Raw genomic sequence first — 57,671 nt, 5'->3', positions numbered from 1 at the left:
TCCCCGCGCCGGAGCCCGCTTCCGCTTAACCTTCCCCGCATGGCTGCGGCTCAGGGACGACTGTCGGACGGCACGGGCGGAATGGACGAAGCGAAGGACACCGATGCGGATCTCGGGCTCGGGGGAACGGCGCCCCCGTTGCCCTTCCGGACCGCCGTCGACGCGTTGCGGGGCGCGCGGCTGCGCCCGCAGATCGAAGTGGAGACCACCCCGGCGCCCAAACGGCTCGCCCCGTACGCGTACGCGCTGGAGGCGGCGGTCGTGGACGGCGAGGAGGACGTGGCCGACGGCCGGCTGGTGCTGCTGCACGAGCCGGCCGGGCACGACGCCTGGCGGGGCACCTTCCGCCTGGTGACGCTGGTGCGCGCGGAGCTGGAGCCGGAGATGGCGGCGGATCCGCTGCTTCCGGAGGTGTGCTGGTCCTGGCTGACCGGCGCGCTCGCGGCGCGCGGTCTGACGTACGACGAGCCGAGCGGCACGGTCACGCGGGCGAGTTCGCACTACTTCGGCGGGCTGTCCGAGCGCCCCGCCGCCTCGCAGATCGAGATCCGTGCCTCGTGGACACCGCGGGAGGGCCAGGGCGGGGTGCCGGACACGGCCACGCATCTGGTGGCGTGGTGCGATCTGCTGGCGCAGGTCGCCGGGCTGCCGCCGGCCGCTCCGGGGGACGCGTCGGTGGTGACGCTGCCTCAGCGGCGGGGCCCGCAGTCGCGCTGAGCCCACCGCGCCACCGGGTCCCCCGCGGACGCTGATCCCGCAGCCCGTACCCGCGGCCCCTGCGACGTGCCGTGCCGAGCCCCGCGTGGGGCTCCCGGCGATTCTGGAGACCGGTCTTCGGACCGGTCTCCTCGTCGTTCCCGGGCGGGTCACCGAAACGGCCCCGGGCAGGCCGTCGGACCGGCCACCGGGCAGGAGACCGGCCCGGCCACCGGCCCGGCCACCGGCCCGGCCACCGGACCGGTCGCCGGGCCGGTCTCCTTGTCGACTCACCCACCTCCGTTCCGCCGATCTCCTCGGCAATCCCTTTGGCGACCTTTTTGGGGATCTCTTTGTCGATACGGCCACTTTCGGAAGGGTTGCGACGTGGACCGAAACCGTTCGGTCTTCGAATGATCGACCGCGTGTCCGAATTGCACGGATTGTTACTCACTGGATCGTGATCATTCTCTAAAGGAGACCGGGTTTGCTGCCGAAGACGACTGTGACCTTGAAAGCACGGTTGAGCCCGGCCTCACCCCCACGAGCCGGCCCCGTCCCGCCGCCACCCCAGGAGGCCTGGTGTCCGTTCTCCTCGAGCAGCCCGCAAGCCTGGTCGCCTACCGCCCGAACAAGCCGACCGCCATGGTGGTCGTGGCCGACCCCCGCGTCCGTTCCACCGTCACCCGCCATCTGTGGGCGCTCGGTGTGCGCGACGTGATCGAGGCCTCGTCCGTCGCGGAGGCTCGTCCCCGCATCGGCAACCCCCGCGACATCTGCGTCGCCGACGTCCACCTGCCGGACGGTTCCGGCCTCACCCTCCTCTCGGAGACCCGGGCCGCGGGCTGGCCCAACGGCCTCGCCCTGTCCGCCGCCGACGACATCGGCGCCGTGCGCAACGCCCTCGCCGGCGGTGTGAAGGGCTACGTCGTCACCGGCACCCGCACCAATCTCGGACTCCCCTCCCGCCCCGGCGCCGCCCCCATCGGCGGAGCCCGCCTGCACCGCCGCCCCCCGGGCGCCCCGAGCCACCCGGGCGGCTACCGCGAACTGTCCGGCCGTGAGGTGGAGGTGCTGCGGCTGGTGGCGGAGGGGCAGTCGAACAAGGCCATCGGCGTCTCGATGGGCCTGTCCGCGCTGACCGTCAAGAGCCACCTCGCCCGCATCGCCCGCAAGCTCGGCACGGGCGACCGCGCCGGGATGGTCGCGGTGGCCCTGCGCACCGGCATCATCCACTGACCCTCCCGACCGGGCACGCACCGGACTGACTTGTTTACGACCCCCTGGGGTCCGCCGCCGGAACGTTCCGTCGGCGGACCCCTTCGTGGCACGGATACTCTTGACAGGTGACCGACGCCCACGACACCGCAGCAGACAGCGCCCTGCGAACCACCGGAGGCGCCCCTCCGGACGACGACGGATCTTCTGCTACGGAGGCGCCGATCCCCTTGCTCGAACCGCGCGAGGGCATTCCGCCCGTGATCACGGACGACGCCGCCCTCGCCGAAGTGGTCGCCGCCTTCGCCGCGGGCACCGGCCCTGTCGCCGTCGACGCCGAGCGTGCCTCCGGCTACCGCTACGGCCAGCGCGCCTACCTCGTCCAGCTGCGCCGCCAGGGCGCCGGGTCCGCGCTGATCGACCCCGTCGCCTGCCCCGACCTGTCGGGCCTGGGCGAGGCGCTGTCCGGCGTCGAGTGGGTGCTGCACGCCGCCACGCAGGACCTGCCCTGCCTGCGCGAGATAGGGATGCTGCCCACCCGTCTCTTCGACACCGAGCTGGCCGGCCGCCTCGCCGGTTTCCCCCGCGTCGGACTCGGCGCCATGGTCGAGAACGTGCTCGGCTTCGTCCTGGAGAAGGGCCACTCCGCCGTCGACTGGTCCACCCGCCCGCTGCCCGAGCCCTGGCTGCGCTACGCCGCCCTCGACGTCGAGCTCCTGGTCGACCTGCGGGACGCGCTGGAGAAGGAGCTGGACCGGCAGGGCAAACTGGAGTGGGCGTGGCAGGAGTTCGACGCGATCGCGTCCGCGCCGCCGCCGGAACCCCGCAAGGATCCCTGGCGGCGCACCTCCGGCATGCACAAGGTGCGCAGACGCCGGCAGATGGCCGTCGTGCGGGAGCTGTGGCAGACCCGGGACCGGATCGCCCAGCGCCGGGACGTCTCGCCGGGGAAGGTCCTCTCGGACGCGGCCATCGTCGAAGCCGCGCTCGCCGTGCCGGCCACCGTGCACGCCCTGGCCGCGCTGAACGGGTTCGGGTCGCGCGTGGGGCGGCGTCAGCTGGAGCAGTGGCAGGCGGCCGTGGACCGGGCGCGGGCGCTGAGCGAGGCGCAGCTGCCGCAGCCCGGCCAGCCGGTGACCGGTCCCCCGCCGCCGCGCGCCTGGGCGGACAAGGACCCGGTGGCCGCGGCCCGGCTGTCCGCGGCCCGCGCGGGGGTGAGCGCGCTCGCCGAGCGGCTGAACATGCCGCAGGAGAACCTGATCACTCCGGACACCGTGCGGAGGGTGTGCTGGGAGCCGCCGCAGCCCGCCGGCCCGGAGTCCGTCGCGGCCGCGCTGGCGGGGTACGGGGCGCGGCAGTGGCAGGTCGAGCAGGTGACGCCGGTACTCGTCGCCGCACTTGACTCCGGCGGTTCGACAGAGACCTGAGCGCCGTCGCCGGTACGGGCCCGGGACTCGGAGCAGGTGCGGGGCGCGGAGCGGATGCGGAGCGCGATGCGGATGCGGGGCGCGGCAGTGGCAGTGGCAGGTGACGCCGGTACTCGTCGCCGCACTTGACTCCGGCGGTTCGACAGAGACCTGAGCGCCGTCGCCGGTACGGGCCCGGGACTCGGAGCAGGTGCGGGGCGCGATGCGGGGCGCGGAGCAGGTGCGGGGCGCGGAGCAGGTGCGGGTGGACTGCGGCCGGTCGTGCCCACGCGGCGGAGCCGCAGGCCGACACGGCCCCGTGCCCCTTGGGCGCGCCCCTCGTGCGGCCGCCCGCGGCGGAGCCGCACGTCGATACGGCTCCGTTCCCGTGAGAGGCGCCCCCGGCCCGGCCTCCGGCCACAGACCACCCCTGGTTCGCCGCTCCCTCATGAGGCCCTTGAAACGGAACAGGGGCGTCGAGATCACGCCAAGATCCCTGAGGGCTGTGAAGCGTGCGCCCCGGCCACGGCCCTCGCCCGGCGTGCTGCGACGGACTCCGCCGACGGTGTGACCTTCACCGCTCGGACCCGCAGGACTGGGCAGCTACATTACCCACAAGTAGCATAGGCTCTGAGCGCGCGCTCAGCGCAACGCAGCAGTGCCATCCCGCACCCTGGAGGAGAGCCATCGTGCCTCGTACCGTCAGGGACGTCGTCTTCGTCGACGGCGTCCGCACCCCGTTCGGCAAGGCGGGCCCGAAGGGCATCTACCACGAGACCCGTGCCGACGACCTCGTCGTGAAGGCGATCCGGGAGCTGCTGCGCCGCAACCCCGGACTCGACCCGAAGAAGATCGACGAGGTCGCGGTCGCCGCGACCACGCAGATCGGTGACCAGGGCCTGACCATCGGCCGCACCGCCGGCATCCTGGCGGGCCTGCCGACCTCGGTCCCGGGCTACTCCATCGACCGCATGTGCGCGGGCGCCCTGACCGCCGTGACCACGGTGGCCGGCTCAGTCGCCTTCGGCGCGTACGACGTCGCCATCGCGGGCGGTGTCGAGCACATGGGCCGCCACCCGATGGGCGAGGGCGTCGACCCGAACCCGCGGTTCGTCTCCGAGAAGCTGGTCGACGAGTCGGCCCTGTTCATGGGCATGACCGCGGAGAACCTGCACGACCGCTACCCGACGATCACCAAGCAGCGCGCCGACGAGTACGCGGTCCGCTCGCAGGAGAAGGCCGCCAAGGCGTACGCCAACGGCAGGATCCAGGCCGACCTGGTACCGGTGTCGGTGCGCCGCACCAACGCGGAGGCCGGTGAGACGGGCTGGGGCCTGGTCACCGCCGACGAGCCGATGCGTCCCGGCACCACCCTGGAGAACCTGGCCGGTCTCAAGACGCCGTTCCGCGTCCACGGCCGGGTCACCGCCGGCAACGCGGCCGGTCTGAACGACGGCGCCACCGCCTCGGTCATCGCCTCCGAGGACTTCGCCCGCGAGAACGGGCTGCCGGTCAAGATGCGCCTGGTCTCCTACTCCTTCGCGGGGGTGGAGCCCGAGGTCATGGGCTACGGCCCGATCCCGGCGACGGAGAAGGCCCTCGCCCAGGCGGGGCTGTCCATCTCCGACATCGGCCTGTTCGAGATCAACGAGGCCTTCGCCGTCCAGGTGCTGGCCTTCCTGGAGCACTACGGCATCGCCGACGACGACGCGCGCGTCAACCAGTACGGCGGTGCCATCGCCTTCGGCCACCCGCTGGCCTCCTCCGGCGTCCGCCTGATGACGCAACTGGCCCGCCAGTTCGAGGAGCAGCCGCACGTCCGCTACGGCCTGACCACCATGTGCGTCGGCTTCGGCATGGGCGCGACGGTCATCTGGGAGAACCCGCACTTCGAGGGGGACAAGTGAGCACCACCGCCGAACTGTTGAAGGGCGCGGCCGCGCTCTTCCCGGACGAGGTCGTCACGACGGCCCACGTACGCCACTTCGAACTGCCCCTGGACGCAGGGCGCTTCGCGCTGATCACGCTGGACAACGGCCTGGACCACACCAAGCCGACCACCTTCGGCCCACAGTCGCTGGCGAACCTGGACGCCGCCCTCGACCAGGTCGAGAAGGAGGCCGCGGACGGCAGGATCGTCGGTGTCGGCATCACCGGCAAGCCGTTCATCTTCGCCGTCGGCGCCGACCTCAAGGGCGTCGAGCAGCTGAAGGAGTGGGACCACGCCCACGCCATCGGCAAGGGCGGCCACGACGTCTTCAAGCGGCTGTCGACGCTCGCCGTGCCCACCTTCGCGTACTACAACGGCGCGGCGATGGGCGGCGGCGTCGAGGTCGGCCTGCACTGCGCCTACCGCACGGTGTCCTCGGCCATCCCGGCGTTCTCCCTGCCCGAGGTCTTCCTCGGCCTGGTCCCCGGCTGGGGCGGCTGCGCCCTGCTGCCGAACCTGATCGGTGCCGAGAAGGCCGTCTCGGTGATCATCGAGAACAGCCTCAACCAGAACAAGCAGCTCAAGGGTGAGCAGGTCTACGAACTCGGCATCGCGGACGCGATCTTCGAGGGCGCGGACTTCCTGGAGCAGTCGCTGATCTGGACGGCGGCCGTCCTCAAGGGCGAGATCGTCGTCGACCGCCCGGTGATCGACCGCGGCGAGGCCTGGGACCAGGCCGTCGCCAAGGGCCGGTTCGTCGCCGACTCCAAGGTGCACGGCGCCGCCCCGGCCGCCTACCGCGCCCTGGACATCATCGCCGCCGCCAAGGACGGCGACCTCCAGCAGGGCTACGACGCCGAGGACAAGGCGCTCGCCGACCTGATCATGGGCGGTGAACTGCGCTCCGGTCTCTACGCGTTCAACCTGGTGCAGAAGCGCGCCAAGCGCCCGGCCGGCGCCCCGGACAAGAACCTGGCCCGCCCGGTCACCAAGGTCGGTGTCGTCGGCGCCGGTCTGATGGCCTCGCAGCTCGCGCTGCTGTTCCTGCGCCGCCTCGAGGTGCCGGTCGTGCTGACCGACATCGACCAGGAACGCATCGACAGGGGTGTGGGCTACGTCCACACCGAGATCGACAAGCTGCTCGGCAAGGGCCGTGTCAACCAGGACAAGGCCAACCGCCTCAAGGCGCTGGTCACCGGTGTGCTGGACAAGGCCGAGGGCTTCGCGGACGCCGACTTCGTCATCGAAGCGGTCTTCGAGGAGATGGGCGTCAAGCAGCAGGTGTTCGCCGAGGTCGAGGCGGTCGCCCCGGCGCACGCGATCCTCGCCACCAACACCTCCTCGCTGTCGGTGTCCGAGATGGCATCCAAGCTGAAGAACCCGGAGCGGGTCGTCGGCTTCCACTTCTTCAACCCGGTCGCGGTGCTGCCGCTGCTCGAGATCGTCCGCGGCGAGCGGACCGACGACGCCTCGCTGGCGACGGCGTTCGGTGTGGCCCGGAAGCTGAAGAAGACGGCGGTGCTGGTCAAGGACGCCCCGGCGTTCGTCGTGAACCGCATCCTGACCCGCTTCATGGGCGAGGTCCAGAACGTCATCGACGAGGGCACCCCGGTCCAGACCGCGGAGAAGGCCGTCGAGCCGCTCGGTCTGCCGATGTCCCCGCTGGTCCTCCTGGAGCTGGTCGGCCCGGCGATCGGGCTGCACGTCTCCGAGACGCTCAACCGGTCCTTCCCGGACCGCTTCACCGTCTCGCCGAACCTGAAGGCGGTCGTCGAGGCCGGCAAGCGCGGCTTCTACGTCCACGACAGCGGCAGGCCGGAGCTGGACCCCGAGGTCGCCGCGCTGCTCGAGCAGGGCGACACCGTCCTCACCGAGGAGCAGGTGCGGGCCCGGGTGCTCGACGCGGTGGCGCAGGAGATCGGGCTGATGCTCGACGAGGGTGTCGTCGCCGAGGCCCAGGACATCGACCTGTGCCTGATCACCGGCGCCGGCTGGCCCTTCCACCTGGGCGGCATCACGCCGTACCTGGACCGTGAGGGCGTCTCCGAGCGCGTGAACGGGAAGCGGTTCCTGGCCCCGGGCGTGGCGAGCGTCCCCGCCTGATCCGCCCCGGAGCACGGCAGGGGGCGGTCCGTACGGAGTCGATCCGTACGGGCCGCCCTCTTCGTCTCATACCGGACCCCACCGGCCCCACCAGACCGCGCCGGCCCCCACCCAACCGCGCTGGGCCCCACCGGACCACGCCGGGCCACGCCAGGCCCCACCGGACCCACCGGACCCCACCAAGCCACGCCAGGCCCCACCAGACCCCACCGAGCCACCGGACCCCACCGAGCCACGCCAGGCCCCACCAGACCCCACCGAGCCACCGGACCCCACCGAGCCACGCCAGGCCCCACCAGACCCCACCGGACCACCGGACCCACCGGACCCCACCAAGCCACGCCAGGCCCCGGCGGGCCCCGGCGGGCCGTGGTTTCGCGCGGGGCGGGGGCAGGCGGAGGAACCCCCCGCGGGTGCCCGGCGAGCACCTGCGGAACCGCATTGCGTGGGAGCCTGGCCGCATGGAGAACAGCGCCGCTCTGCTCGTGATCGTCGACTCCGCGAACGTCGTCGGGTCGGTGCCCGACGGGTGGTGGCGGGACCGCCGGGGCGCCGCGGAGCGGCTGCGGGACCGGCTGGCAGGGCAGGGGCTCCCGGGCCGTACGGACCCGGCGGAGCCGGTGGAGCTCGTCCTGGTGGTGGAGGGGGCCGCGCGGGGCGTGGAGTCGGTGCCGGGGGTGCGGGTGGAGTCGGCGCCGGGCAGCGGCGACGACCACATGGTCGGCCTGGTGGCCGGCGCGGGTGGGCGGCCGGTCCTGGTCGTCACCGCCGACCGCGAGCTGCGGCGCCGTGTGACGGCCCTCGGCGCGACGGTGGCCGGCCCGCGCACGGTCCGCCCCTGACGACACGGCCCGTCCGGCGGATGACGCCGAGGGCGCCGAAGCGGGCGCCCCCTTCACCGAGCTCTTCGGGCGGGACCCCGGCGGCGGCGTGGATCGTCGGCTCCGGGAGGAGCCTTCCCCGTGCGCGGGGAGGGACCCCGTCGCATCGGCGCCCTGCTCCGCCTCCCGGCCGCACGCACCGGCCCGCACCCGGCCCACCGGGCGGGGACCGCCGGTTGTCTGCGCCTTCATCCGGCCGGCCAGGCCCTGACCCGCCGGGCGAAGCCCCGGTCCCGTGCTCCGCGCCGGAGGCTGTCGGCGCATTCCGTGACGGGCCACGACGGGCGCGTTCGTCCCGCCGGAACGCCGCTCGGGCGGCGTGCCGCCGGGACGGGCGTCCCCGTCATGGGCTTGGGGCCGGCCGACGTCGGTCGGCCGATTCGCCCACAGCGTCCGCGCCGGGGGGGGCGCGGCGCCCGGGCCGGCAACAGGGGCCGGCAGCGCTACCGCGGCGCCGGGCCCGACGGTTCCGCGGGCTCGACGGGGCCGGTCCCCTCGCCGCGGCCCAGGCGGCTGTGGCTGCGGCTGTAGAGGAAGTAGACGACGACGCCGAGCGCCATCCAGACGCCGAACCGCACCCAGGTCTCGGCGGGCAGGTTCAGCATCAGCCACAGCGAGGCGGCGACCGACAGGACCGGCAGGAACGGCACCCACGGGGTGCGGAAGGCCCGTGGCAGGTCGGGGCGGGTCCGGCGCAGGATGATCACGCTGAGCGCGACGATGACGAAGGCGAACAGCGTGCCGATGTTGACGAGTTCGGCGAGTTCCGTCAGCGGGGTGAAGCCCGCGAGGACCGCGATGACGACGCCGAGCAGGACGGTCGGCCGGTGCGGGGTCCTGAACCGGGGGTGGACGCGGGAGAAGAAGCGGGGCAGCAGTCCGTCCCGGCTCATCGCGAAGAACACCCGGGTCTGTCCGAGCAGCAGGATCATGCAGACCGTGGTCAGGCCGACGGCGGCGCCGAAGCTGATGAAGCCCGCGTACCAGGGGTGCCCGGTGGCCTTGAACGCGTCCGCGAGCGGGGCGTCCACGGACAGCTCGCTGTAGTGCTGCATGCCGGTGACCACGATCGACACGGCCACGTACAGCACGGTGCAGATGAACAGCGAGCCGAGGATGCCGCGGGGCATGTCCCGCTGCGGGTTCCTGGTCTCCTCGGCGGCCGTGGCGACGATGTCGAAGCCGATGAAGGCGAAGAAGACCACCGAGGCCGCGGTGAAGATGCCCAGCACGCCGAAGTTGGACGGCGCCCACCCGAAGATCAGCTGGATGAGCGGTGAGTCGAGGCCGGCGCCGGCCTCGACGGGCTGCGCCTCGGGGATGAACGGGTCGTAGTTGTCGGCGGTGACGAAGAAGGCGCCGGCGATGATGACGACGAGGACGACGATCACCTTGATGGCGACGACGATCGAGGTGACCCGGGCGGACAGCTTCATGCCGAGGACGAGGATGCCGGTGAGGACCAGCACCAGGGCGGCGGCGAGGATGTCGAAGCCGAAGCCCTCGGCGCCGTCCCGGACCCCGAGCGAGGCGGGCATCTGCCAGCCCGCGTTGTCCAGCAGCGAGTGGACGTACCCGGACCAGCCGACGGCCACCACCGCCGTGCCGAGCGCGAACTCCAGGACCAGGTCCCAGCCGATGATCCACGCGGGCAGTTCGCCCAGGGACGCGTACGAGAAGGTGTAGGCGGAGCCCGCCACCGGGACGGTGGAGGCGAACTCGGCGTAGCAGAGCGCGGCGAGCGCGCAGACGACGCCGGCCACCACGAAGGCCAGGGCCACCGACGGCCCGGCGTTGTTCTTGGCGACCGTACCGGTGAGGACGAAGATGCCGGTACCGATGATGACGCCGACGCCGAAGACGGTCAGGTCCAGCGCGGACAAGGACTTCTTGAGCGCGTGTTCCGGTTCCTCGGTGTCACGGATGGACTGCTCGACCTTCTTCGTCCGGAAGAGGGTGTTGCTCACGGATGCCTCCCACGCTGCGTCGTCCCCGGCATGGTCGAGAGGGGGACCTGAAACGTGTGCCCGGGCACGGGCGCGCTCACGCGGAAGGGCCGCCCGTACCACTCTTCACAGTGGTACGGGCGGCCCGTTCGGGCGTATCGGCGGGAGGAGCCGGGTCAGCCGCGCGTCAGTCGCGGGCCGGTTCGACCGAGTCGGCGGCGGAGCGCGCGTAGCCGCCGTCCAGCTTCGAGACCAGGCCGGTGACCTGGCGGGCGATGTCCGGGGCGGTCAGGCCGATCTCCGCCATGACCTCGGCGCGCGAGGCGTGGTCGAGGAAGCGCGGCGGGATGCCGAAGTCGCGCAGCGGCACGTCGACGCCGGCGTCGCGCAGGGCCTGCGCGGTCGTCGAGCCGACCCCGCCGACGCGGGAGTTGTCCTCGACGGTGACGACGACGCGGTGCTTCTCGGCGAGCGGGGCCATGGCCTCGTCGACGGGCTTGACCCAGCGCGGGTCGACGACGGTGGTGGAGATGCCCTGCCGGTCGAGCAGGCCGGCGATCTCCAGGCACATCGGCGCGAGGGCGCCCACGGAGACCAGCAGCACGTCCGGGGTGTCGGTGCCGGGCTCGCGCAGGACGTCCATGCCGCCGACGCGGCCCACGGCCGGTACCGCGGGCCCGACGGCGCCCTTGGAGAAGCGGACCACGGTCGGTGCGTCGGTGACCTCGACGGCCTCGCGGAGCTGGGCGCGGACCTGGTCGGCGTCGCGCGGGGCGGCCAGCCGCAGTCCGGGGACGACCTGGAGGATCGACATGTCCCACATGCCGTTGTGGGAGGCGCCGTCGGTGCCGGTGATGCCGGCCCGGTCCAGGACGAAGGTGACGCCGCACTTGTGCAGGGCCACGTCCATCAGCACCTGGTCGAAGGCGCGGTTGAGGAAGGTGGCGTACACGGCGAACACGGGGTGGACCCCGCCGTGGGCCAGGCCCGCGGCGGAGACGGCGCCGTGCTGCTCGGCGATGCCGACGTCGTAGACCCGGTCCGGGAACCGTTTGGCGAACCTGTCGAGGCCGACGGGCTGGAGCATGGCCGCGGTGATGGCGACGACGTCCTCGCGCTCCTCGCCGAGTCTGACCATCTCCTCGCCGAAGACGGACGTCCAGTCGGCGCCGGAGGAGGCGATCGGCAGGCCCGTGTCGGGGTGGATCTTGCCGACGGCGTGGAAGCGGTCCGCCTCGTCCGCGAGCGCGGGCTGGTAGCCGCGGCCCTTCTCGGTGAGGCAGTGCACGATCACCGGGCCGCCGAAGCCCTTGGCGCGGGTGAGGGCGGACTCCAGTGCCTCGATGTCGTGGCCGTCGATGGGGCCGACGTACTTCAGGCCCAGGTCCTCGAACATGCCCTGCGGGGCGATGAAGTCCTTGAGGCCCTTCTTGGCGCCGTGCAGGGTGTCGTAGAGGGGCCGGCCGACGACCGGGGTGCGCTCCAGGAGCTCCTTGGTGCGGGCCAGGAAGCGCTCGTAGCCGTCGGTGGTGCGCAGGGTCGCGAGATGGCTGGCGAGGCCGCCGATGGTGGGCGCGTAGGAGCGCTCGTTGTCGTTGACGACGATGACCAGCGGGCGGTCCCCGGCGTCGGCGATGTTGTTCAGCGCCTCCCAGGCCATGCCGCCGGTGAGCGCGCCGTCGCCGATGACGGCGACGACGTGGTCGCCGGTCTTCCTCAGCTGGTTGGCCTTGGCGAGGCCGTCGGCCCAGCCGAGGACGGTGGAGGCGTGACTGTTCTCGATGACGTCGTGCTCGGACTCGGCCTGCGAGGGGTAGCCGGAGAGGCCGCCCTTCATCTTCAGCCGGGAGAAGTCCTGCCTGCCGGTCAGCAGTTTGTGCACGTAGGACTGGTGTCCGGTGTCCCAGAGCACTTTGTCCCTGGGCGACTCGAAGACGCGGTGCAGGGCGAGGGTGAGCTCCACCACGCCCAGGTTGGGGCCGAGGTGGCCACCGGTCTTGGAGACCGCGTCGACGAGGAAGGTCCGGATCTCCTCGGCCAGCTGGTCCAGCTCCTCCAGGGTGAGCCGGTCCAGATCGCGCGGTCCCCTGATGCGGGTCAGCAGCGGCACCCGTGCCTCCTTGCTGTAGAGCTGATCGAGCTGTTGCCGGGCTCGTCGAGTCTAATGTTCCGGCCCGGCGCCCTGCGTCCGGGCGGTGCGTCGTACGTCACGCCCTCGGTCCTGCCCACGGTCGGACCGCGCTACGACACGTGCCACGACATGCCTGTGCCCGGTACCGCACGGGTACCGGGCACAGAGGACGTGCTTCGCGGACGGTGCCGCCGCGGGAGCGGCAGGCCGGAGCGGCTAGGCGCGGCCCGCCGTCTTCTGGGTCTTGCGGGTGACGGCGTCGATGACGACGGTCGCCAGCAGCACGCCACCGGTGATCATGTACTGGACCGGCGAGGCGATGCCCTCGAGGGCGAGGCCGTACTGGATCGAGACGATCACCAGGACACCGAGGAGCGCGTTCCAGGTGCGGCCACGGCCGCCGAAGAGGGACGTACCGCCGATCACGGCCGCGGCGATGACGTTCATCAGGAACTCGCCGGTGCCCGCGCCCTGGTTGGCGGAGGCGATCTTCGAGGCGACGAAGAGGCCGCCGATCGCGGCGAAGGTGCCGGCGATCGCGAAGACCGAGATCCGGACCATCTCCACGTTGATACCGGCACGGCGGGACGCCTCGACGCTGCCGCCGAGCGCGAAGACCTTGCGGCCGTAGGTGGTGCGGCGGAGCACGAAGTCGGTGAGCACGAGCACCGCGAGGAAGATCACCACGGCGAGCGGGAGGCCCTTGTGCTGGTTGTAGACGATCGCCACCACGAAGGCGACGACGGCCAGCAGCACGGTGCGCACGATGATGTCGTTCAGCGGGCGCGAGGGGATCCCGGCGGCCTCACGGCGGCGGTTGCCCAGGAACGCGGCGAGGAAGTACGCGACGACGGCCACGACGGCGAGGCCGTAGGCGGCCGCGACATCGGTGAAGTAGTAGCTGGTGAACTTCCCGACAATGCCGTCGCTGTCCAGGTTGATCGTGCCGTTGCTGCCCAGTATCTGCAGCATGAAGCCCTGCCAGAACAGCAGGCCGGCCAGGGTCACGGCGAAGGCGGGGACGCCGATGCGGGCGAAGAAGAAGCCGTGGATGATGCCGGCGACCGTGCCGGTGAGGATGGCCAGCACCAGGGCCAGCACCTCGTTCATCCCGTTCGAGACGTTCAGCACCGCGAAGGCCGCGCCCGCGACGCCGCTGACCGAGCCGACCGACAGGTCGATCTCGCCGAGCAGCAGCACGAAGACGACGCCGACGGCGATCATGCCGGTGCCGACCATGGCGACGGACATGTCGGAGAAGTTGCCGGCGGTGAGGAAGTTGGAGTTCAGACCGGTGAAGATGGCCCAGATGACCACCAGGCCGATGACGACGGGGACGGACCCGAGGTCGCCGGCCTTCATCTTGCGCTTGAACTCGGCGAGGTAGCCGGCGAAGCCCTGCTCGCGCACCAGCAGCCGGGGGTCGACGGCGGCGACCGCCTCGGGGGCCGCCTCGGTGTTCTCGACCGTGTGGTCCGCGGGCGTCGAGGTCTTTTCGGTGCTCACTTGCTGACCTCCCCATTGGTACGCGCCGCACGACGGGTCACGGCGTTCTCCGTGGCGCCCGTGATGGCGGAGATGATCTCTTCCTGCGAGGTCGACTTGACCTCGAAGATGCCGTTGTTGCGCCCGAGGCGCAGGACGGCGACCTTGTCCGCCACGGCCTTGACGTCGGCCATGTTGTGGCTGATGAGGATGACCGCGTGGCCGCGCTCGCGCAGCCGCTCGACCAGGTCGAGGACCTGCGCGGTCTGCTCGACGCCGAGGGCGGCGGTGGGCTCGTCGAGGATCACCAGCTTGGGCTCGCCGAGCATGGACCGGGCGATCGCCACGACCTGGCGCTGACCGCCGGAGAGCGAGGCGATCGGGATGCGGACGCTGGGGATGCGGATCGACAGCGTGTCGAGCAGCTCACGGGAGCGGCGCTCCATCTCCACCTCGTCCAGGACACCGCGCTTGCGGATCTCCCGGCCCAGGTAGAGGTTGCCGACGACGTCGATGTTGTCGCACAGTGCGAGGTCCTGGTAGACCGTCGCGATGCCCAGGTTCTGGGCGTCGTGCGGCCTGTTGATCTGGACGGCCCTGCCGTCCCACTCGATGACGCCCTCATCGATGGGGTGCACGCCGGCGATCGTCTTGACCAGCGTGGACTTTCCGGCGCCGTTGTCGCCCACCAGGGCGACCACCTCGCCGGCACGGACCTCAAGCTCTACGTCGGTGAGCGCCTGGACGGCACCGAAACGCTTGGAGACCCCGCGCAACGCCAGCACGGGCGTAGCGGACACGTGAACCATCTCCTTCGCCGCCTGACCCGGCGGGAGGTTGTGCAGAAGTTTGGGGGTGTTCCGACCGGCGCCCCGCGTAGCTTGCGGGGCTGGTGTGTGCGGGGCGCCGGCGGAGCTCATGGCAGTCGGTCCCCCGCGGGAGTCCGGTGCGGACTCCCGTACGGCTCGGGGGGCTCGGGGACTGCTGGGGTCAACCGGTCTACTCGAGACCGATCTTGTCGCAGGCGGCCTTGTACTTGGCCGTGCAGATCTCCTCGACGGTGTAGACACCGTCCTTGATCACGGTGTCGTTGATGTTCTCCTGGGTCAGCGACACGACCGGGACGAGCACCGAGGGCACGCCCTTGGTGGTGGGGCTGTCGACCGAGTCCTTGGCGACGGAGTCCAGCGACTTGCCCTGGGCGAGCGCGACGGCCATCTCGGCGGCGGCCTCGGCCTCGGGGGCGTACGGCTTGTAGACGCTCATGTACTGCTCACCGGTGACGATGCGCTGCACACCCGCGAGTTCGGCGTCCTGGCCGGTGACCGGGACGTCGATGCCGGCGGCCTTCAGCGCGGTGATGATGCCGCCCGCCATGCCGTCGTTGGCGGAGTAGACGCCGACGATCTTGTCCTTGCCGATGGCGGAGATGGCGCCTTCCATGTTGGCGTTGGCGTTCTCCGGCTTCCACTCCTTGGTGTCGTACTCGCGGCCGACCTTGACCTTGCCGTCGAGGACGGAGTGCGCGCCCTCCTTGAACAGGGCGGCGTTCGGGTCGGTGGAGGAGCCGTTCATCATGACGATCTGGCCGTCCTCGGCCTTGTCGCCCAGCGCCTCGAGCAGGGCCTCGCCCTGCGTCTTGCCGACGGTCACGTTGTCGAACGAGGTGTAGGCGTCGATCGGGCCCTCGGCCAGGCGGTCGTAGGCCACGACCGGGATGCCGGCGTCCTTGGCCTTCTTGACCGAGCCGGCGATGGCCTTGGCGTCCACCGCGTCCAGGATCAGCACGTCGACCTTGTTGGTCACCATCGTGTCGACCTGCTGGTTCTGCTGGCTGGCGTCCTGCTTGGCGTTGGCGTAGACGACCTCGGCCTTGTTGTTCGTCAGCTCCTTGATCTTCTTCTCGATCAGGGGCTTGTCGAACTTCTCGTACCGCGCGGTCTGGTTCTCCGGCAGGAGCAGACCGACCTTGATGTCGTCGCCCTTGGCGGCGGAGTCGCCCGAGTCGCTGCTGTTGTCACCGGACTCGGCGGCACTGCCGCAGGCGGCGAGAGAGACGGCCAGTGCTCCGGCGGCCACGGCAATGGCGGTACGACGCATACGCGTGTTCACTTCAGAAACCTCCCTGACGAGGCCGCGACGTTGCGGCCGAGGTGGCTGGAAGTCAACTCGGCCACACGTGCGACGTCAAGAAGTAAATCCTTAACGAGATGGCAACGGTGCCAATCGTTCTCTAAGTGAAGGTGGGAGAGGCCGCGGCGAGGGTGTCGTTCGCGGTGCCGCCCAACAAGGTCGAATCGCCCATTTCGCTCAGGGCGAGGGCGAGCGCGCCGAGTACCTCCGCACGGCCCCCAAGTGCCCCGGGGAGCACGGACAGTTGGCGTGCGGCGCTGGGGATCGCGTAGCGGCCGACGGATTCCCTTATGGGTCCGAGGACCAGTTCACCGGCCTCGGCGAGGTCACCGCCGAGGACCACCCTGGTCGGGTTCAGCACGTTGCAGAGGTTGGCGACCCCGCTGCCGATGTGACGGCCCACGTCGGCGATCACCCTGCGGCAGCCCGGATCGCCCTCCCGCGCCAACCGTACGACGCCTTCCATGGTCAGGTCCGTGCCGTGGCTGGGCTGGAGCAGGGGCAGCACGTAGCGGGCCGCCGTGAAGGTCTCCAGGCAGCCGCGGTTGCCGCAGCGGCAGACGGGGCCGGACTCGTCGAGTGTGATGTGCCCGATCTCACCCGCGGTGCCGCCCGGTCCCCGGTAGATCTTCCCGTTGATCACCAGGCCGGCGCCGACACCGCTGGCCACCTTGATGTACGCCAGGTCGCGCACGCCCCGGCCGCTGCCCCAGACCATCTCGCCGAGGGCGCCCAGGTTCGCGTCGTTGTCCACGTGCACGGGCACGCCGAGCCGCCCCCGCAGCTCCTCGGCGGGCCTGGTGCCGGTCCAGCCGGGCAGGATCGCGGTCGAGCCCAGGGTGCCGGACTCCACGTCGATCGGCCCGGGCACGCCGAGGCCGACCCCGGCGATCTTGGCACGGTCCACGCCGGTCGCCTCGATCAGCCGGTTGACCAGTTGTTCCGCCCGGTCCAGGCCCTGGGGGGCGGAGGCGTCCACGTCCAGCGGCTCGGACTCCTCGGCGAGCACCTGGTGGGCCAGGTTCCCGACCGCGACCCGCAGGTGGGTGTGCCCGAAGTCCACGCCCACCACGATTCCGGCGTCCCCGCTGAGCGAGACGCTGCGGGCCCGGCGGCCGCCCGAGGAGGTGGGCGTGACCTCGACGGTCCCGCCCTCCTTCAGTTCCCGGACGATGTTGGACACCGTCGCCGCCGAAAGGCCCGTGGTCCTCGCGATCTCGGCCTGGGTGAGCGAGCCGGCCAGACGTACGGCCCGGACGACCCGCTCGAGATTGGCTCGGTGCAGCGACGACTGCGACCCCGGAGTCTCCACGACGACCTCCTGCGCGCGGGGCCGCTTCGGCGAGGCCCCGCTCCGTGTCCAACTAGTGAACTCTAAGATGAGCTGTTCGGGTCGCCTCCCGTCAAGAGGTTGAACCGTTTCCAGGTCCTTGGACACACCTGCGCCCGCCACTGCCCGGAGCGGGAGCGGCGGGTGCGCGAGGGGATGCGGAGGGTGACCGCCGGAGGTCACTTCAGGGCGCCCGCGGTGAGCCCCTGCACGACCTGGCGCTGGAAGACGAGGTACGCGGCGAGCACCGGAAGCATCGCCATCACGAGGCCGGCGAAGAGGCCGGACCAGTCCCCCTTGTAGCCCTGGCTGACGGCCAGCTGCACCAGTCCCTGGGTGAGCACGTGCTTGTCCTCGTCGGTGTTGAGCACGGTGGGCAGCATGTACTGGTTCCACTGGCCCAGGAAGTTGAAGATCCCCACACTGATCAGGCCCGGCCTGGCCATCGGGAGCATGATCTGGAAGAACGTCCTGCTGTGCGAGGCGCCGTCCACGAACGCGGCCTCCGCCACGCTGCTGGGCAGCGTCCGGAAGAACGCGGTCAGGAAGAACACCGTGAACGGCAGCGAGTACGCGATGTAGACCAGGATCAGTCCGTGGACCGTGTTCAGCAGGCCCATGTTGTCGACGACGTAGAACAGCGGGACCAGGGCGAGCATGATCGGGAAGCTCATGCCGCCGACGAACAGGTAGTAGACGAACCGGTTGCCGGGGAACTCGAAGCGGGCCAGCACGTAGGCGGCCATCGAACCCAGCACCAGGGTGCCGATCAGGGAACCGCCGACCACGAGGACGGTGTTGAGGAAGTAGTCGCCCATGTCGGCCTGGGTCCAGGCCCGCGACCAGTTGTCGAAGCGCGGCGGGTCCGGCAGCGACCAGGGCGAGCCGAAGATGGAGGCGTCGTCCTTGAAGGACGTCATCACGGCCCACAGCAGGGGCAGCACCACCATGACCGCCCAGATCACCAGGACACCGTGCGAGAAGACGTTGAGGACGCCGCCCTCCCGCTTCCCCTTCGGCTCCTTCGCGGGCGTGCCGGACGGCGGGCCGCCCTCGGCGAGGGGGGCACCGGACTCGGCCGGTACGGGAGCGGGGGGCTCGGTCGTCTTCATCGGATCAGTACTCCAGCCGCTCGCGCCGCCCCAGCTTCATCACGAGGGCGGCGAACGCCAGCGTGACGAGGAGGAGGGCGACACCGATGGTGGTGGCGTAGGCGGCCTGACCGTCGCGGAACGCCTTCTGGTACACGTACAGGACCATGACGGTGGTCGAGTAGTCGGGGCCGCCGGGACCGGTCGTCATGATCTGTACGACCGCGAACGATTCGGCGCCCAGCGCGAGGATGCCCAGGTAGACCCAGCCGGACTGCACGGTGCCCCACAGCAGCGGCAGGGTGATGCGGAAGAAGGTCGTGGGGCGGCCGGCGCCGTCCAGCAGCGCCGCCTCGTAGAGGTCCAGCGGGATGGACGCCATGCCGGCGGAGAAGAGGACCACGAAGAAACCGACCGTGGACCAGACGAGGACCGCCATGACGGCCCACAGGGCGAGGTCCGGATCGCCCAGCCAGAGCGGCTGGGGGTCGTCGAGTCCGACCCCCCGCAGGAACGAGTTGATCGCACCGCTGTCCGGGTTGTACGCGAACGCGAACAGCAGGGCGACGATCGCGATCGAGAGCACCTGCGGGAAGAAGTAGACGATCCTGTAGAAGGCGGACCCCCGGACCCCCGAGATCACCGGTCCGCCGCGCCGTCGCCGGCCACCCGCATTGATCATGAAGGAGAGGAACAGCGCCAGACCGATCGTCACCACCGGTACCAGCAGGGCGAACAGCAGGCTGTGCCGCAACGACTTCCAGAAGATGCCGTCGTCCAGCATGCGTGTGTAGTTGGCGAACCCGACCACCTCGAAGTCGGGGCTCAGGCCGGTCCAGTCCGTGAACGAGTAGGAGATCGACTGGACGAACGGCCAGACGACGAAGAGCGCGTACAGCCCCAGGGGAACCGCCAGGAACCCCACGATGAAACGGTACTTGCCGTGCTGCATGTGCTGCGACCCCGATCTGCGCGCGGGCTGTCACCGGGGCCTGCCCGGCAACGGTCTGCCGGGCAGGCCCCGGTGACGGGGACTCACCGGTGGCTCACTGGTGCCTGTAGTGCTTGATCGACGAGTCCTTGGCCGTCTCGTCGGCGAAGGCCTGGATCTTCTTGACGGTCTCGGCCGGGGTCGCGCGGCCGGCCATCATCTCGCCGAGCCCGGAGGCGCCGATCTTCTCCTTCTGGAGCTGCACGTACCAGTCCTGCAGGCGCGGGTTCACCACGTTCTCCCCGGCCGCCTCCAGCACGGCGACACCGGACCTGAGGCCCGGGGTCAGCTCGATGCCGTCGGTGCCGCCGTTGTACGCGGTCAGTGACTTCACCTTGCCCGTGAAGTTCCTCGAGGACGCCTCGCCCAGCATGATGCGCAGCTGCTCCATGCCGCCGGCCGCGTTCGCCGCCTTGGCGGGGACGACGAAGGGCTCGCCGCCGGAGGCCCAGATGGTGCCGAAGGGCAGCTTGTCCGAGGAGTCCAGGCCGGTGGGTGCGGAGACGGCGAGGTCGAAGTCGTCGGGCATGACGTTGGCCGCCTCGTTCTCCACCCAGGAGCCGTTCGGGATGAACAGCGCGTCCCCCTCGGCCCAGGCGGTCTGGGACTGGATGTGGTCCAGGCCCGGGGTGCCCCTGAGGACGTAGCCCTTCTGCTGGAGTTCGTAGTAGGCCTCGAAGCAGGCCTTGACGGCGGGGTGCTTCCAGGCGTTCGGCTCCAGGTTGTCGATGGCGTCGAGCACCTCGCGCCCGCCGACCTTGCCGATCATCGGGTACAGCGAGAAGGGGATGTAGTACGGGTACTTGCCGGCGTAGGTCCAGCCGGCCATGCCCTTCTTCCTGGCCTTCGCGCAGACCGCGAGCATCTGGTCCCAGGTCTCGGGGTACTGCTCGTCGAGCGAGTCCAGCGCCTTCTGCGAGTACCAGACGCCGTAGACCGTGTAGGCGTAGTAGAGGATCCAGACCTGCTCGCCGTCGAACCGGCCCATCTCGACGATGCCGGGGCGCAGCGTGTCGCGGACCTTGGTGCCCGGGTCGTCGTAGGAGGGGGCGTCCAGCAGCGGGGTGAGGTCGGTGAGCTGCTTCTTGCCGACCAGGGTGCCCATGTCCATCTGCTCGGCGCCCGAGTTGTCGATGAGGTCGGGCGGGGTGCCCTGGTGGAAACGCGGCTGCAGGGTGGACTGGATCTTCTGGGTGGCGGAGAACTTCACCGGAGCGCCGGGAAATGCCTTTTCGTACACCTTCACGGCGTCCTCGGCGTATTCCTTGCCGAAGCCGCCGTCGAACAGGACGAATTCCATCTGCGCCGTGTCATTGACGCCGAGCGGGTTCTTCGCGGTCTTCCTGCCCGCCTCGGCCTTCTCCTGGTCGCCCCCGCCGCCGCTGGCGCACGCGGACAGGAAGCCCGTCGTGGGGACGGAGATCAGGCCGAGCGCCGCGGACCGCTTGATCAGGTCGCGGCGGCCCACTCCCGCGGCCGGGCGGGCAGGGGTGGGCCGGCCCGGAGCACCTCGCTCGCGGGTGCCGTCGTACTCGGCGGAGTTGGATCCCATGCTCAGGTCCTCGCCTTCTCCAGGACTCAGGCGGTGAACCGGATCCTCCCCGGCACCGCGTTCGGGTCGTACTGGGTCGTGCAGGAAGTGCGGGCAGTGCAGGACGGGGTGGTGCTTGCTGTTCGGGAGCTGTGAAGAAGCCCGGAGTGCCGACAGGTATAGTCCACTTTCCGCCGACGGATCAAGATCGAACACGGGGTTCGCCGGTGGTCTTTTCCGAGTTGGGACCTGGCGGAAATACGAGCGGGCGCCGCGTTCCGAAACGGAAGAATCCCTGCCACCGGGCCCGAAGGCCTCATTCAACACCCTTGACACCACACGCCCCTTGGCCCACTACTGGTGCTTGCGCAGCGATTCTGACAACGTTGTCCAGCCCAGGGAGGGTGCTCGCGCATGCAGCACGGAGTTCGGCACAGAATGCGGCACAGATGGGGCCCGGCGGTCGTCGCGACGACCGCCTTCGCCGTGGCGGGGGCCTCCCCGGGCGTCGCGGTCGCCCTGCCCGGGGCGCCCGCGAAGGCGGACCGGGAGTTCGCTTCGTCGTTCGAGGCCGGTGAACCCGCCCCCGACTGGTTGAACACCGTCGACACCACACCGGGCGGAAAGAAACGCGCCTCGGGTGTCGACGGCGGTTACAGCAGCGGCATACCGGGCAGCGTCACCGACCATGTCACGGACGTGCGCGCCAGTTCGGAGAACGCGGGCGCCGGGGAGGTGAAGGAGAACCTCGTCGACGGCGAGCCCGGCAGCAAATGGCTGGCCTTCACGTCCACCGGCTGGGCCGAGTTCGACCTGGACGCCCCGGTCGAGGTGGTCCGGTACGCGCTCACCTCGGCCAACGACTTCGCCGCGCGCGACCCGCGGGACTGGACCCTGAAGGGCTCGGCCGACGGCGAGAACTGGACGACCCTCGACACCCGTTCGGGCGAGACGTTCGCCGAGCGGTTCCAGACGAAGACCTACGACCTGGACGCGTCGGCCGTCGCCGGGTACCGGCACTTCCGGCTGGAGATCACCAGGAACGGCGGGGCGGACGCCCTCCAGCTCGCCGACGTCCAGTTCTCCACCGGTGACACCGAGGAGCCCGTCCCGCAGGACATGCTCTCGCTGGTCGACCGCGGCCCGAGCGGCTCCCCGACCGCGAAGTCGGGCGCCGGATTCACCGGAAAGCGTGCCCTGCGTTACGCCGGCCGGCACACGGCCGACGGGCGCGCCCACTCGTACAACAAGGTCTTCGACGTCCATGTGAAGGTCGACCGTCGTACGGAGCTGTCGTACAAGATCTTCCCGTCGATGGCGGACGGCGACCTCGACTACGACGCCACGAACGTCTCCGTCGACCTGGCCTTCACCGACGGCACCTATCTGAGCGACCTGCGCGCCACCGACCAGCACGGCTTCCCGCTGACGCCGCGGGGCCAGGGTGACGCCAAGGTGCTGTACGTCAACCAGTGGAACAGCGTCGCGTCAAGGATCGGCTCGGTCGCGTCCGGCAGGACCGTCGACCGGATCCTGGTCGCCTACGACTCCCCCGAGGGCCCGGCGAAGTTCCGGGGCTGGCTGGACGACGTGTCCCTGAAGCCGGTGAAACCCGAGCGGCCGAAGGCCCACCTGTCCGACTACGCGGTGACCACCCGGGGCACCCACTCCAGCGGCGGCTTCTCGCGCGGCAACAACTTCCCGGCGACCGCCGTGCCGCACGGCTTCAACTTCTGGACGCCGGTGACCAACGCCGGTTCCCTGAGCTGGCTGTACGACTACGCGCGCGGCAACAACGCGGACAACCTGCCGACGATCCAGGCGTTCAGCGCGAGCCACGAGCCGAGCCCCTGGATGGGCGACCGGCAGACCTTCCAGGTGCTGCCGTCCGCCGCCTCCGGCACCCCGGAACCGGGCCGTGAGGAACGGGAGCTGGCCTTCCGGCACGAGAACGAGACCGCGCGGCCGTACTACTACGGGGTGCGGTTCGAGAACGGCCAGAAGGCGGAGATCGCGCCGACGGACCACGCCGCGGTCATGCGCTTCACCTATCCCGGCGACGACGCGAGCGTCCTGTTCGACAACGTCACCGACCAGGCCGGCCTGACCCTCGACGAGGAGAACGGCACCTTCAGCGGCTACTCGGACGTGAAGTCCGGTCTGTCCACGGGCGCCACCCGGCTGTTCGTGCACGGCGCGTTCGACAAGCCGGTGACGGACGGCTCCGCCGAGGGCGTCAAGGGCCATCTGCGGTTCGACGCGGGCGAGGACCGGACGGTCACCCTGCGCCTGGCCACCTCGCTCATCAGCGTCGACCAGGCGAAGGACAACCTGCGCCAGGAGATCCCCGAGGGCCGGTCCTTCGACTCGGTCAAGCGGAGCGCCCAGCGGCAGTGGGACAAGCTGCTCGGCAAGGTCGAGGTCGAGGGTGCCACCCCGGACCAGCTGACCACGCTCTACTCGAGCCTCTACCGGCTGTACCTGTACCCGAACTCGGGCTTCGAGAAGGTCGACGGCACGTACAAGTACGCCTCCCCCTTCTCGAAGATGACCCGGCCGGACACGCCGACGCACACCGGCGCGAAGATCGTGGACGGGAAGGTGTACGTCAACAACGGCTTCTGGGACACCTACCGGACCACCTGGCCGGCGTACTCCTTCCTGACCCCCTCCAAGGCGGGCGAGCTGGTCGACGGGTTCGTGCAGCACTACAAGGACGGCGGCTGGACCTCCCGCTGGTCCTCCCCCGGCTACGCCGACCTGATGACCGGCACCTCCTCGGACGTCGCGTTCGCCGACGCGTACGTCAAGGGCGTGGACTTCGACGCGGAGGCGGCGTACGACGCGGCCGTGAAGAACGCCACCGTCGTGCCCCCGTCGTCGGGCGTCGGCCGCAAGGGCATGGCGACCTCGCCCTTCCTCGGCTACACCGGCACCGAGACGCACGAGGGCCTGTCGTGGGCCCTGGAGGGCTACCTCAACGACTACGGCATCGCCCGGATGGGCGAGGCCCTGTACGAGAAGACCGGCGACAGGCGCTACGCGGAGGAGTCCGCCTACTTCCTCGACCGGGCCCAGGAGTACGTCAACCTGTTCGACTCCGAGGCCGGGTTCTTCCAGGGGAGGAACACGAAGGGCGACTGGCGCGTCGAGTCCTCGACGTACGACCCGCGGGTGTGGGGCCACGACTACACCGAGACGAACGGCTGGGGCTACGCCTTCACCGCCCCGCAGGACAGCCGGGGTCTGGCCAACCTGTACGGCGGGCGCGACGGTCTCGCGGACAAGCTCGACGAGTACCTCGCCACCCCGGAGACGGCCTCCCCGGAGTTCAAGGGCTCCTACGGCGGGGTCATCCACGAGATGACCGAGGCGCGGGACGTCCGGATGGGCATGTACGGGCACTCCAACCAGGTGGCCCACCACGCCCTGTACATGTACGACGCGGCCGGGCAGCCCTGGAAGACGCAGAAGAACGTCCGTGAGGTGCTGTCGCGGCTCTACACCGGCAGCGAGATCGGGCAGGGCTACCACGGGGACGAGGACAACGGCGAGCAGTCGGCCTGGTTCCTGTTCTCCTCCCTCGGCTTCTACCCGCTGGTGATGGGCAGCGGCGAGTACGCCGTCGGCTCCCCGCTGTTCAAGAAGACGACCGTGCACCTGGAGAACGGCCGCGAGCTGGTCGTCAAGGCGCCGAGGAACAGTGCGAAGAACGTGTACGTCCAGGGTCTGAAGGTCAACGGCAAGAGGTGGGACAAGACCTCGCTGCCGCACTCGGTGCTCGCCAGGGGCGGGGTCCTGGAGTTCGACATGGGCCCGCGGCCGTCGTCGTGGGGCACCGGCAAGAAGGCGGCGCCCGTGTCGATCACCCGGGACGACGAGGTGCCCACGCCCCGCGAGGACGTGCTGAAGGGCGGGGGCGCCCTGTTCGACGACTCCTCGGCGACCGGCGCCACGGTGTCCACCGTCGATCTGCCCGTGAGCGGGAGGGCGAAGGCGGTCCAGTACACGCTGACGTCCTCGAAGCAGGCCGAGGCGCCCACGGGCTGGGTCCTGCAGGGGTCGTCGGACGGCACGACGTGGAAGACCCTCGACAAGCGCGACAGGCGGGCGGACGACCCGGACGCCTTCCGCTGGGACCGGCAGACACGGGCCTTCTCGGTGGAGGAGCCGGGGACGTACGGCCACTACCGGCTGGTTCTCAGCGGTGAGGCGGCGCTGACGGAGGTCGAACTTCTGAGCTGAGCCGACCGTGCGTCGCGGGCGGGTCCGGGCCGTGGTGGCCCGGACCCGCTTCGTCGTGGCGCGGCGTCAGCCGACCCGGCAGGGCAGGCTCGTCGTACCGTCACCGCCGGGGCCGGAGACGACATAGCCGAAGGTGGCGCTCTGTCCCGGACTCAGCGAGCCGTTGTGGCCGGTGTTGTGGACCATGACGTCCTGGCCCTGGTAGGTGGCGTCGCCGTTCCACAGGCTGTCGACCCGCTGGCCGTCCGGCAGGGTCCAGTCGACCATCCAGCCGAGCATGGGGACGTCACCGCTGTTGGTGACGGTCACCTGGGACTGGTGGCCGCCGTTCCAGCTGCCCGTGGTGCTGCGGGTGGCGGTGCACTGGCCGGGGACGGGCTCGGTCGGCGGGTTGCCGGGCTCCTTGATGCCGGTCACCTCGCCGTTGCCGCCGTCGAAGACGACGTCGGAGCAGGAGTAGAAGGTCTCCGCGCTGTCCGAACGCTGCCAGACCATGTAGACGACGTGGCGGCCGGACTTGCCCTCCGGAAGCTGCCCGGTCCAGGAGTAGTTGGCGTCGACGGTGCCCGGGGACCCGTTGAGCGGCGGGTGGTCGACGGAGAGGAACGGCTGTTCCTCCATGTCGTCCCAGGTGAGGGTCCGTGTCGGGTCGAAGCCGTCCTTGGTGATGTACACGTAGAACCAACCCGGGTGCGCGGCCCAGGCGTTGTAGGAGAAGTCGACGGTGGCGCCCGAGGTGAGGTGGGTGAGGGGCCAGTCGTCACGCGGCTGGTCGAAGCCGGTGAAGCTGGTGTTGCCGCCGCTGCACAGCTGCCCGTCCGGCACGAAGCCTTCGGTACGGCCGGCGCCGTCGGAGCGCAGTACGGAGAACCAGTTGTAGAACGGCGTGGTGCCGCTGACCTGTGCGGCGGCCTTGCACGCCGGGTTGACCGGTTTGATCTCGCCGGTGTCGGTCAGCCCGTCCTGCCAGCACAGGAAGGTGCGGCTGGCGGGCTTCATCGGCGTCCCGTGCGCCTCCGCCTCGCCGCCCGTGGTCATGACCAGGCCGACGGCGGGGAGGGTGGCGAGGAGGGAGACGAGGACCAGGAAGAGGGCTCTGGCGCGGGTGGGGAGCGGGGGCCGGGGAGCGGTGCCGCCCCTCGTTTTTGTCGTGATCATGACATACCTGTCCGTCGCTGCGGGTGCTGCGGGTCACGGGTCGCGCCCATATGTGCTGCGTGCGTGTGCGTTGCGCGCGCACGGTCGCGCGGGTACGCGTGGGGCCGAGCGAGATGGGAGCATCCTGCGGCGGGTTCCGGTCCGACGAAGGATGGGAGCGCTCCCATCTCACTCGTACGGGGAAGGTAGCGCCGCGGGCTCCGGTTGTAAACGGATCGCGCAACGCGGGCCTGCGCGAGGGGCGGTTACGAGCCGTTCCACTGCGGGGACGGCACCGGGCCGACGTCGGGGGCCGCACCCCGTCGGACGGGGTGCGGCCCTCGACTGTTCCGCGCTGCCGCTTACGTGCTGATCAGGCTGCGCAGCACGTACTGCTACATGCTCCCGCTGCAAAGTAGTTCTGCAGGATCTCGAGGTTGATGGCGTCCTGACAGTGATCCTCGCATCAGATCGCCACAATGATCATGGTTTCTGGGCGTGGAGAGCACATCTGGCCGAGTTTTCCTACCGCTAACGCAGCACCTCGACACGCGCGGCACGGCGAGTCAACGTGCTTCGTTGGCGGTTGCCCCGTGTTCCGTGTCGGTGTGAGGTCTCAGGAGATGCTTAACCGTTTGTGCTCCGGACATGGCTGACACGTTCGGCTGAACGTCCGCTATCCCCCAACCGCCGGTGCGGCAGGGGTGCTTCCGACGGAGTCGTGGATGCACAGCAGTTGGCCGAGTACCGCTACCGGGCTGTCCGCGAAGTGCTCGGCGGGTCTCCGATCGGTGAGGTCGCGGCCCGGTACGGCACCTCGCGCCAGACCCTGCACAGCTGGCGGCGGCGGTTCGAGCAGGAGGGCATGCCCGGTCTGCTGGATCGCTCCCGCCGGCCGGGGAACAGTCCCACGCGCCTGTCCGCCGAGGTTGAGGCCGAGACCTGCGAGCTGCGCCGCCGGCATCCCCGGTGGGGTGCCCGCCGGATCTCCCACGAGCTGTCCGGCCGCGGGCTGGAGTCGACGCCGTCGCGGGCCACGGTCCACCGGGTGCTGTCCCGCAATGGCCTGGTCCGCGCCCAGGAACAGCAGCATCCGGCAAGTGCCCCCGATGGCAGCGTGAGGTGCCGATGCACCTGTGGCGGATGGACCTGGCCGGAAAAAGGCAACTGTTGGGCCCATCGCCTACAACAGGCGACGCAGCCGAGAACAGCAGCGATGTACCACAGTCAGTTCAACGCTCGGCACGCACGATCACGAGCGTAGAGCACGCCGACAATCAGAGCGCCTCGCGAACACGATGGCCGCACCACCCGGCCTCTCCGGCCGTACTCGAGGACCTCCGAAAGGCGGGAGCCGCCAAGGCCGAGGGCGCGCCTCCTCTGTCACAGGCGCAAGTCGACCGGATCGTCGCCATCCTGCGCCAGCCAGGCTCTCAGACCAGTGCACGTCGTGGACGCGGAGCGCCACACCGGACAGCTGGAGGGCCGCAGGAGCGGTACTCGGCACCGGCGGCACGGGGTGCGGTCACGCTCCTCTCGCATTCGCGCTCACCCAATGCTGCAGCGTGAGCTGTGGTCTGGTCCTCCCTGATCGTGACCGAGACGGACTACTGGACCGGGATGGCACCGGCGATGCTGGTGATCGCCCTCGGCTTCGGGACCGGCATCATCGCCCGGACCAGGCCGCAGTCCATGGAGTGGACCACGGCAACCGGAGATCGCCTCGGCGCTGCTCACCTCCGCCCAGCACCTCGGCGTCGCCCCGGCCTCGCGATCCTGGCGAGCGTCGCCGCTGCAGTCAACGACGAAGCTGCTTCACGCAGAGACTTCCCCTCCTCACTGTGATCGGGGAGATCGAGTCGCTCTTTCCCAAAGCCGCGCCGCCCTCGAGTGAAGTCAAAGTCCCCCGTCGCGGCAGCCACACGGCGATCATCCTCATCGGATGCGCGCTCACCGACGATGTAGGACGCTGCGAAGCCCGCCTACTTCGTCTCGTTCGGGTGGCTCGTGTGCACCTGCTCCAGGAAGACCGTGCGCTCGTGGACGTAGAACCAGACGCGCGCGGTGCCCTTCGCAGTCGGTTTGTGTTGCCACCGCTCATGGGTCAGCCGCCACGCTCGATGACGCCGAGCTCACCCTTGAGCCGATCATTCGTCGGCGTCGTGGACAGTGGCGTCCGCGCGAGGAAGTCCCAGGTCTCCGTCATGGAGTTGCGGATCGTCGCGACGAGGTCGCGCCAACCCTTCTGCGCGTCGGCTGTGGCGAAGCGGATCTCGTACTCGATCTTCTTCGGAGGGCGAGGAACCAGCTCGCCCTTCCTGGCGGCCGCCACGGCTACGGACGCTCCACGGTCTCATCGTCGTCGAACCACTCCAGACCGGCGCTGCCGCTGCTGAGTCCGGCCGCAATGGCGGTGGCCGTTTCCTTCCAGGAGGTCAGCTCTGCGATCGCGAGGTGCGACTGGCCGGTGGCGAACGACGCGCGCGCCGCATCGACGAGGTGCTGTGCGCAGGACTCCCGGTCGGCCGGCGACAGCGCAAGCATCCAGGGGAAGGCCTTGGACATGCGCTCGGCGAGCGAGCCGCGGTCGTCGAGGGTGACGGTGATGAGCTGCGCGGCAAGGTTCAGCAAGCGGGCACGCCCCTCTGCCTCGCGCTGCGACATCAGGACCAGAGCCTCGCCGTCCCGCCGGGTCACCGTCACGGGGTGGTCCTCGGCCTCGGCGAAGACCTCGGCGGAGTGCTTGCTCAGGTCCGAGGAGCGCCGAGTCGCCACGGGGAGGTCTGCTGCGATGGTCATGGATCCATAGTATTCGGAACGTATTCGGAAGTCCATTGGAGGCCGCTGAGCGCGTGCGCCAGACTCGACCTCCGGATGCGGTCCGGCGCAGCAGCGCGGCGGCCTGCGGCCAGTCGCCGTGCCGGCCGCCCGGGCGGACGCGGCGACGAGCGTGCCGCCGGTGGCGCCCAGCAGCCGGCGCACGACGCCGTACGGGGTCCCGGACTCCTCAGCCGCGCATCGCGCGTAGCCGACCCGTACACCCCGGGCGCGGGCCACGTCGGCGACGGCCCGCAGCAGGGCGCCGCGCCCCATACCGATGGCGCCACGGACGAGGAGCACTGCACCGCGACCAACACCGGCAAGCCCTGCCGGGTCCCTTTCGGAGAGCCTCGGGTCACCTTCGGGGCGTTGCGGCCAACCCGCTCGGCCTCATGGGCGATCAGCCGCCCCCGAATACCTGGATCCGGAGACGATGCGCTTCCGGCTCCACCACCTGCCCGCCCGACTCGCGGCGCACGCCCGGCACCGGCGCCTCCGGCCGCCGTCCGGACGGTGCGGGCGCCGCCCTCCGTCAGGTGAGGGTGAGACCGCCGTCGACGGGGACGATCGCCCCGGTCATGTAGGAGCCGCCCGGCTCGCCCAGCGTGGTGATCCACCACGCCACCTCCTCGGGCGTCGCCACCCGCCCGGCTGGGATGCGCTGCGAGATCTGGTCGAGGAAGCCCTGGTACTGGCCCTCGGACATGCCGATGCGCTGCCCGATGCCGGTGTCGGTGACGCCCGGCGCCACCGACACCACGCGGATGCCGCGCGGCGCCAGCTCGACCGCCCAGGCGCGCGTGAACTGGTTCAGGCCCGCCTTCGCCGCCATGTAGACCGCGTTGTCCGGGAAGCCCTGGGTGGTCAGCGAGGCCGCCGTGCTGACGTTGACGATGGTGCCGCCCGTCTCCTCCAGCGCGTCCAGCGCCGCCTGGGCGAGGAACGCGGGCGCCACCAGGTCAGTGGTGAACTGCCGCTCAACGGCCGTCCGGTCGAGCTTCGCCAGCGGCGCGAAGGAACCGGTCGCAGCGTTGTTCACGAGGACGTCCAGGCGGCCGAAGGCGCGCAGCGCCGCCTCCACCACCCGCTCGCCGGCGCCGGAATCGGTCACGTCCGCCACCAGGGACCGGATGTTCTCGTGCCCGGCGACGGTCTCCTCCAGCGTGGCCGCCGTACGGCCCACCACGAGGACCCGGTCGCCGCGCTCCGCGAACCGGAGGGCCGCCGCGCGGCCGATCCCGGTCCCACCACCCGTGATGATCACTACCCGTGTCGTCATGGCGGCGACGGTACGGACCCGCGCTCGAGACGGAGTCGATCCTCAGCCGCGTGGCCGGTCGTCGCGGGTGATGACGCGCTCCGCCACGAGCAGCGCCCCGTCCCGGCGCACCAGCCGGTCCCGCATCACGCAGGACAGCTCGATCCGCGGCGCCCCGCCGCGCGGGGTCGCGAGGATCTCCACGTGCGACACCGCGTCGACTCCGTCGGCGGCCGGCCGGACCGCTGTCATCGTCACCCAGTGCCGGTGGACCTCCCCGGCGGCCGCCCGGCCCGCCACCGCCGCGCGGGCGCCCGACTCGATGCCGTCCCGGCCGCGCACCGGCTCCGTCATGGACGGGGCGGCGAAGGACGCGTCGTCGGTGAAGGTGCGGGCCCAGGCCGCGGCGGCGCCGCCGTCCAGCAGCTGCATGTGCCGGGCGTAGAAGCGTTCGATCGCGATGGCGTCGAAGTCTGTGGCGGTGCCGTCGCCGTGTGTGCGGGGCGTGGTGGTCACGGTGCCTCCCGGTGCAGGGGTCGTCGTCGGGAGGCCGAGTCTGGCCGAGCACCGTCGAGACCGGCTCGACTCCGGGGCTCCGGCCGACCGTGTCGAGCGGTCTTCCAATGCCTTTTGAGCGGGGGCCGCGAGGCTGGACGCTGTCGCTCAGGAGGTGACCGTGCGGATCATTGACCTGTCCTCGCCGGTAGACGTCGGCTCGTTCGAACCGGACCCCGTGGTCCACGAGGTGATGACCCCGCGCGAGGGCGCGCTGCACATGCGCGACGAGATGCGGGCCCACTTCGGCCTGGAGTTCGACCCGGACGACCTGCCGGACGGCGAGTTCCTCTCGCTGGACCGCCTGAGTCTGACCACCCACACCGGCACCCACGTCGACGCGCCCTCGCACTACGGCTCCCGGACCACGTACGGCACCGGCGTACCCCGGCACATCGACGCGATGCCGCTGGAGTGGTTCCTCGGCCCCGGGGTCGTCCTCGACGTGCGGGGCCGCGAGGCCGGCATCGTCGACGCGGCCGACCTGCGCAAGGAGCTCGACCGGATCGGGCACGTCCTCGCCCCGCGCGACATCGTGCTGCTGAACACCGGCGCGGACGCCTGGGCGGGGACGCAGCGGTACTTCACCGACTTCGTGGGCCTCGACGCGGGCGCGATCGCCTTCCTGCTCGACTCGGGCGTGAAGGTGGTCGGCACCGACGCCTTCAGCCTGGACGCGCCGTTCGGCACCATCATCGACACCTACCGGCGCACCTGCGACAAGCGCGTGCTGTGGCCCGCCCACTTCGCCGGCCGGCACCGGGAGTACTGCCAGGTCGAGCGGCTCTCCGGACTCGACCTGCTGCCCACCCCGACCGGCTTCCAGATCGCCTGTTTCCCGGTGAAGGTGGCCGGCGCCGGCGCCGGCTGGGCCCGTGCCGTCGCCCTCGTCGACGACACCCCCTGACCCGCACGGACACCCCCGCACCTTCCCGCACCCCCGCTCCAGCGGCGTGCCGACCGGCGCCGTGCACTGCAGCCGACCCGAGGAGAATCGCATGTACAGCACGGACCTCGCCGAGGTTTACGAGATGGTGTACCGCAGCCGCGGCAAGGACTGGGCCGCGGAGGCCGAGGCCGTCGCGGACCTAGCCCGCAGCCACGCCCCGGACGCCGACTCGCTACTCGACGTGGCCTGCGGCACCGCCGCCCACCTGGGCCCCTTCGGCAAGCTCTTCACGACCGCGGAGGGGCTGGAGATCGCCGCCCCGATGCGGGACCTCGCGCTGCGCCGCAGGCCCGGACTGGCCATCCACGAGGGCGACATGCGCGAGTTCGACCTGGGACGCACGTACTCCGTCGTCACCTGCATGTTCTGCGCGATCGGCTATCTCGGCAGCGTCGAGGAGATGCGTTCGGCGATCGCGTCGATGGGTCGCCACCTCGAACCGGGCGGCGTGCTCGTCGTCGAACCCTGGTGGTTCCCCGAGCAGTTCTCCGAGGGCTTCGTCGCCGGCGACCTGGCGAGCGAGGGCGACCGGACCGTGGCGCGGATCTCCCACTCCACGCTCCAGGGCCGGGCGACCCGGATGGAGGTGCAGTTCCTCGTCGGCGATCCCGACGGCATCCGCACCTTCACCGAGATCGACGTCCTGACCCTCTTCACGCGCGAGGAGTACGAGTCGGCCTTCCGCGCCGTCGGCTGCTCCGTCGAGTACCGGCCGGGTGCCCCGACCGGCCGCGGCCTGTTCGTCGGCGTCAAGGAGGGCGGGCGATGACCGCGTACGTCTGGGACTACCTGCGGGAGTACGCGGCGGAGCGCGAGGAGGTCCTCGACGCCGTCGACCACGTCTTCCAGTCCGGGCGGCTCGTCCTCGGCGCCTCCGTCGCTGGCTTCGAGCAGGAGTTTGCGGCCTACCACGGCGTGGAGCACTGCGTGGGCGTGGACAACGGCACCAACGCCATCGTCCTTGGCCTCCAGGCCCTCGGCGTGAAGCCCGGCGACGAAGTCGTCACCGTCGCCAACACGGCCGCCCCGACCGTGCTCGGCATCGACGCAGTTGGCGCCACCCCGGTCTTCGTGGACGTGCACGAGGAGGACTACCTCATGCGCACCGACCAGCTCGCCGGCGCGATCACCGAGAAGACGACCGCGATCGTCCCCGTCCACCTCTACGGGCAGTGCGTCGACATGGCGCCAGTCACCGAACTCTCCGCCCGTCACGGCCTCAAGGTCCTGGAGGACTGCGCCCAGGCCCATGGCGCCCGGCATCACGGCCGGCTCGCCGGCACCATGGGTGACGCCGCCGCCTTCTCCTTCTATCCGACGAAGGTGCTGGGCGCGTACGGCGACGGCGGCGCCGTCCTGACCCGCGACGCGGACGTGGCGGCGGCCCTGCGCCGGCTGCGCTACTACGGCATGGAGGAGCAGTACTACGTTGTCAGCACTCCCGGACACAACAGCCGTCTCGACGAGGTCCAGGCGGAGATCCTCCGCCGCAAGCTCCGGCGCCTCGGCGCCTACGTCGAGGGCCGCCGTGCCGTGGCGCGCCGCTACGAGGAGGGGCTGGCCGGCACCGGCCTGGTCCTCCCCTCGAACGCGGTGGGAAATGACCACGTCCACTATGTCCACGTGGTCCGTCACCCCGAGCGGGACCGGATTATCGAGCGGCTCAAGGACTACGACATCGAACTGAACATCAGCTACCCGTGGCCCGTGCACCGCATGACCGGCTTCGCCCACCTCGGCTACGAGGAGGGCAGCCTGCCGGTGACCGAGCGGCTCGCGAAGGAGATCTTCTCGCTCCCGATGTACCCGTCCCTGCCGCCGCACACCCAGGAGAAGGTCATCGAGGCGATCCGCGAGGTCGTCGTCGGCCTCTGAGCCGGCGCCCCGGCCGGTCTCCCGGTCCGGTCCCGGTGCGCGCGTGTCCCGGTGGGCTCCCCGCCCACCGGGACACGCGTGTGTGGCCGCTGGGCTCAGCCGGCGTGGTACAGGCTGTGCAGACAGGCGATCAGGCTACGGGCCTGCACGTTGACGTAGTGGCTGTGGCGCAGCAGGTCCGACAGCTGGTGCAGGGTCACCCATCGGTGAGCGGGCGACGCGGTGTCCAGGCCGTCCGGGGCCTCGACGACCAGGTACCGGTTGAGCGCTCGGTGGAACCGACCGCCCTCCTCCGAGAGGACCGTGTCGTACCGCGTCGCCCCGGAGGCCGCGCCTAGTACCGCGTCGAGGAACGGCGGCAGGGCGCTGTCCGGGAGGCCCGTGTAGCTCTCAGGCACGCACTGCACGGTCGGGCCCAGCTCCACCACGTCCGTGAACCCGGGCTCCACGCGCGCGTGGACCAGGACGTGCAGCACCCCGTCGATCCGCCGGACCAGGAACGCGATCACGCCCTGGCCCACCGGCTCGATCATCGGCTGGTTCCACTGCCGCACCTCGCGCCCGCCGGCGTCCACCCGGACCCCGATGACCTCGAAGAAGGCGCCGTCGTCGTGGCGTATCCGGTCCTTGCCGCGGGTCCAGCCGGTGAGGTCGTCCAGCGGGATCCGACGAACCGTCAGGTCGTCTCCGGCCCGCCGGTCGGTGATCCAGCCGAGGATCTCCTCCATGGTGTGGAGACTGCCCGCCGCGGGGTCGCCGGAGCGCCGGAGCACCCGCCGAAAGGGATCCGGATCGTCGTCCGCCTCCTCCCCGGAGCCGGTGAACGGCAGGCAGGACAGCACGGTCCGGATGTCCATGTTGACGGTGTCCTCGCGCCCCAGCAGCTCGTGGATCTGGCCGACCGTCAGCCAGCGGTAGCCGTCCCGGGCCTCGACCGGCTCCGGCAGCTCGACCACCATGTTGCGGTTGCGCTTGCGGTAGAACCAGGAGCCCTGCTCCGACTGTCGCACGTCGGCCAGCACACCCGGCCGCCGGTGCGCGTCGAGGAAGTGCTCCACGTACGGCACGGCCAGCCCCTGGTGCACCCGCGTGTAGTTGCTGCGGGTGGCCTGCACGGTGGGGGACACTTGGAGCCCGTTGGCGTTGCCGGGTTCGACCTTGGCCTGCACGAGGGCGTGCAGCACCCCGTCGATCCGGCTCACCAGCAGGCCGAGGATGCCGATCTCGGGCTGGAGGATGATCGGCTGCGTCCACCGGGGCACCGCCGCGCCCGGGTGCTCCACCGCCAGTCCGTGCACGGTGAAGAAGCGGCCGGTGTGGTGCCTGAGGTCGCCGGTGGCCGGGTCGACGACCCAGCCGTCCAATTCGTCGAGCCCGACCCGCTCGATCCGGGTGTAGGCCCGGCGGGCGTGGCCGGCGAACCAGTCGGGGAAGTCCGCCAGGTCGCCGAGCGGCCCGGCGCCGCGCAGCCGGGCCGAGGCGTCGATCCGCCGTGCGGTGTCCGCCCGCGACGCCGGCGCGCCGGCGTGTGGGACGGGAAGGGGGGCGTTCATCGGTGCCTCCTCGGGCTTGTCCGTCCGGTCTCTCCGCGTGTATGCGTCCGGTTCATCCGGTCCCTCCCGGCGGCTCGGCGTCCCCGGCCGCGTCCCACATCGCCCGCAGTGACGCGTCGAGGGGGATCAGCGGCCGCCAGCCGAGGAGGTCGGCGGCCAGGCCGATGTCGGCGCAGGTCCAGCTGCCGCCCTTGCTGGCGATCGCCGCCGGGCGCAGCCGCACGGCGGCGGGGTCGACGCCCGACACCTTGACGAGGACGTCGACGAGGTCGGCCATCGGTACCGCCTCACCGCGCCCGATGTTGACCACCCGGCCCGGGCCGGGCGCGGCCACCGCCGCGACCGCCGCCCTGGCCAGGTCCCGCACGTCGACGAAGTCGCGGCGGGCGTCGGCCACGTCGAGGGTGAGCGTCTTGCCCGGGGCGAGGGCGCGCAGCCTATCCGCGACGATGCCGAGGAAGCTCGAGGTGGTGGTATGCGGCCCGCAGACGTTGACGGCCCGCAGGACGAGCGCGTCGATCCGGCCGGCGCTCGACTCGCCGAGCAGATGCTCGGAGCCGGCGCGCTTGGTGGCGCCGTACGAGGTCAGCGCGCCGGGGGCGCGGTCCTCGCCGATGAGGACGCCGTCCTCGACGGGGCCGTACTCGTGGATCGAACCGAGCTGGACGACGCGCAGCCGCCGGCCGGTCGCGGCACAGCCGGCGGCGAGCCGTTCCGGCAGGTCGACGTGGGCGCTGCGCATCGTCTCGGCGGTGGTCCCCCAGCCGCCGGTGGCGTTGACGACCGCCGCCACCCCGTGTCCGTCGAGGAGCGCGGCGAGCCGGCCGGGCGCGGCGGCGACGACGTCGAGGGGGACGAAGGCGTGGGCGCGGGTGTGCGGGGCGGGGCGGCGGGCCACGGCGAGGACCCGGTGCCCGGTCCGGAGGAGTTCGGCGCAGACCGCGCGCCCGACGGATCCGGTGGCACCGAGCACCGCGACCGTGCCGGCGGGCCCGCCCTTCGGGTCGGCGTCCATCGGCGCGCTCAGCGCGGGCCGCCGGAGCCGGGGGACCAGAGCCGCTCCTCGACCGCCCGGGAGGTGGCGTAGTCGGGGAGGATGCCCTTGTCGCGGGCCTCCGCGAAGGAGAGGGCCTCCCTGTCGCGGTCCGACTGCACGACGTCAAGGCCGGACGGGAGGGTGATGCCCAGGCCCTCGTCGAAGATGTCGAGGGCGAGTTCGTGCTCGGCGACGTAGGCGCTGGTGAGCATGTACGACATCACGGTGTCGTTCTCCAGAGCCACGAAGGCGTGCCCGACGCCGACCGGGAAGTACGAGGCACGGAAGTGGAGCTGGTCCATCTCGACCGCGTCCCACCGGCCGAAGGTGGGCGAGCCGACCCGCAGGTCGACCACGATGTCGACGGCCCGGCCGCTCGCGCAGTACACGTACTTGGCGGTGCCGGGCGGGGTCGCCGTGAAGTGGATGCCGCGGATGGTGCCGCGGCGAGAGACGCTGTGGTTGGTCTGGGCGACCGGGAAGCCGGGCCGTCCCAGGGCCTGGGCGAACGCCTCCTGCTGAAAGGGGGAGACGAAGAGGCCGCGCTGGTCGGCGAATTGGCGGGGGGTGAACTCGTACGCCCCCTCGACCTTGAGACTTCGGACCTGCATTGTTCGGTTCACCGTCCGGGGGGTAGTCGGATATGTCGGGGTTTCCGGGGGCGCCGCCGGGTCCGCGGTCTGGCCGGTCATCGGCGGCGGTGCTCGACGGCGAGCCGCTCCAGCGTGGGAACGACCTGCGCCGGCGCTGGGGCGGCGAGCGCCTCGTGCCGGAGCGCCATGGCGTTGCGCTTGAACTCCGGCTCCTCCAGGAGTCGGACGAGTAGCTCGCGCAGGCCCTTGGCGCTGAGCTTGCCCGGCACGTAGAGGCCGGTACCGTGGGCTTCGAGGTAACGGGCCTTGTTGATGGTGTCCCAGACGCCGTCGACGACGATGAGCTGCGGGACACCGTGGATCATCGCGGTGCCGAAGCTGCCGGCGCCGCCGTGGTGGATGACCGCGTCGCAGCTCGGCACGAGCGCGTCGAGCGGCACGAAGTCGACGGCCCGGACGTTGTCCGGGACGGTGTCGAGGTCCTTGAGCTGGTTCTCGTTGAGGGTGGCGACGACCTCGACGTCGTCGAGCCCGGCGACCGCCTCCAGCAGGTCACCGATGGAGGCCCGGTCGCTGCCGAGCACCTCGCGGTGGGCGACTCCGAGGGTGAGGCAGATCCGGCGGCCGCGCTTCGGCGGTTCCTGGAGCCACTGCGGCACCGTCGACTGGCCGTTGTACGGCACGTACCGCATCGGCACGTAGTCGAGGTCGACGGGGAGACGCATCGACTGGGGCATCGGGCAGACGGTGAAGTCGCCGGTGACCGCGGCCTCCTCGAAGGAGGCGCCGTGCCGCTCCAGGCTCCAGGTGAGCCACTCACGGAGCGGGTCGTCGCGCAGCTCCGGCGGCCGGGAGGCGAGCTGCTCCAGGAAGGTCTGGCGCATGTTGCCCGCCAGGTCCATGCCGAAGAGGACCCGGCCGTGGGCGGCGCCGGTGGCGATCGCGGCGACGGCACCCGCGAAGGTCATGGTGTCCCAGAGGACGAGGTCGGGCTTCCAGGAGCGACAGTGCTCGACCAGCTCGTCGACCATCCGGTCGGAGCAGCAGTTCTGGAAGACCACGGAGGTCATGGCGGTGAACACGCCCAGCGTGTAGTCCCAGGTGAGGCGCTCCGGGCGGGTCTCGCTCATGTCGAGGCCAACCTGTGCCTGGCTCTCCAGCTGGTCGACGTCCTGCCCGATGTTCTCCTGGGTCTCCTGCATCTGCTCGTCGAGGTGGAGCTCCTCGCCGACACCGACGGCGGTCAGTCCCGTCTTGGTGATCTCCTCGACGAGATCGGGATGGCTCGCGATCCGGACGTCGTGTCCCGCGGCCCGCAGGGCCCAGGCCAGCGACACCTGCGCGTGCATGTGCGACTTGGCGGCGAAGGTGGTGAAGAGTACCCGCATCCCTACCCCTGTTTCCAGCGAAGACCTGTCTGTGTCCAACGTCCGCACCACCCTCGGCCCGCTTCCTCGTACGGCGGTCGAAAGTCGTTGCAGGGGCGCTCGACCGGGGGCCCTCGGACCGCCCTGACCGGTACCTGCTGCCTGGAGAACAGCAGGTCATGCACTACCGTGGAATCCGGTCGGCGAACTCCGGCCACGAGCGGAGTGCCGGTTCCGGTCCCGCCCCGGAATCACGTCGGACATGTAGCAGGGAGACCATGTCAGCCACACGATTGCTGGTACTCGGGGTCGTACGGATGCACGGCAAGGCACACGGCTACCTGGTACGTTCCGAGCTGCTCTCCTGGGGCGCGGACGAGTGGGCCCACATCAAGTTCGGCTCGATCTACCACGCGCTGCGTCAGCTCGCCAAGGAAGGGCTGCTGACCTTCACCGACATCGCCGGCTGGCCTGGCCGGGTGGACTACGAGATCTCGCCGACGGGTGAGGAGGAGTTCCTCCGCCTGCTCCGCGACGCGCTCCGGCAGGGCAACAACCGCCCGGACATGCTCGGGGCAGCGATCGTCCTGCTGCCCTCGCTGCGTCGCGAGGAGGCGATCGGTCTGCTGAAGGAGCGGATCGCGTCACTCGCGGCCGAGCACGGCGGGGTGGCCGACCGGGTCGACGAGACGGCGGGCGAGCAGCCGGACCGCGCCCACGTGCGGGAGCTGCTCGGGCTCTGGGATCACAGCGCCGCCAGCCAGGCCGCGTGGGCCCAGGGCCTGATCGAGCGTCTGGAAGCGGGCGCGTACGTGATGTACGGGGAGAATCCGGCCTCCTGAGTCCCCGGGGGACGACCCCACCGGCAGAACGGCCGGACGCCAGGTGATACTCAAGTTTGTGCATCCATGGTGCCGGCCCCAGGAGGACATCGCCGTGCCGATCATGCTGAGCCCGCAGGACGTGGACGACGTCTTCGACGACGAGAGCTTCCTCGAGGAACGCTTCGCCGACGTCCAGCGACTGCTCCTCGAATCCCGCCACCCGCCCGGCGCCGACACCCTCGTCAGCGTCCCTTCCAGCCGCTTACGGCTCACCGTCCGGCCCGACGTCCCCGGACCCCTCGGCCGCTGCTCCACCATCCGGATCGACCCCTCGCCGCCCGCCCCCGCGGCCCCCGCCACCGGCCGCGTCGAACTCGTCCTCGCCGACGACGGCTCGCTCCTCGGCCTCGCCGACGCCGGGGCCCTCGACGACTGGCGCGCCGCCGTCCCCTCGGGCCTCGCCGCCCGCTACCTCGCACCCCCCGGCCCGCAGGCCCTCGGCCTCTTCGGCGCCGGCGCACAGGCGTGGGCCTGTCTCCTCGTCCTGCGCCGCGCCCTCCCCTCGCTCGCCGTCGTCCGCGTCGTCGGCCGCGACCGGGCCGGCGCCAAGGACTTCGCCCTCGCCGCCGGCCGGCACACCGGCCTCAAGGTCGTCGCCGACGACGACCCCCGCACCGGGGCCCGGCACGCCGACGTCGTCGTCGCCACCGGCGGCCACCCGCCGGTCCGCGCCGACTGGCTCACCGCCGGCGCCCTCCTCATCGACCAGACCGACACCACCCGCCAGGCCTTCCCACCCCGGCCCGCTCGCCCGACCATCCGCAGCGTCCGCCTCGCCCCCGCCGGCCGCGCCTCCGCCGTCCCCGACGCCGGCACGCCCGACTGCCTCGCCCTCGGCGAGATCGTCGCCGGCCGCGCCCTGCCCCGCCGCGCCGGCGCCGACGTCCTCCACTACCGCTCCGACGACCTCGCCGGCTGGGACACCACGGCCGCCGCCGCCGGGCTGCGCCAGGCATGGCGCCGCGACCTCGGCACCGCCCTCCCCGTGGGCCGCACCTACCGCTGACGCAAGGGCTTCATCCAGCCGTCTTCTAGGCCTCCGCTAGGGCCCCGCGAGCCACGTCGCCGAGGGTGGCAGCTCCTCCCCCGGCACAGTCGCCGCCGGAGTCCCGGACGATGAGGAGAGCGCTGCCATGTCAGCTGAGCAGCCCGGCCCCACCACGAGCGGCCCGGCCACTTTCGTCAACAGCTTCACCCTCCACACCACCCCCGAGAAGTTCGAGGAGGTCTTCGCCCGCACCGCCCGGTTCCTGGAGGACCGGCCCGGCTTCCTCGGCTACACCCTCGTCCGCCACGTGGACGAGCCCGACCGGTACGTCAACATCGCCCGCTGGGCCGACCCGTCCGCCTTCCGCGCCGCCGTCACCGACGCCGGATTCGTCCCGCACGCCCAGGCCCTGCGGGCGATCAGCACCAGCAGCTCGAACCTCTACGTCGAGCGCCGCAGCGTCACCGCGGAGACCCGATGACGCGGCGCGTCGCCATCACCGGCATCGGCGTGATCGCCCCCGGCGGCATCGGTACCAAACAGTTCTGGGACACCGTCACCGCCGGCCGCACCGCCACCCGGACCATCAGCCTCTTCGACCCAGCCCCCTTCCGCTCCCGGATCGCGGCCGAGTGCGACTTCGACCCGGTCGAGCACGGCCTCGTCGGCGAGCATGTCGAACAGCTCGACCGCGCCGCCCAGTTCGCCCTCGCCGCGCTGCGGGAGGCGGTCGCCGACAGCGGCCTCGCCACCGACCCCGACCAGGCCCACCGCACCGGCGTCAGCCTCGGCAGCGCCGTCGGCTGCACCCAGAAGCTGGAGCAGGAGTACCTCGCCCTCAGCGGCGGCGGCCAGGAGTGGCTGGTCGACCACGCCGCCGCCGGCAGCCGCCTCTACGACCAGTTCGTGCCCAGCTCCATGGCGGCCGAACTCGCCTGGGCCGCCGGCGCCGAAGGCCCCTGCACCGTCGTCTCGGCCGGCTGCACGTCCGGCCTCGACTCGGTCGGCCACGCCGCCGCCCTCATCCGCGAGGGCGCCGTCGACGTGATGATCGCCGGAGCGACCGACGCCCCGATCTCCCCGATCACCGTCGCCTGTTTCGACGCCATCCGCGCCACCTCGCCCCGCAACGACGACCCGGCGACCGCACTCCGCCCCTTCGACCGGACCCGCAACGGCTTCGTCCTCGGGGAGGGCGCCGCCGTCCTCGTCCTGGAGGAGCTGACCGCCGCCCGCCGCCGGGGCGCCCGCGTCTACGCCGAGATCGCCGGCTACGCCTCCCACGGCAACGCCTACCACATGACCGGACTCCGCCCCGACGGACGGGAACTGGCCGCCGCCGTCACCGACGCCCTCGCCGAGGCCCGGCTCCCCGCCGACGCCCTTGGCTACGTCAACGCCCACGGCACCGCCACCAAGCAGAACGACGTGCACGAGACCGCCGCCCTCAAGCGTGCCCTCGGCACCCACGCCGCCCGCGTCCCGGTCAGCTCCATCAAGTCGATGATCGGCCACTCCCTGGGCGCCATCGGCTCGATCGAGATCGCCGCCACCGCCCTCGGCCTCGCCCACGGCGTCATCCCGCCCACCGCCAATCTCCACGACCCCGACCCCGAGCTCGACCTGGACTACGTGCCGCTGCACGCCCGGGAGACCCGCATGGACACCGCCCTCACGGTGGGCAGCGGCTTCGGGGGCTTCCAGAGCGCCATGGTCCTGCGCCTCCCCGAGGGGAGGGCCGCATGAGCGTCGTCGTCACCGGCATGGGCGTCGTCGCCCCCACCGGCCTCGGACTCGACCGCTACTGGGCGGCCACCCTCCGCGGCGAGTCCGGCATCCGCCGCATCCGCGCCTTCGACCCCGACTGCTACCCCACCCGGCACGCCGGCGAGGTCACCGGCTTCGACCCGGCCGACCACCTGCCCAGCCGGCTCGTCCCGCAGACCGACCGCATGACCCAGTTCGCCCTCACCGCCGCCGACTGGGCCGTCGCCGACGCGGCCGTCGACCTGGACACCATCCCCCCGCTGGACCGCGGGGTCGTCACCGCCAGCGCCTCCGGCGGCTTCGGTTTCGGACAGCGCGAACTCCAGCACCTGTGGGGGGAGTCCCCCAAGAAGGTCAGCGCCTACATGTCCTTCGCCTGGTTCTACGCCGTCAACACCGGCCAGATCTCCATCCGGCACGGACTCAGCGGCCCCACCGGCGTCTACGTCGGCGAACAGGCCGGCGGCCTCGACGCGATCGCCCACGCCCGCCGCCAGATCCGCTCCGGTACCCGGTTGATGCTCTCCGGCGGCATGGACTGCTCGCTCTGCCCGTACGGCATGGCAGCCCAGCTCGCCGGCGGCCGGCTCAGCCCCGGCGCGTACCGCCCCTTCGACGGCCGCGCCACCGGGCACCTCCCCGGCGAGGGCGGCGCCATGCTAGTCCTGGAGAGCGCCGAGCACGCGAGGGAACGCGGCCGTCACCCGTACGGCGAGATCGCCGGCTTCGGCTCCACCTTCGACCCGCGCCCCGGGTCCGGCCGCCCGCCGACCCTGCGGCGCGCCGTCGAACAGGCCCTCGCCGACGCCGGCACGGACCCCGGGGAGATCGCCCTCGTCCTCGCCGACGGCGCCGGTCTGCCCGAACCGGACGCCGCCGAGGCCGCCGTGCTCACCGAGGTCTTCGGCCCCCGCGGCGTCCCCGTCACCGTGCCCAAGACGGGCACCGGCCGCCTCTACTCCGGCGCCGGACCGCTCGACGTCGTCACCGCCCTGCTCGCCCTGCGCGACGGACTCGCCCCGCCCACGGTCAACGTCGACCGGGTGCCCGACGCGTACGGCCTCGACCTGGTCACGGACCGGCCGCGCCCCGTCACGGGCACCGCCGCCCTGGTCCTCGCCCGCGGCCACCACGGCTTCAACAGCGCCCTGGTCGTCCGCTCCGCGGGCCACGCAGTCTCCGCCGGAGCCGCCGCGTGAACACCGGGGAGCTGTACATCCAGGGCACCGGCACCTGGCTGCCGCCCGCCGAACGGATCTCCGACGCCGTCGCCAACGGCCGCTGCGACCCGGCCGTCGCCCGCGCCACCCGTATGGAGTCGGTCACCGTCTCCGCCGGCGACGCCGGCCCCGAGATGGCCGCCCGGGCCGCCCGCACCGCGCTCGCCCGGGCCGACGCCGGCCCCGCCGACATCGACCTGGTGCTGCACGCCAGCTTCTACCACCAGGGCTTCGACATCTGGGCGCCCGCCTCGTACGTCCAGCACCACTCCGTCGGGAACCACTGCCCGGCGATAGAGATCCGCCAGGTCTCCAACGGCGGCATGGCCGCCCTCGACCTGGCCTGGGCCTACCTCGCCGCCGCCCCCGGACGGTCCGGCGCCCTCCTCACCACCGGCGACCGCTTCTGCCCGCCCGGCTTCGACCGCTGGCGCAGCGACCCCGGCACCGTCTACGCCGACGGCGGCACCGCCCTCGTCGTCTCCCGGCACCCCGGCTTCGCCCGGGTCCGCTCCGTCGCCACCGTCTCCGCCCCCGACCTGGAGGGCATGCACCGCGGCGACGACCCCTTCGCGGCCGCCCCGCTCGGCCACCGGCCCGTCGTCGACCTGGAGGCGCACAAGCGGGACTTCCTCGCCCGGTACGGCACTTCCCCGGCCGTCGCCCGGGTCTCCGCGGGCCAGGAGACGGTGGTCAAGCAGGCGCTCGCCGAGGCCGGACTCGGGCTCGCCGACATCGACCGCTTCGTCCTGCCCCATCTCGGCCACCGCCGGCTCCACGTCGCCTACCTCGCCAAGTTCGGCATCGACCCCGAACGCACCACCTGGTCGTGGAGCCGCACCGTCGGCCACCTCGGCGCCGGCGACCCATTCGCCGGCCTCGACCATCTCGTCTCCGGAGGCGCCCTCCGGCCCGGCGACACCTGCCTCCTCTTCGGCGTCGGCGCCGGCTTCAGCTGGTCCTGCGCCGTCGTCGAGATCCTCACCCGGCCGACCTGGAGGGACCGATGACCGACCACACGGCGGAGACCGCCGGACCGTCAGGCGACCGCCCCGTCGCCCTGCTGCTGCCCGGCCAGGGCTCCCAGCACGTCCGCATGGCCGCCGGACTCCACGGAGTCGAACCCGTTTTCACCGACGCCATGGACGAGGCCCTCGCCGCGCTCGCCGCCCCCGGCCCACTCGGCCTCCGGACAGCCGGCCTGCGCGAGGACTGGCTCGACTGCCGCGACAGCGCGGTCACCGGCCACGTCACCCGCTCCCAGCCGCTGCTCTTCGCCGTCGACTACGCCCTCGGCCGGCTCGTCCTCGACTGGAGCATCCGCCCCGTCGCGCTGCTCGGCCACAGCATCGGCGAGGTCGCCGCCGCCGTCCTCACCGGGATCTTCACCCTGCGGGACGCCGCCGCCCTCGTCCACGACCGGGTCACCCGGCTCGCGGACGCCCCGCCCGGCGGCATGGTCGCGGTCGCCGCCTCCCCGGAGGAACTCGCCCCGCTGCTCGGCGGCGAGGTCGTCGTCGCGGCCGTCAACGCCGTGCGCCAGACCGTCCTCGCCGGACTCGCCGGACCGCTGCGCGCCACCACCGAGGAGCTGCGGGCCGCCGGCTTCGTGGTGCGGCCGGTGGCCTCCTTTACCGCCTTCCACAGCCCGGCGCTCGCCCCCGCCATGGAGGGCGCCGACGACCTGATCGCCGCCCTGCCGGTGGGCGACCCCGCCATCCCCGTCATGTCCGGCTACACCGCCCGCTACCTGACGCCCGCCGAGGCGAAGGAGCCCGGCTTCTGGTCCCGGCAGCCCCTCGACCCGGTCCTCTTCTGGCCCGCCCTCGACGCCCTCCTCGACGGACGGGACCTCGTCCTCGTCGAGGCCGGACCCGGCCAGGGCCTCTCCCAGCTGGCGCGCCGCCACCCCGCCGTCCGCTCCGGCCGGTCCGCCGCCGTCCCGCTGCTGCCGCCCGCGGCCGGCCCGCCCGAGGCCGACCTCGCCGCCGTGCGCGCCGCGGCCGAACGGCTCCGGCCCGGACGGACGGCCGGGCCCGGCGGGGTGTAGCTCGCGTCGAGTGCCCCTGGAGGCGGCGCGGTTAGCGTCGGAAGCGACCTTCCCGCCATCTCCACGCATACGCCGTGGATCGCATCCAACCAGAGTATGAACCGCAGAGCGCACCAGACCTGTGTGCCACGTAACAGACCTGCCCACCCACGGACCCGAGGGTCCTTTCCCAGGACGGTGTCATGCTGACCAAGCAGACCAACAGCGAGCTGGGCCGCCACCTGCTGACCATCCGAGGTGTCCAGTTCATCTTCGGCGCCCAGGGCGACCCCTTCGCCCTGATCCTCCGCGCCGGCGACGACGACCCGCTCAGCCACGGCGCGCGCGCCCGCGAGCAGGGCCTGCACGAGAGTGCGGCCGGCGCGTGGGTCACCGCGAGCCACGCGCTCGGCGCGCGGATCCTCGGCGACCCCCGCTTCTCCGCGCGCCACGCGGAGGAGGGCCCGCAGCACCACCCGGGCGTCGACGTCTGGGAGGACCCGCTGCTCTGCCACGTCGTCCCCGTCGACGACGCCCGCCTCAACCTCGAACCCGCCGCGTACGAACGGCTCGCGCGGATCGCCGCCCCGCTCCTCGGCGCGGGCGCGCTGGCCGGCCGGACCGCCGACGTGGAGCGCGCCTACCGGGAGGCGGTCGCGAGCGCCGGTGCTCGCTTCGACCTGTACCGGGACGTCGCCGTCCCAGCCGCGCTCACCGTGGTCGCGGAACTGCTCGGGCTGCCGGCCGGCGGCCGTGGGCGGCTGGCCGAGCTGCACGCCGGGCTGGCCACCGCCTTCGACGCCGGCCACTGCCCGCAGCAGCTCCCCGCCGCCCGCGCCTTCCTGGAGGCCGAGACCGCGCTCTCCGAGGAGCTGGCCTCCCTGGTCGCCTCCGGCCGCGCCACCGGCCTCGCCGGGCTGGCCGGAGCGGACCCGGAGGACGCCGTCGCGATCGGAGTGCTCGCCGTCGTCATCGGTGTCGAGACCACCGCGACCGCCGTGTGCAACGCGGTGGAGACCCTCCTCGCCCACCCCGGTCAGTGGGAGCGCCTGACCCGCGACCCGTCCTTCGCGGCCGGGGCCGTCCGGGAGGCGCTGCGGCTCGCGCCGCCGCTCCGCTTCGAGAGCCGGATCGCCCGCGAGGCCGTCGAACTCGACGGGGGGACCGTCGAGGAGGGCCGGCGGATCGTCGTCCTCGTCGACGCGGCCAACCGCGACCCGGAGGTGTTCCAGGACCCCGACGCCTTCGACCCGGAGCGCCCCGGGGGCCTCTCGCTGACCCGTACCGGCGGCCCGGCCGACGCCGTCACCGCCGACCTGGTGCGGATCCAGACCGAGGCGGCCGTCCGCGTCCTCGCCGAGCAGCGGCCGGCCCTGCGGATCGGCGCCGCGGTGCTGCGCCGGGCCCGTTCCGCCGTCCTGCGCGGCGTGCTGCGCTTCCCTGTCGTCGCATGATCCGCCCGTCGGCCACCACGGAAGGAGACGCCCGGTGCGCGTACTGCTGACCGCGTTCGCCCAGGACGCCCATCTCAACGGCATCGTGCCGCTGGCCTGGGCGCTGCGCACCGCCGGCCACGAGGTGCGGGTCGCCAGCCAGCCCGGCGCGATCGAGTCCATCACCCGGGCCGGGCTGACCGCCGTGCCAGTGGGCGACGACCACCGCATGGATGACGTCATCCGCACCGTCGGGTACGGGATGCTCCTGCACCACCTGGACCGCGACTACCTGGAGAACCGGCCCGAGCGGCTGAGCACCGACTACCTGCGGGCCTCCAACGCGATCCTGACGTCGACCTTCTACCCGCAGATCAACAACGAGTCGATGATCGACGGGCTGGTGGAGTTCGCCCGGTACTGGCGGCCCGACCTGGTCCTCTGGGAGCCGTTCACCTTCGCCGGGGCCGTCGCGGCCAAGGCCACGGGGGCGGCCCACGCCCGGCTGCTGGCCTTCCCCGACCTGTTCGCCCGCACGCACCTGGAGCTGCGCCGCCGTGAGGCGGAGCTGCCGCCGGAGCTGCGCGACGACCCGATGGAGGAGTGGCTCACGTACACCCTCGACCGGCACGGGGCCGCCTTCGACCCCGACGTCGTCACCGGGCAGTGGTCGGTCGACCAGATGCCCGCCGGGGTGCGGATGGAGCTGGGCCTGCCCCGGCTGCCCATGCGGTACGTCCCGTACAACGGGCCCGGTCCGGCCGTCGTCCCGGAGTGGCTCCGCGAGCCGCCGGAGCGGCGCCGGGTCTGTCTCACCCTGGGGCTGACGATCCGTGACACGGAGTTCCCGAACGCCATCGACCTCGACGAGGTGCTGGCCTCGGTCGGCGACCTGGACGTGGAGGTCGTCGCCACCCTGAGCGAGACCGAAGTGGCCGGCGTCTCCAAGGTCCCGGACAACGTCAGGGTGGTCGACCACGTCGCCATGCTGGCGCTGCTGCCGACCTGTTCGGCGATCGTCCACCACGGCGGCGCCGGCACCTGGGCGACGGCAGCCGCCTACGGCGTGCCGCAGGTGGCGCTCGGCTGGATGTGGGACGCCATCTACCGGGCCCAACGCCTGGAGGACCTGGGCGCCGGCCTGCACCTGCACTCGGAAGGGCTGACGGTGGACGTGCTCCGCGACAAGCTCGTCCGGGTGCTGGACGACCCGTTCTACCGGGACGGGGCGCGGCGGCTGCGCCGGTCGATGATGATGGCGCCGACCCCCAACGAAGTGGTGCCGGCCATCGAGAAACTGACAGCACGGCATCGCCCGGCGACCGCCGGGCACTGACGGACCACACGGCGGTGCGGGTGTGGTGGACGGGATCTCCCGCCCGCCCGCCGTACGACAGGAGGGAACGGGCGTGAACATCCTGGTGACCGGAGCGGCCGGCTTCATCGGCTCGCACTTCGCGCGCTCGCTGCTGGACGGCGGCTGGCCGGAGCGCGAGGACGACCGGGTGACCGCGCTGGACCGGCTGACCTACGCGGGCACCCTGAACAACCTGCCCCTCGGCCACCCGCGGCTGGACTTCGTCCGCGGCGACATCTGTGACACGGCGCTGCTGGACAAGATCATGCCGGGTCACGACGCCGTGGTGCACTTCGCCGCGGAATCGCACGTGGACCGCTCGGTGGAGGGCGCCGAGGCGTTCGTCCGCACCAATGTGCTCGGCACCCAGGCGCTGCTGGACGCCGCCCTGCGGCACGGCACCCGGGTCTTCGTCCAGGTCTCCACGGACGAGGTGTACGGGTCGATCGCCGAGGGGCGCTGGACCGAGGAGGAGCCGCTGCTCCCCAACTCGCCGTACGCGGCGTCGAAGGCGTCCGCGGACCTCTTCGCCCGCGCGTACGCCCGTACCCACGGGCTCGACGTGCGGATCACCCGGTGCGCCAACAACTACGGTCCTGGGCAGCACCCGGAGAAGCTGATCCCGCGCTTCACCACCCGGCTCCTCGACGGGCTGCCGGTGCCGCTGTACGGGGACGGGTCGAACCTGCGGGAGTGGCTGCACGTCGACGACCACTGCCAGGCGGTACGGCTGGTGCTGGACCGGGGCCGGGCGGGGGAGATCTACAACGTGGGCGGCGGCACCACGCTCACCAACCGGGAGATGACCACCCGGCTGCTCGACTTGTGCGGGCGGGACTGGGACCTGGTGGAGCGGGTCGCGGACCGGCAGGGCCACGACTTCCGGTACGCGGTGGACGACGCCAAGATCCGACGCGAGCTGGGGTACGCGCCCCGCCGGTCGCTCGACACCGAGCTCGCCGCGACGGTGGCCTGGTACACCTCCCACCGCGCTCACTGGGAGGCCGGCGGAGCCCTTCCGTCCGAGCCTTGCTAAAACTTGAATATCCGGAGCGCCTTCCCCTATGCTCGCGGGGTACCCAAATTTGAGCACCCGAAGGCAAGCGCCTTGAAAGAAGGGGTGGGCATGGCTGACGCCGATCTGGCGATCCAGACCGAGGCTCTCATGAAGAGATACGACGACAAGGAGGCCCTCTCCGGGTTCGATCTAGAGGTACCGCGGGGCATGGTCTACGGACTGCTCGGCCCCAACGGGGCCGGCAAGACCACCGCGGTCCGCGTGCTGTCCACCCTGCTGAAGGCCGACGGGGGAACGGCCCGCGTCGCCGGCTACGACGTCTCCACCCAGGCCTCCCAGGTCCGGCAGCGGATCGGCCTTCTGGGCCAGCACGCCGCCGTCGACGAGGGCCTGAGCGGCCGTCAGAACCTGGTGATGTTCGGCCGCCTGTACCACATCGGCAAGCGCAACGCGCAGCTCCGCGCCGACGAGCTGCTGGAGCGCTTCAGCCTCACGGAGGCCGGTGACAAGCCGGCCAAGCAGTACTCCGGAGGCATGCGGCGCCGCCTCGACCTCGCCGCCAGCCTCATCCTCGCCCCCGGCGTCCTCTTCCTCGACGAGCCCACCACCGGACTCGACCCCCGGGGACGCAACGACGTCTGGGAGTCCGTCCGCGGCCTCGTCGCCGACGGGCGCACCGTACTGCTCACCACGCAGTACCTCGAAGAGGCCGACCAGCTCGCCGACATGATCTCCCTGATGGACGGCGGCCGAATCGTCCAGACCGGCACCCCCGACCAGCTCAAGAACAAGCTCGGCGGCGACCGCATCGAGGTCGTGCTCCGCAGACCGCACGACCTCGACGCCGCCGGCCGGATCATCGGCTCGCTCCTCGGCGCCGCCCCCGACGTGGACGCGGACAGCCGCCGCGTCGGCGCCGTCGTCAGAGACCGGGTCGCCGCCCTCACCGCGGTCGCCCGCGCCCTCGACGAGAACGGCATCGAGGCGGAGGACATCGCCCTGCGCCGGCCGACCCTCGACGAGGTCTTCCTCAGCCTGACCGGCAACGGGGCTGCCGTCTCCGCCGAGCAGCGCAACAAGGAGGTCATCTCCTCATGACCGCGATCATCGCCCCCGAGGTGCCGACCAATCCGGTCGTCAAGCTGGGCTGGGTCCTCGCCGACTCCTGGACGCTCACCCTCCGCGGACTCTCCCACTGGGCCCGCAACCCCACCCAGATCCTCGCCGGGCTCGCCTTCCCGATCCTGATGGTGCTGCTCTTCGGCGGCATCTTCGGCAGCGGGATGCAGGTCGAGGGTGGCGGGAACTACATGGAGTACCTGATGCCCGGCATGTTCGTCATGTCGATGGCCTTCGGCATCGGCGAGACGATGGCCGGCGTCACCGCCGACGCCTCCAAGGGCGTCACGGACCGCTTCCGCTCCATGCCCATGTCCGCCGGATCGGTCGTCCTCGGCCAGTCCATCGTGAACATGCTGTACAGCACCGTGGTCCTCGTCATCCTCATGGGATGCGGCGCCATCGTCGGCTGGTCCTGGCACGACGGCTTCGCCCCGGCGCTCGGCGGCTTCGCCCTGCTCCTCCTGCTCCGGTTCGCGCTGCTCTGGGTCGGCATCTACCTCGGCCTCGTCATCAGCTCCCCGGAGGCGACCTCCGCCGTCTACACGCTGCTGTTCCCGCTCGGCATCGTCGCCAACACCTTCGCCTCCCCGGAGATGATGCCGGGCTGGCTCGGCACGATCGCCGAATGGAACCCGCTCTCCTCCACCGCCCACGCCACCCGTGAACTCTTCGGCAACCCGGGCGTCGGGGGCACCTCCTGGATCGCCGAGAACGCCATGCTCATGTCGTTCGTCTGGCCGCTCCTGATCTCCCTGGTGTTCTTCCCGCTCGCCGTCCGCAAGTACCGCTCCCTGAGCCGGTAACGGACCCCGACCAGGGTGCGGGCCGGTATCCCCCGAACCAGCCCGCACCCCGCCCCGCCTCCCGGGCCCCCGACACGGGGCCCGGGAGGACCACCCCGTCGAGCGGGTGCCGAGAGCCCCGCGAGGCGGAGTCGACCGGCCCCGGACCGACCCGTCCTAGCGTGCGGACATGACCTTCTTCGACATCGCCATCGCCGGACTCGACGGGACCCCCGACCTGCTCTCCCGCCACCGGGGCAACCCCCTTCTCATCGTCAACGTCGCCTCCGGGTGCGCGCTCGCCGCCGACCAGTACCCCGCCCTGGAGGCGCTCGCGCACAACCACCGGGCGGACGGCCTGGTCGTCGTCGGCGTGCCCTGCAACCAGTTCGGCGAGCAGGAACCGGGCACTGCCGAGGAGATCGCCGCCCAGTGCTCCGTACGCCGGATCACCTTTCCCCACACGGAGAAGACCGAGGTCAACGGAGCCGGCCGGCACCCGCTCTACACGGCCCTCACGCCGCTCGCCGACGCGGAGGGCCAGACCGGCGACGTGCGCTGGAACTTCGAGAAGTTCCTCGTCTCCGCCGCCGGCCACCCCGTGGGCCGCTTCGCGCCCACGGTCGACCCCCAGGACCCCGCCCTGCTGAAGGCCGTCCGCGCCCAGCTGCGGTGAGTCCGAAGGGGCGACGACGCCGCACCACAGGGCGTCCGTCCCACGACGCCACGTCATACGCCGCAGAGAGGACCATTCGTGAACCAGACGCCGCCCACCTCACCGGACGAGGGCATCCAGGTCGTCGGTGCCCGGGAGAACAACCTCAAGAACGTCTCCCTCGTCATCCCCAAGAACCGGATCACGGTCTTCGTCGGCGTCTCCGGATCCGGTAAGTCCTCCCTGGTCTTCGACACCGTCGCCGTGGAGGCCCAGCGGCAGCTCAACGCCACCTTCCCGTGGAACATCCGGCACGACCTCCCCAAATTCGAGCGCCCGGATGTCGACGCCGTCACGAAGATCACCACCCCGGTCGTCGTCGACCAGCGCCCCCTCGGCGGCAACGCCCGCTCGACCGTGGGCACCGTCACCGACGTCTACACCGTGATGCGCGTCCTCTTCGCCAACCACGGCGGCGACGGCCTCGGCCAGACCTGGCTGTACTCCTTCAACGACCCCAAGGGCATGTGCCCCGAGTGCGAGGGGCTCGGCCGCGCCCGCCGCCCCAACCCCGAGCTGATGATCGACCGCTCGCGGTCCATCGCGGAGGGCGCCATCCGGGTGCCCGGGCACACTGTCGGCAGCTCCAGCTGGCAGTTCTACGCCCACTACGAGCGTCTCGACGCCGACAAGAAGATCGCCGACTACACCGAGGAGGAGCTGCACACCCTCCTCTACGGCAGCGGCGGCACCGTCGAGATCAGCTATCCCAACGGCAACGTCCTGGCCCTCAAGTACGAGGGGCTCGTCGACAGCTTCGTCCGCCGTCACCTCAAGCGCGACTCGGCCGGCATGAGCAAGGCGGCCCGCGACGCGGCGGCCGAGTTCTTCTCCGAGGGTCGCTGCCCCACCTGCGACGGCGCCCGCCTCAACCAGAAGGCCCTGGCCACCCGGATCGACGGCCGGAACATCTCCGACTGGTCCCAGATGCAGGTCAGCGACCTCATCGCCGTCGTTTCCGCGCTCCAGGAACGGCTGGACACGCCGCTCGTCACCACCATCCGCGAAACGCTGGAGCAGATCGAGTCGATCGGCCTGGGCTACCTCACCCTCGACCGCTCCACCTCCAGCCTCTCCGGCGGCGAGGGCCAGCGCCTCAAGCTCGTCAACCACCTCGGAAGCGAACTCACCGGCCTCACCTACATCTTCGACGAGCCCAGCGTCGGTCTGCACCCACGCGACGTCAGCCGGCTCAACGAACTGATCCGGGCGCTGCGTGACAAGGGCAACACCGTCCTCGTCGTCGAGCACGACCCCGACGTGATGGCCGTCGCCGACCACGTCGTCGAGATCGGCCCGCGGGCCGGCGTGCACGGCGGCACGGTCGTCTTCGAGGGAAGCCACGCCGAGCTGAAGGACACCGACACCCTCACCGGGCAGGGGCTGCGGCGCATCGGCGGGCTCAAGGAGACCCCGCGCCCCTTCGGCCGGACCCTGCCGGTCCGCGATGCCACCGTGCACAACCTGAAGAACGTCTCCACCGAGATCCCGGCCGGCGTCCTCACCGCCGTCACCGGCGTCGCCGGCGCCGGCAAGAGCTCGCTGATCGCCCACGCCTTCCGCGCGCAGTACCCGAACGCGGTCTTCGTCGACCAGTCGTCCATCGCGCGCTCCTCCCGCTCCACCCCGGCCAGCTACCTCAAGCTGATGGACCCGATCCGGAAACTCTTCGCCAAGGCGAGCGGCGAGGACGCCGGCCTCTTCAGCTTCAACTCCAAGGGCGCCTGTGAGGAGTGCGAGGGCCGCGGCGTCCTCATCACCGAGGTCGCCTACATGGACCCGGTCACCACCCACTGCGAGAGCTGCGAGGGCCGCCGCTTCAAGGAGTCGGTGCTCCGCCACCGGGTGCGCAGCAAGAGCATCGCCGATGTGCTGGAGATGTCGGCGGAGGAGGCCACCGAGTTCTTCCCGTCAGGCCCGCTGCGCACCCGGGTCGGCTCCCTGATGGAGACCGGCATCGGCTACCTCGGCATCGGGCAGTCGCTCGCGACCCTCTCCGGCGGCGAGCGCCAGCGGCTCAAGCTCGCCGACCGGCTCTCCGGCTCGGGCACCGTCTACATCCTCGACGAGCCGACCACCGGCCTGCACCTGTCGGACATCGACAGGCTGCTCGGCCTGCTCAACCGGATCGTCGACCGGGGCAACACGGTCGTCGTCATCGAGCACGACCTCGCCGTTGTCTCCCAGGCGGACTGGGTCATCGACCTCGGCCCCGAGGGTGGCAACACCGGCGGCGAGATCGTCTTCACGGGCACGCCCGCCGAACTCCTCCGCGCGCCGCACTCGCACACGGCGGAGCACCTGCGGCTGTACTTGGACCGCCACCTCCCGTCGGCCTGACGGACCCCGCGGGCGGTTACTCCCCCAGGGGGGCCGCCTGCGGCCGTTCCTAGTGCCGTGACCGGCAATGTTTGCCCCATAGGGAGCGTCGTCCGGTGCGTGCGATCGCACGGCGGCCGGAAGTCCTTGTAGCGGAGCTACCAGGGCTTTTGGCCAACGCGGCGAGCGTGTGTGCTGGGCGGCGCGACGGGGCAAACATTGCCGGGAGGGGCACTAGGTGACTGGTGTTAATCGTGTGAGCTCGCGTCGGGTCTTCGACCTGTGCCAGGCTGCCGGGTGTTGGTCGCCGGGTGTGGGGAGAGGTTGAGCGATGGCAGTGGGCCGGACTCCGATGCAGCCGGGGTTGCTCTCCTCCACGGCGGGTTTCTGCGAGGGTCGGCTGGCGTCGAACTCGATCTACGCGGTGCTGCACCGCGAGTGCCGGGCGTTGTTCCCCGATGAGATGTTCGCGGATCTGTTCGCCGAGGACGGCCGCAGGTCGGTGCCGCCGATGATCGTGGCAGTCGTGATGGTCCTGCAGCGTCTGGAGGGCCTGTCCGATCGTGAAGCGGTCGAACGGTTCGCCTTTGACGTGCGCTGGAAGTACGCCGCCGGCGGGCTGGATTTCGATCATCCGGGGTTCGTGCACACGGTGTTGGTGGACATGCGTGCGCGGCTGGCCGCTTCCGCCCGCCCGGACCGGATCTTCGAGCGGACGGTGGAAGTGGCCGCTCAGGCGGGGCTGGTCGGCCGCAGGCGGGTGCTGGACTCGGCGCCGATCTATGACGCGGTGGCCACGCAGGACACCATCACGCTGATCCGTTCGGCTGTACGAGGCCTGCTGCGGGCTGCCGATCATGTGCTGCGGGCCCAGCTGCGGGCGGTGATCTCCAGCGGGGACGCCTACACCAGCACGGCCAAGCCGGCCATCGACTGGACGGATGCGGCCGAGCGGGAAGCCATGATCGATTCACGGGCGCGCGATGGGTATGCGCTGCTGGCCGTGCTGGAGGGCCGGGTGCTGGAGCAGCAGGTGGACCAGGCCGCGCGCCTGCTGGCCACCGTGCTGGGCCAGGACCTGGAGCAGGACCAGGACCGGGGCGTCTTCCGGATCGCCCGCAAGGTGGCCAGGGACCGGGTCATCTCCACGGTCGATCCCGAGGCCCGGCACGGGCACAAGACCGTGAGCCGGTCCTTCGACGGCTACAAGGGCCACGTGGCCGAGGACCCCGACAGCGAGGTCATCACCGCGACCGCGGTCAGTGCGGGCAACGTCGGTGACGCCGAGCCCGCCGCCGGGCTTATGGCCGACATCCTCCCCTCGCCCGCCCCGGACGAGCAGGTCGAGGAGGAGCAGGTCGAGGTCTACGGTGATGCCGCTTACGGGACCGGGCCGCTGCTGGCCGAACTGGCCGATGCCGGCGTCGACGTCATGGTCAAGGTGCAGGCGGCCAACGCACCGGGCGGACGGTTGTCCAAGGACGCCTTCACCATCGACCTGGAAGCGGGGCAGGGCACCTGCCCGATAGGTGAGCGCCGCGATCCGCCCGCAGCGTGACGGCGGCGGGGTGGCCCGCTTCGGGGCCGCCTGCGCCGCCTGCCCGCTGTCGGCCCAGTGCACTACGGCCAGGGACGGCCGCGTGATCAGCATCGGCCCGCACGAGGAGCACCTGGCCCGGGGCCGGGCACGCAGTTCCGACCCCGCCTGGCTGGCCGCCTACCGAGCCACCCGGCCCAAGGTCGAACGCAAGATCGCCCACCTTATGCGGCGACGACACGGCGGACGCCGGGCTCGAGTACGCGGCCGGGCCAAAGTCGGCGCCGACTTCTCCCTGCTGGCCGCCGCCGTCAACATCGCTCGGCTCGGCGTGCTCGGAATCATGTCCACAGGACGTGGAAACTGGGCGATCTCCACCGGCTGACCGCTCCGAGGGGGGCTCAGGGACACACGAGCAGCTCGTCACCGCCGCACAGCGCCCTGAACGGGCTTCAGGACGGGCACGGGCCACTTGCCGAACGGCCACACCTCCAGCGGGCGACAACGCTCTGACGCCTCCACTGCGAACCGGTACACCCCGGGACGCGTCACTTAACACCAGTCACCTAGTACTGCAACCGCAGCTGCCGTGACAGGTGCTCGATTGGCTCGTTGTACCGACTGTGCGATGAATCGTTGACGGTGGAGCAGATTGAGTCGTGGTCCGAGGGGATAGCCGGGTTCCACGCCCGGTTCGCCCACCGTTTCGGCAGGTCGGAGCCCCGCGAGCGGGCGTCGGACTACCTGAACGGGTTGCTCGCGCCGCTTGAGAAGAAGAACGGGTGGACGCTGTCGGAGCAGGTCGGGCAATTGCGCCCCGACGGCGTCCAGCGCCTGCTCAACCACTCCGACTGGGATGAGAACGCGGTCCGTGACGATGTGCGGGACTTCGTCGTGGAGACCATCGGTGCCAAGGACGCGGTGCTGATCGGTGACGACACCGGCTTCCTGAAGAAGGGCACCAAGTCCGCCGGTGTCCAGCGTCAGTACACCGGCACAGCCGGCCGCACGGAGAACAGCCAGATAGGAACATTCCTGGCCTACGCCTCTGCCAGGGGGCGGGCGTTGATCGACCGCGAGCTCTACATCCCCGTCTCCTGGACGGATGACCGTGACCGCTGCCGCGCGGCCGGGATCGACGACGAGGTCCCCTTCGCGACCAAGAACGAGCACTTCAAGTGGATGCTGCAACGCGCCATCGATGCGGGTGTCCCGTTCGCGTGGGTCACCGCTGACGAGGCATACGGGCAGGTCAAGCACCTGCGAGTGTGGCTGGAGGAACGTCGGGTCGCGCACGTGCTGGCCACGAAGGTCAACGACACCGTGATCACTGCGCACGGCGCGGACGCGCGGGTGGACCAGCTGGTCGCCGCGTTGTCCCGCCAGCGGTGGAAACGGATCTCCGGCGGGGCCGGCGCGCATGGTGAGCGGATGTACGACTGGGCGCGTGTCGCGATCCGCCCGTCCTGGGAGAACGGCTTCGGGCACTGGGTGCTGGCCCGACGCAGCGTCAGCGACCCGAGTGAGATCGCCTACTACGTCTGCTACGGCCCGGTCGCCTCCCGACTGAAAGACGACTCTGGTGCGCAATTCCTGACTGTGCGTCTGGTGGTTGCGGCATGATCGTTCCTGCGGGGCGTTTCCTCCGTCCACGGCCGCAGGGGTGAGAGATGTCGATGCGTCCCAAGGACCTGCCGCCGGTCCCCGAGCAGACCGCGGCCGTGGCCCGTAAGGCGTTGCCCAAGGGGAGCTTGGCGATACGCGTGCGCGACCACCTCGGCGGGGTCTTCACCGATCAGCCGTTCGCCGGGGCGTTCGGTACGCGCGGCGCCCCGGGGCTGTCGCCGGGTGTGTTGTCGCTGGTGACGGTGCTGCAGTTCGCCGAGAACCTGACCGACCGGCAGGCCGCGGCCATGGCGGTGCGGGCCATCGACTGGAAGTACGCCCTCGGGATGGAGCTCGCCGACACCGGCTTCGACCACACAGTGCTGCCCCGCTTCCGCGCCCGCCTTGCCGAACACGGCTTGGAGCGCGCCGTGTTCGACCGGCTGCTGGAGCACTGCAAGGAGGCCGACCTGGTGGCCGCCGGCGGCAAGCAGCGCACCGACGCCACCCATGTCATCAGCGCGGTACGGGACCTGAACCGCACGGAGCTGGCCGGGGAGAGCGTCCGCGCGGCTCTGGAGGCCCTCGCGTCCGCGGCCCCGTCCTGGCTGGCCGACACGATCGACGTGGCGGAG

47 protein-coding genes and 1 pseudogene are annotated in these 57,671 nt (G+C 71.4%); 30 read left to right on the top strand and 18 right to left on the bottom strand.

What is annotated here, in order from left to right:
* The first annotated feature begins 39 nt into the window (after positions 1-39).
* The 6 genes from TU30_RS02820 (at position 40) to TU30_RS02795 (ending at position 8,195) form a co-directional block, all read left to right on the top strand.
* On the top strand, positions 40-717 hold the full coding sequence (locus tag TU30_RS02820; protein ID WP_078878070.1) for a DUF3000 domain-containing protein: 678 nt from the start codon (positions 40-42) through the stop codon (positions 715-717).
* Between the two features lie 561 nt (positions 718-1,278).
* Positions 1,279-1,935 carry a response regulator transcription factor gene (locus TU30_RS02815; RefSeq protein WP_042164084.1) on the top strand — a complete coding sequence of 219 codons (657 nt, stop codon included), beginning with the start codon at positions 1,279-1,281 and terminating at the stop codon, positions 1,933-1,935.
* Positions 1,936-2,042: 107 nt separating this feature from the next.
* Positions 2,043-3,341, top strand: a complete 1,299-nt coding sequence (locus TU30_RS02810; protein ID WP_176726231.1) for a ribonuclease D — start codon at positions 2,043-2,045, stop codon at positions 3,339-3,341.
* Between the two features lie 668 nt (positions 3,342-4,009).
* Entirely contained in the window at positions 4,010-5,227 is a 1,218-nt protein-coding gene (locus TU30_RS02805; RefSeq protein ID WP_042164080.1) for an acetyl-CoA C-acyltransferase, read from the top strand.
* Positions 5,224-7,353: a 3-hydroxyacyl-CoA dehydrogenase NAD-binding domain-containing protein gene (locus tag TU30_RS02800; protein ID WP_042164077.1), complete on the top strand. Its 2,130-nt coding sequence runs from the start codon at positions 5,224-5,226 to the stop codon at positions 7,351-7,353. The genes TU30_RS02805 and TU30_RS02800 overlap by 4 nt, the downstream gene beginning before the upstream one ends.
* Positions 7,354-7,814: 461 nt before the next feature.
* On the top strand, positions 7,815-8,195 hold the full coding sequence (locus tag TU30_RS02795) for a hypothetical protein (RefSeq protein WP_042164742.1): 381 nt from the start codon (positions 7,815-7,817) through the stop codon (positions 8,193-8,195).
* 482 nt (positions 8,196-8,677) lie between these two features.
* On the opposite strand, the gene TU30_RS02790 is transcribed toward TU30_RS02795, so the two are convergent.
* The 9 genes from TU30_RS02790 to ngcE all read right to left on the bottom strand — a co-directional run bounded on the left by TU30_RS02790 (position 8,678) and on the right by ngcE (position 20,893).
* Positions 8,678-10,201: an amino acid permease gene (locus TU30_RS02790; protein ID WP_042164074.1), complete on the bottom strand. Its 1,524-nt coding sequence runs from the start codon at positions 10,199-10,201 to the stop codon at positions 8,678-8,680.
* 166 nt (positions 10,202-10,367) lie between these two features.
* Complete coding sequence (gene dxs, locus TU30_RS02785) at positions 10,368-12,290, bottom strand: 1-deoxy-D-xylulose-5-phosphate synthase (RefSeq protein ID WP_042164071.1); 1,923 nt, start codon at positions 12,288-12,290, stop codon at positions 10,368-10,370.
* 237 nt (positions 12,291-12,527) lie between these two features.
* Complete coding sequence (locus tag TU30_RS02780; RefSeq protein ID WP_042164068.1) at positions 12,528-13,817, bottom strand: sugar ABC transporter permease; 1,290 nt, start codon at positions 13,815-13,817, stop codon at positions 12,528-12,530.
* The gene (locus TU30_RS02775) at positions 13,814-14,605 is read right to left on the bottom strand and encodes an ATP-binding cassette domain-containing protein (RefSeq protein WP_042164066.1); all 792 of its coding nucleotides are present in this window, start codon (positions 14,603-14,605) and stop codon (positions 13,814-13,816) included. Before TU30_RS02775 ends, TU30_RS02780 begins: the two co-directional genes overlap by 4 nt.
* A gap of 190 nt (positions 14,606-14,795) precedes the next feature.
* Complete coding sequence (locus tag TU30_RS02770; RefSeq protein WP_042164063.1) at positions 14,796-15,896, bottom strand: substrate-binding domain-containing protein; 1,101 nt, start codon at positions 15,894-15,896, stop codon at positions 14,796-14,798.
* A gap of 133 nt (positions 15,897-16,029) precedes the next feature.
* A complete protein-coding gene (locus TU30_RS02765) occupies positions 16,030-17,241 on the bottom strand; it encodes an ROK family transcriptional regulator (RefSeq protein WP_042164060.1) in 1,212 nt (403 codons plus the stop codon).
* A 197-nt stretch (positions 17,242-17,438) separates the two neighbouring features.
* A complete protein-coding gene (locus tag TU30_RS02760) occupies positions 17,439-18,371 on the bottom strand; it encodes a carbohydrate ABC transporter permease (RefSeq protein WP_042164057.1) in 933 nt (310 codons plus the stop codon).
* Between the two features lie 4 nt (positions 18,372-18,375).
* Positions 18,376-19,302, bottom strand: coding sequence for a carbohydrate ABC transporter permease (locus tag TU30_RS02755; protein WP_042164054.1), 927 nt, complete (start codon positions 19,300-19,302; stop codon positions 18,376-18,378).
* A 94-nt stretch (positions 19,303-19,396) separates the two neighbouring features.
* Positions 19,397-20,893, bottom strand: coding sequence for an N-acetylglucosamine/diacetylchitobiose ABC transporter substrate-binding protein (gene ngcE, locus TU30_RS02750; RefSeq protein WP_078878068.1), 1,497 nt, complete (start codon positions 20,891-20,893; stop codon positions 19,397-19,399).
* 417 nt (positions 20,894-21,310) lie between these two features.
* Between ngcE and TU30_RS02745 the strand changes: the two genes are divergently transcribed.
* Positions 21,311-25,117, top strand: a complete 3,807-nt coding sequence (locus TU30_RS02745) for a GH92 family glycosyl hydrolase (RefSeq protein ID WP_042164052.1) — start codon at positions 21,311-21,313, stop codon at positions 25,115-25,117.
* Between the two features lie 66 nt (positions 25,118-25,183).
* Here the strand turns inward: TU30_RS02745 and TU30_RS02740 are convergent, their stop codons facing one another.
* Entirely contained in the window at positions 25,184-26,275 is a 1,092-nt protein-coding gene (locus TU30_RS02740) for a lytic polysaccharide monooxygenase (protein ID WP_042164050.1), read from the bottom strand.
* A gap of 700 nt (positions 26,276-26,975) precedes the next feature.
* Between TU30_RS02740 and TU30_RS36800 the strand changes: the two genes are divergently transcribed.
* Together TU30_RS36800 and TU30_RS35895 are read left to right on the top strand one after the other, a co-directional pair.
* Complete coding sequence (locus TU30_RS36800; RefSeq protein WP_234307755.1) at positions 26,976-27,518, top strand: helix-turn-helix domain-containing protein; 543 nt, start codon at positions 26,976-26,978, stop codon at positions 27,516-27,518.
* Positions 27,519-27,826: 308 nt separating this feature from the next.
* A complete protein-coding gene (locus TU30_RS35895; protein WP_158719295.1) occupies positions 27,827-28,099 on the top strand; it encodes a hypothetical protein in 273 nt (90 codons plus the stop codon).
* 259 nt (positions 28,100-28,358) lie between these two features.
* Here TU30_RS35895 and TU30_RS02735 read toward each other — a convergent pair whose 3' ends face one another.
* From TU30_RS02735 to TU30_RS02720, 4 genes are all read right to left on the bottom strand, one after another.
* Positions 28,359-28,586 carry a hypothetical protein gene (locus TU30_RS02735; protein ID WP_234307754.1) on the bottom strand — a complete coding sequence of 76 codons (228 nt, stop codon included), beginning with the start codon at positions 28,584-28,586 and terminating at the stop codon, positions 28,359-28,361.
* A gap of 2 nt (positions 28,587-28,588) precedes the next feature.
* A complete protein-coding gene (locus TU30_RS02730) occupies positions 28,589-29,053 on the bottom strand; it encodes a type II toxin-antitoxin system Phd/YefM family antitoxin (RefSeq protein ID WP_042164737.1) in 465 nt (154 codons plus the stop codon).
* Between the two features lie 553 nt (positions 29,054-29,606).
* Positions 29,607-30,338, bottom strand: a complete 732-nt coding sequence (locus TU30_RS02725; protein ID WP_042164048.1) for an SDR family NAD(P)-dependent oxidoreductase — start codon at positions 30,336-30,338, stop codon at positions 29,607-29,609.
* Between the two features lie 57 nt (positions 30,339-30,395).
* On the bottom strand, positions 30,396-30,848 hold the full coding sequence (locus tag TU30_RS02720; protein ID WP_042164046.1) for a nuclear transport factor 2 family protein: 453 nt from the start codon (positions 30,846-30,848) through the stop codon (positions 30,396-30,398).
* Between the two features lie 160 nt (positions 30,849-31,008).
* Between TU30_RS02720 and TU30_RS02715 the strand changes: the two genes are divergently transcribed.
* The 3 genes from TU30_RS02715 (at position 31,009) to TU30_RS02705 (ending at position 33,711) form a co-directional block, all read left to right on the top strand.
* Positions 31,009-31,794 (top strand): cyclase family protein, encoded by a 786-nt coding sequence (locus tag TU30_RS02715; RefSeq protein ID WP_042164734.1) that lies wholly within the window; start codon positions 31,009-31,011, stop codon positions 31,792-31,794.
* A gap of 91 nt (positions 31,795-31,885) precedes the next feature.
* Positions 31,886-32,605 (top strand): bifunctional 2-polyprenyl-6-hydroxyphenol methylase/3-demethylubiquinol 3-O-methyltransferase UbiG, encoded by a 720-nt coding sequence (locus tag TU30_RS02710; RefSeq protein WP_042164044.1) that lies wholly within the window; start codon positions 31,886-31,888, stop codon positions 32,603-32,605.
* A complete protein-coding gene (locus TU30_RS02705; RefSeq protein ID WP_042164042.1) occupies positions 32,602-33,711 on the top strand; it encodes a DegT/DnrJ/EryC1/StrS aminotransferase family protein in 1,110 nt (369 codons plus the stop codon). Before TU30_RS02710 ends, TU30_RS02705 begins: the two co-directional genes overlap by 4 nt.
* Positions 33,712-33,806: 95 nt before the next feature.
* Here TU30_RS02705 and TU30_RS02700 read toward each other — a convergent pair whose 3' ends face one another.
* From TU30_RS02700 to TU30_RS02685, 4 genes are all read right to left on the bottom strand, one after another.
* Positions 33,807-35,264 carry an NDP-hexose 2,3-dehydratase family protein gene (locus tag TU30_RS02700; protein WP_078878066.1) on the bottom strand — a complete coding sequence of 486 codons (1,458 nt, stop codon included), beginning with the start codon at positions 35,262-35,264 and terminating at the stop codon, positions 33,807-33,809.
* Positions 35,265-35,316: 52 nt separating this feature from the next.
* The gene (locus TU30_RS02695) at positions 35,317-36,279 is read right to left on the bottom strand and encodes an NAD(P)-dependent oxidoreductase (protein WP_042164039.1); all 963 of its coding nucleotides are present in this window, start codon (positions 36,277-36,279) and stop codon (positions 35,317-35,319) included.
* 8 nt (positions 36,280-36,287) lie between these two features.
* A complete protein-coding gene (locus TU30_RS02690) occupies positions 36,288-36,911 on the bottom strand; it encodes a dTDP-4-dehydrorhamnose 3,5-epimerase family protein (RefSeq protein WP_042164037.1) in 624 nt (207 codons plus the stop codon).
* 77 nt (positions 36,912-36,988) lie between these two features.
* On the bottom strand, positions 36,989-38,281 hold the full coding sequence (locus tag TU30_RS02685; protein ID WP_042164036.1) for an activator-dependent family glycosyltransferase: 1,293 nt from the start codon (positions 38,279-38,281) through the stop codon (positions 36,989-36,991).
* A gap of 257 nt (positions 38,282-38,538) precedes the next feature.
* Between TU30_RS02685 and TU30_RS02680 the strand changes: the two genes are divergently transcribed.
* From TU30_RS02680 to TU30_RS02600, 18 genes and pseudogenes are all read left to right on the top strand, one after another.
* Positions 38,539-39,102, top strand: a complete 564-nt coding sequence (locus tag TU30_RS02680) for a PadR family transcriptional regulator (RefSeq protein ID WP_042164035.1) — start codon at positions 38,539-38,541, stop codon at positions 39,100-39,102.
* 103 nt (positions 39,103-39,205) lie between these two features.
* Entirely contained in the window at positions 39,206-40,150 is a 945-nt protein-coding gene (locus TU30_RS02675; protein ID WP_234307770.1) for a hypothetical protein, read from the top strand.
* Positions 40,151-40,277: 127 nt separating this feature from the next.
* The gene (locus TU30_RS02670) at positions 40,278-40,613 is read left to right on the top strand and encodes an antibiotic biosynthesis monooxygenase (protein WP_042164031.1); all 336 of its coding nucleotides are present in this window, start codon (positions 40,278-40,280) and stop codon (positions 40,611-40,613) included.
* Positions 40,610-41,878 carry a beta-ketoacyl synthase gene (locus tag TU30_RS02665; protein ID WP_042164030.1) on the top strand — a complete coding sequence of 423 codons (1,269 nt, stop codon included), beginning with the start codon at positions 40,610-40,612 and terminating at the stop codon, positions 41,876-41,878. Before TU30_RS02670 ends, TU30_RS02665 begins: the two co-directional genes overlap by 4 nt.
* Entirely contained in the window at positions 41,875-43,098 is a 1,224-nt protein-coding gene (locus tag TU30_RS02660; RefSeq protein WP_042164029.1) for a ketosynthase chain-length factor, read from the top strand. The genes TU30_RS02665 and TU30_RS02660 overlap by 4 nt, the downstream gene beginning before the upstream one ends.
* Positions 43,095-44,129, top strand: a complete 1,035-nt coding sequence (locus TU30_RS02655; protein ID WP_042164027.1) for a ketoacyl-ACP synthase III family protein — start codon at positions 43,095-43,097, stop codon at positions 44,127-44,129. The genes TU30_RS02660 and TU30_RS02655 overlap by 4 nt, the downstream gene beginning before the upstream one ends.
* Positions 44,126-45,169, top strand: a complete 1,044-nt coding sequence (locus TU30_RS02650) for an acyltransferase domain-containing protein (protein WP_042164024.1) — start codon at positions 44,126-44,128, stop codon at positions 45,167-45,169. Before TU30_RS02655 ends, TU30_RS02650 begins: the two co-directional genes overlap by 4 nt.
* Before the next feature lie 182 nt (positions 45,170-45,351).
* Complete coding sequence (locus TU30_RS02645; RefSeq protein ID WP_042164023.1) at positions 45,352-46,602, top strand: P450-derived glycosyltransferase activator; 1,251 nt, start codon at positions 45,352-45,354, stop codon at positions 46,600-46,602.
* A gap of 34 nt (positions 46,603-46,636) precedes the next feature.
* A complete protein-coding gene (locus tag TU30_RS02640; protein ID WP_042164022.1) occupies positions 46,637-47,917 on the top strand; it encodes an activator-dependent family glycosyltransferase in 1,281 nt (426 codons plus the stop codon).
* A 73-nt stretch (positions 47,918-47,990) separates the two neighbouring features.
* Entirely contained in the window at positions 47,991-48,974 is a 984-nt protein-coding gene (gene rfbB / locus TU30_RS02635) for a dTDP-glucose 4,6-dehydratase (RefSeq protein WP_042164021.1), read from the top strand.
* A 90-nt stretch (positions 48,975-49,064) separates the two neighbouring features.
* Positions 49,065-50,054: a daunorubicin resistance protein DrrA family ABC transporter ATP-binding protein gene (locus tag TU30_RS02630; RefSeq protein ID WP_042164020.1), complete on the top strand. Its 990-nt coding sequence runs from the start codon at positions 49,065-49,067 to the stop codon at positions 50,052-50,054.
* Positions 50,051-50,881, top strand: a complete 831-nt coding sequence (locus TU30_RS02625) for an ABC transporter permease (protein WP_042164018.1) — start codon at positions 50,051-50,053, stop codon at positions 50,879-50,881. The genes TU30_RS02630 and TU30_RS02625 overlap by 4 nt, the downstream gene beginning before the upstream one ends.
* 169 nt (positions 50,882-51,050) lie before the next feature.
* Positions 51,051-51,536: a glutathione peroxidase gene (locus tag TU30_RS02620; RefSeq protein WP_042164017.1), complete on the top strand. Its 486-nt coding sequence runs from the start codon at positions 51,051-51,053 to the stop codon at positions 51,534-51,536.
* A 78-nt stretch (positions 51,537-51,614) separates the two neighbouring features.
* A complete protein-coding gene (locus tag TU30_RS02615; protein ID WP_042164015.1) occupies positions 51,615-53,915 on the top strand; it encodes an excinuclease ABC subunit UvrA in 2,301 nt (766 codons plus the stop codon).
* Positions 53,916-54,225: 310 nt separating this feature from the next.
* A complete protein-coding gene (locus TU30_RS33540; RefSeq protein WP_199816816.1) occupies positions 54,226-55,452 on the top strand; it encodes a transposase in 1,227 nt (408 codons plus the stop codon).
* Entirely contained in the window at positions 55,424-55,816 is a 393-nt protein-coding gene (locus tag TU30_RS36355; RefSeq protein ID WP_199816815.1) for a transposase, read from the top strand. The genes TU30_RS33540 and TU30_RS36355 overlap by 29 nt, the downstream gene beginning before the upstream one ends.
* Before the next feature lie 251 nt (positions 55,817-56,067).
* Positions 56,068-57,006 (top strand): annotated as a pseudogene (locus tag TU30_RS02605) (IS701 family transposase); the annotation flags it as partial.
* 95 nt (positions 57,007-57,101) lie between these two features.
* The coding region (locus TU30_RS02600) for a transposase (protein ID WP_199816814.1) at positions 57,102-57,671 on the top strand (570 nt) is incomplete at its 3' end.

The sequence above is a fragment of the Streptomyces sp. NBRC 110035 genome (genome assembly GCF_000829695.1).
Classification (GTDB): Bacteria; Actinomycetota; Actinomycetes; order Streptomycetales; family Streptomycetaceae; genus Streptomyces.
The sequence above is the reverse complement of the archived record's forward strand: the minus strand, read 5'-3'. Positions and strand labels throughout refer to the sequence as shown.

What these genes read in the sequence shown, in the direction of transcription:
- TU30_RS02760 (WP_042164057.1), bottom strand. Translation starts at nt 18,371, where the DNA reads ATGAAGACGACCGAGCCCCCCGCTCCCGTACCGGCCGAGTCCGGTGCC.
- TU30_RS02770 (WP_042164063.1), bottom strand. Translation starts at nt 15,896, where the DNA reads ATGCGTCGTACCGCCATTGCCGTGGCCGCCGGAGCACTGGCCGTCTCT.
- TU30_RS02670 (WP_042164031.1), top strand. Translation starts at nt 40,278, where the DNA reads ATGTCAGCTGAGCAGCCCGGCCCCACCACGAGCGGCCCGGCCACTTTC.
- TU30_RS02680 (WP_042164035.1), top strand. Translation starts at nt 38,539, where the DNA reads ATGTCAGCCACACGATTGCTGGTACTCGGGGTCGTACGGATGCACGGC.
- TU30_RS02665 (WP_042164030.1), top strand. Translation starts at nt 40,610, where the DNA reads ATGACGCGGCGCGTCGCCATCACCGGCATCGGCGTGATCGCCCCCGGC.
- TU30_RS02740 (WP_042164050.1), bottom strand. Translation starts at nt 26,275, where the DNA reads ATGATCACGACAAAAACGAGGGGCGGCACCGCTCCCCGGCCCCCGCTC.
- TU30_RS02795 (WP_042164742.1), top strand. Translation starts at nt 7,815, where the DNA reads ATGGAGAACAGCGCCGCTCTGCTCGTGATCGTCGACTCCGCGAACGTC.
- TU30_RS02745 (WP_042164052.1), top strand. Translation starts at nt 21,311, where the DNA reads ATGCGGCACAGATGGGGCCCGGCGGTCGTCGCGACGACCGCCTTCGCC.
- TU30_RS02710 (WP_042164044.1), top strand. Translation starts at nt 31,886, where the DNA reads ATGTACAGCACGGACCTCGCCGAGGTTTACGAGATGGTGTACCGCAGC.
- TU30_RS02660 (WP_042164029.1), top strand. Translation starts at nt 41,875, where the DNA reads ATGAGCGTCGTCGTCACCGGCATGGGCGTCGTCGCCCCCACCGGCCTC.
- TU30_RS02700 (WP_078878066.1), bottom strand. Translation starts at nt 35,264, where the DNA reads ATGAACGCCCCCCTTCCCGTCCCACACGCCGGCGCGCCGGCGTCGCGG.
- TU30_RS02645 (WP_042164023.1), top strand. Translation starts at nt 45,352, where the DNA reads ATGCTGACCAAGCAGACCAACAGCGAGCTGGGCCGCCACCTGCTGACC.
- TU30_RS02730 (WP_042164737.1), bottom strand. Translation starts at nt 29,053, where the DNA reads ATGACCATCGCAGCAGACCTCCCCGTGGCGACTCGGCGCTCCTCGGAC.
- TU30_RS02775 (WP_042164066.1), bottom strand. Translation starts at nt 14,605, where the DNA reads ATGGTTCACGTGTCCGCTACGCCCGTGCTGGCGTTGCGCGGGGTCTCC.
- ngcE (WP_078878068.1), bottom strand. Translation starts at nt 20,893, where the DNA reads ATGGGATCCAACTCCGCCGAGTACGACGGCACCCGCGAGCGAGGTGCT.
- TU30_RS02695 (WP_042164039.1), bottom strand. Translation starts at nt 36,279, where the DNA reads ATGGACGCCGACCCGAAGGGCGGGCCCGCCGGCACGGTCGCGGTGCTC.
- TU30_RS02690 (WP_042164037.1), bottom strand. Translation starts at nt 36,911, where the DNA reads ATGCAGGTCCGAAGTCTCAAGGTCGAGGGGGCGTACGAGTTCACCCCC.
- TU30_RS33540 (WP_199816816.1), top strand. Translation starts at nt 54,226, where the DNA reads ATGGCAGTGGGCCGGACTCCGATGCAGCCGGGGTTGCTCTCCTCCACG.
- TU30_RS02620 (WP_042164017.1), top strand. Translation starts at nt 51,051, where the DNA reads ATGACCTTCTTCGACATCGCCATCGCCGGACTCGACGGGACCCCCGAC.
- TU30_RS02685 (WP_042164036.1), bottom strand. Translation starts at nt 38,281, where the DNA reads ATGCGGGTACTCTTCACCACCTTCGCCGCCAAGTCGCACATGCACGCG.
- TU30_RS02820 (WP_078878070.1), top strand. Translation starts at nt 40, where the DNA reads ATGGCTGCGGCTCAGGGACGACTGTCGGACGGCACGGGCGGAATGGAC.
- TU30_RS02625 (WP_042164018.1), top strand. Translation starts at nt 50,051, where the DNA reads ATGACCGCGATCATCGCCCCCGAGGTGCCGACCAATCCGGTCGTCAAG.
- TU30_RS02630 (WP_042164020.1), top strand. Translation starts at nt 49,065, where the DNA reads ATGGCTGACGCCGATCTGGCGATCCAGACCGAGGCTCTCATGAAGAGA.
- TU30_RS02650 (WP_042164024.1), top strand. Translation starts at nt 44,126, where the DNA reads ATGACCGACCACACGGCGGAGACCGCCGGACCGTCAGGCGACCGCCCC.
- TU30_RS02675 (WP_234307770.1), top strand. Translation starts at nt 39,206, where the DNA reads ATGCTGAGCCCGCAGGACGTGGACGACGTCTTCGACGACGAGAGCTTC.
- TU30_RS02705 (WP_042164042.1), top strand. Translation starts at nt 32,602, where the DNA reads ATGACCGCGTACGTCTGGGACTACCTGCGGGAGTACGCGGCGGAGCGC.
- TU30_RS02755 (WP_042164054.1), bottom strand. Translation starts at nt 19,302, where the DNA reads ATGCAGCACGGCAAGTACCGTTTCATCGTGGGGTTCCTGGCGGTTCCC.